This window comes from Lentzea sp. NPDC020367 (assembly GCF_044387305.1).
Classification (GTDB): domain Bacteria; phylum Actinomycetota; class Actinomycetes; order Mycobacteriales; family Pseudonocardiaceae; genus Lentzea.
Map to the genome: position 1 here is coordinate 1,086,493 of NZ_JBIRVV010000002.1, position 57,671 is coordinate 1,144,163.

Annotated in this window: 19 protein-coding genes and 4 pseudogenes (2 of these 23 only partly in view); 3 read left to right on the forward strand and 20 right to left on the reverse strand. The window is 72.7% G+C overall.

Annotated elements, in window-relative coordinates:
* Positions 1–465, forward strand: the final stretch of a protein-coding gene (locus ACH413_RS11600; RefSeq protein ID WP_360031030.1) for a WYL domain-containing protein. It extends 507 nt beyond the left edge of the window; only the last 465 of its 972 coding nucleotides appear in the window; the start codon falls outside the window, past its left edge; it ends in the stop codon at positions 463–465.
* Here the strand turns inward: ACH413_RS11600 and ACH413_RS11605 are convergent.
* Positions 455–2,515 carry a 2Fe-2S iron-sulfur cluster-binding protein gene (locus ACH413_RS11605; protein ID WP_360031032.1) on the reverse strand — a complete coding sequence of 687 codons (2,061 nt, stop codon included), beginning with the start codon at positions 2,513–2,515 and terminating at the stop codon, positions 455–457. The genes ACH413_RS11600 and ACH413_RS11605 overlap by 11 nt on opposite strands.
* A 67-nt stretch (positions 2,516–2,582) precedes the next feature.
* On the opposite strand from ACH413_RS11605, the gene ACH413_RS11610 reads away from it, so the two are divergent.
* Positions 2,583–3,200, forward strand: coding sequence for a TetR/AcrR family transcriptional regulator (locus tag ACH413_RS11610; RefSeq protein WP_360031034.1), 618 nt, complete (start codon positions 2,583–2,585; stop codon positions 3,198–3,200).
* Positions 3,201–3,203: 3 nt separating this feature from the next.
* Here ACH413_RS11610 and ACH413_RS11615 read toward each other — a convergent pair whose 3' ends face one another.
* Genes ACH413_RS11615 through ACH413_RS11630 form a run of 4 tightly spaced genes read right to left on the reverse strand, consistent with a single transcriptional unit; the run spans position 3,204 to position 6,411 of the window.
* Entirely contained in the window at positions 3,204–3,929 is a 726-nt protein-coding gene (locus tag ACH413_RS11615; RefSeq protein ID WP_360031036.1) for a DsbA family protein, read from the reverse strand.
* Positions 3,926–5,113, reverse strand: coding sequence for an aminotransferase class I/II-fold pyridoxal phosphate-dependent enzyme (locus ACH413_RS11620; protein ID WP_360031038.1), 1,188 nt, complete (start codon positions 5,111–5,113; stop codon positions 3,926–3,928). Before ACH413_RS11620 ends, ACH413_RS11615 begins: the two co-directional genes overlap by 4 nt.
* Positions 5,114–5,126: 13 nt before the next feature.
* Positions 5,127–6,026 (reverse strand): pyridoxamine 5'-phosphate oxidase family protein, encoded by a 900-nt coding sequence (locus tag ACH413_RS11625; protein WP_360031040.1) that lies wholly within the window; start codon positions 6,024–6,026, stop codon positions 5,127–5,129.
* Positions 6,027–6,030: 4 nt separating this feature from the next.
* On the reverse strand, positions 6,031–6,411 hold the full coding sequence (locus tag ACH413_RS11630) for a hypothetical protein (RefSeq protein WP_360031042.1): 381 nt from the start codon (positions 6,409–6,411) through the stop codon (positions 6,031–6,033).
* A gap of 165 nt (positions 6,412–6,576) precedes the next feature.
* On the opposite strand from ACH413_RS11630, the gene ACH413_RS11635 reads away from it, so the two are divergent.
* The gene (locus tag ACH413_RS11635) at positions 6,577–7,488 is read left to right on the forward strand and encodes a PDR/VanB family oxidoreductase (protein WP_360031044.1); all 912 of its coding nucleotides are present in this window, start codon (positions 6,577–6,579) and stop codon (positions 7,486–7,488) included.
* Here the strand turns inward: ACH413_RS11635 and ACH413_RS11640 are convergent.
* The 15 genes and pseudogenes from ACH413_RS11640 to ACH413_RS11710 all read right to left on the reverse strand — a co-directional run.
* Positions 7,485–8,054, reverse strand: a complete 570-nt coding sequence (locus ACH413_RS11640; RefSeq protein ID WP_360031046.1) for a helix-turn-helix domain-containing protein — start codon at positions 8,052–8,054, stop codon at positions 7,485–7,487. The two genes, ACH413_RS11635 and ACH413_RS11640, sit on opposite strands and share 4 nt — an antisense overlap.
* Before the next feature lie 37 nt (positions 8,055–8,091).
* Positions 8,092–9,021 (reverse strand): hypothetical protein, encoded by a 930-nt coding sequence (locus ACH413_RS11645; RefSeq protein ID WP_360031048.1) that lies wholly within the window; start codon positions 9,019–9,021, stop codon positions 8,092–8,094.
* Between the two features lie 36 nt (positions 9,022–9,057).
* Positions 9,058–9,795: an alpha/beta fold hydrolase gene (locus tag ACH413_RS11650; RefSeq protein ID WP_360031049.1), complete on the reverse strand. Its 738-nt coding sequence runs from the start codon at positions 9,793–9,795 to the stop codon at positions 9,058–9,060.
* Positions 9,795–11,021 (reverse strand): cytochrome P450, encoded by a 1,227-nt coding sequence (locus tag ACH413_RS11655; protein ID WP_360031051.1) that lies wholly within the window; start codon positions 11,019–11,021, stop codon positions 9,795–9,797. Before ACH413_RS11655 ends, ACH413_RS11650 begins: the two co-directional genes overlap by 1 nt.
* Positions 11,018–12,244, reverse strand: a complete 1,227-nt coding sequence (locus tag ACH413_RS11660) for a cytochrome P450 (protein WP_360031053.1) — start codon at positions 12,242–12,244, stop codon at positions 11,018–11,020. Before ACH413_RS11660 ends, ACH413_RS11655 begins: the two co-directional genes overlap by 4 nt.
* The gene (locus ACH413_RS11665; RefSeq protein ID WP_360031055.1) at positions 12,241–13,461 is read right to left on the reverse strand and encodes a cytochrome P450; all 1,221 of its coding nucleotides are present in this window, start codon (positions 13,459–13,461) and stop codon (positions 12,241–12,243) included. Before ACH413_RS11665 ends, ACH413_RS11660 begins: the two co-directional genes overlap by 4 nt.
* Positions 13,462–13,481: 20 nt before the next feature.
* Positions 13,482–14,345 (reverse strand): alpha/beta fold hydrolase, encoded by an 864-nt coding sequence (locus ACH413_RS11670; RefSeq protein ID WP_396424968.1) that lies wholly within the window; start codon positions 14,343–14,345, stop codon positions 13,482–13,484.
* 45 nt (positions 14,346–14,390) lie between these two features.
* Positions 14,391–14,759, reverse strand: a pseudogene (locus tag ACH413_RS11675) (acyl carrier protein); the annotation flags it as partial.
* Between the two features lie 150 nt (positions 14,760–14,909).
* Positions 14,910–15,515, reverse strand: a pseudogene (locus tag ACH413_RS11680) (SDR family NAD(P)-dependent oxidoreductase); the annotation flags it as partial.
* Positions 15,495–15,923, reverse strand: a pseudogene (locus ACH413_RS11685) (hypothetical protein); the annotation flags it as partial. The pseudogenes ACH413_RS11680 and ACH413_RS11685, both read right to left, overlap by 21 nt.
* A pseudogene (locus ACH413_RS11690) lies at positions 15,906–24,347 on the reverse strand (SDR family NAD(P)-dependent oxidoreductase); the annotation flags it as partial. The pseudogenes ACH413_RS11685 and ACH413_RS11690, both read right to left, overlap by 18 nt.
* Before the next feature lie 82 nt (positions 24,348–24,429).
* Entirely contained in the window at positions 24,430–32,685 is an 8,256-nt protein-coding gene (locus ACH413_RS11695) for a type I polyketide synthase (protein WP_360031059.1), read from the reverse strand.
* 32 nt (positions 32,686–32,717) lie between these two features.
* Positions 32,718–37,970: an SDR family NAD(P)-dependent oxidoreductase gene (locus ACH413_RS11700; RefSeq protein ID WP_360031060.1), complete on the reverse strand. Its 5,253-nt coding sequence runs from the start codon at positions 37,968–37,970 to the stop codon at positions 32,718–32,720.
* Positions 37,971–37,997: 27 nt separating this feature from the next.
* Positions 37,998–52,100: a type I polyketide synthase gene (locus ACH413_RS11705; RefSeq protein WP_360031062.1), complete on the reverse strand. Its 14,103-nt coding sequence runs from the start codon at positions 52,098–52,100 to the stop codon at positions 37,998–38,000.
* A 21-nt stretch (positions 52,101–52,121) separates the two neighbouring features.
* On the reverse strand, positions 52,122–57,671 hold the final stretch of the coding sequence (locus ACH413_RS11710) for a type I polyketide synthase (protein ID WP_360031064.1). It continues 9,333 nt past the right edge of the window; 5,550 of the gene's 14,883 nt are visible here — the last part of the coding sequence; the start codon falls outside the window, past its right edge — the gene reads right to left on this strand; it ends in the stop codon at positions 52,122–52,124.

A 57,671-nucleotide genomic window follows, 5' to 3' on the forward strand; every position in this document is an offset into this window, starting at 1 on the left:
GGACCGCCGCGCCGGGTCCAGCCCCACCACCTCGTGGTCCGGGCGGGCCGCTGGTACCTGGTCGGGTGGAGTCCGGAACGCGAGGACTGGCGGACGTACCGCGCCGACCGCATGACGCTCCGCACCCCCAACGGGCCGCGCTTCCGGCCGCGCGAGGTGCCGGGAGGCGACGTCGCCGAGTTCCTGTCCGCCCGGTTCAAGGGCTCCGACACCAACACCTGGCCCTGCCGCGGCGAGGTGATCCTCGACCTGCCGCTGGCCGACGTGGCCCCGTTCGCGGGCGGCGACACGGCCGAGGAGGCCGGCACCCGGACCAGGCTGCTGACCGGCGCGTGGTCGTGGGCCGCGCTCGCCGCGAAGCTGGCCCGGTTCGACGCGGACGTCGAGGTGATCGGCCCGCCCGCCCTGCGTGACGCGTTCGCGGACCTGTCCCGCCGCGCCGCCAGGGCCGCGGTCAGCCCTTGACGTCCACGGTGACCTCGGACAGCGGCGTGCTGGTGCAGGCGAGCACCCGTCCGGCGGCTTTCTGTTCCGCGGTCAGGCAGTTGGGCTCCTGCTGTGAGACCCTGCCGCCCAGCAGCTTCACCACGCACTCGCCGCAACTGCCGACGGTGCATGAGTACGGCATCGGCAGACCGGCCGCGAGTCCCGCGTCGAGCAGGGTCTGGCCGGGCTCGACCACCGCGGCACCCACGGGTTGCCCGCCGTCCTCGACCCGCATCCGTTGCGGCGCATCGGAAACAACGGCCGCCGACGGTCCGCTGGCGTACCGCTCGGCGAGGACGTGCTCGTCAGGAACGCTCAGTTCGGTCAGCGCCTGCCGGACGGTGTCCATCAGCGCTTCCGGGCCACAGAGGTAGAACCTGGCCTTGGGCAACGCAAGAGCGGTGACCCACTCCCGCACGCCGGCAGCGTCCAGACGTCCTTCCCGGGACGTCAGCACGTGCGTCACCGAGAGACGGCCGGGATGTTGCTCTCCCAGCGTGGCCAGCTCGGCGTGGAAGATGGTCTCCTCGACATCGCGATTGCTGTACAGGAACGCGATTCGCCCCGTGCCGGGTGTGCTGAGGAGCGTGCGGATCATGCTCATCATCGGCGTCACACCGCTGCCCGCCGCGATCAGCACCACGCCGGCACTGGAGTCCTCGGGCAGGTGGAACGCACCCGACGGGCCGCGCACGAACAACCGGTCGCCGACCGCGAGGCCGTGGACGTGGGTCGAGAACCTCCCGACCTGCTTGACCGTGACCTCCAACCGGGACGAGCCGGGCGCCGACGACGCCGAGTAGGGCCTGCGCACCCGACGGCCGTCGATGTCGGCCACCAGCGTGAAGAACTGGCCGGGCCTGAAGTCGAACGGCTTCCCGTCCTCCAGCACCACCGTGACCGCGCTCGGCGTCTCGCGGCGCACCTCGACGACTCGCACCCCCCGCAACGGGTCCTCTGCGGCGGCACGGGGCCGGAGGCTCGCGATCTCGTAACCCTCCTTGCGCAGGCCCGAGCGGTAGGCCAGGTTCATGACCGCCCGCAGCCACTTCTCCGGGATCAGTCGCATGATCCGGAGCGTTCTGCTGCCGGTGTTGGCGGCCAGATGGCGGCCCGCCAGCGCCATGAGGTCCGGCACGTCGCGGTCGACGTCCGCGGTCCACAACCGGGCCCGCGCCACGGCGTCGCTCACGACCAACTCGGCGGATTCGACGTCGACGAGTATCGCGGCGTGCGGCGGCGTTCCGTGCAGCGCCAACGGTTCCAGGTGCACGGGATCGACGGTGATCCTTCCCCGGCCGCGGACCTGCAGCACCCCGGTCCGTCCCGGGACCAGCGCGGCGAACGAGAGCCGTTCGTCCTGCAGCAGGTTGTGCAACGAGTCGGCGCGCTTGTTGCCCTTGCGGTCCGCCAGCAGAAGCGTGCGGCCGTCCACGATCCGCACGACCGATCCCTTGTCACCGCGCGGACTGGTGTCACTCCCACCCGACGAGTCCCATGTGGACAGCACCAGGAACGGTGCGGCCACGAGGAAGTCCGCGACACCGGCCTGCGCGAGCGGACCGTCGGCGATCTCAGGCGCCGATCCTGCCGGTGCGGGCGGTTGCCACAGCCCGGACCGCAGGACGGCCTGAGCGCAGTGCACGTACACCTCCTCGACGTCGAAGATCGCTTCGGCACCACCACGCGCGACCCCGTTGACCCGCAACGTCTCCCCCACGCCCGGCAGCAGGAAGACCAGCGACGCCGGCCCGTCGGCGACGGATCCGTCCACCGGAAAGGAGATCCGCGTCGGCGACTGCACCCGCGCGAAACCAGGCCTGCCGCCGACGACCGTCGTGGTCACGCCCTCCGCGTCCCGGTACCCGAAGCCCGCGACGGGACTGCGGGACAGCACCTCCACACATCCCTCGTCGAGTGCCTTGAGCTGCTTCAACATGATCAGCGACGCGGGCCGCCCGACCACCGACTCGACCTCGTCCACCGTCGTGAGCAGATGACCGTCTTCCAGCTTGTTTTCCCAGCTCATACCACTATTATGAGCTTTTGCTCATGTCTTGAATACTCGCTTTTGCCGCCCCGTTCAGGAGACCGCCATGCCGTCGGCGAACCGCGACATCGACCCACGTCGGAAGCCACGGCAGGTCCGGGCGGAACTCACCAGGGACCGCATCCTCACCGCGGCTGCTCACGTTTTCGCCGAGCACGGCTACGCCGCGGGCACCACCAACCGCATCGCCGAACGGGCCCGCGTCTCGATCGGTTCGCTGTACCAGTACTTCCCCAACAAGGACGCGATCCTGGCCGAACTGCTGGTGCGCCACGTCGACCGCGGCACGTGGACGGGAACCGAACAGTTCGGCCTGGCACCGGGAACGCTGGAACCGGTCGTGCGGGCCCTGGTCCGCGACGCGATCGACAACCACCGCGACGACCCCCAGCTGCTCCGGATCATGGTGGAGGAAGGCCAGTTCTCGCAGGAGCTGCGCGACACGATCACCCGCCACGGCGCCCAGCGCGTCGCCCAGGTCCGCGACCTGTTCGCCCGCCACCCCGACGTGCGGGTGCACGACCTGGACACCGCGGTCGACCTCATCGTGTTCACCGTGGAGCTCAACACCCACCGGTTCGCCGCGTCCCCGCAGACGACCCCGGTCGAGACGTTCGAGAACGAGCTCGTGCACATGGTCACCCGCTACCTGCGCGGCGACTAGCGGTCACTTCTTCAGCCTGCGGCTCCCGGCGTGCCAGTCCTCGACCTTCCCGGTCTCCTGCGTCGTGACGCCGAACGACGGCAGTTGCGGCTGCTCGCGCAGGCTGCGCTTGAGCTCGGCGAAGCCGGGGAACCGGGCGAGGCCGACGACGTGGTCCCACAGCTGCGCGGCCTGCTGCTCGTCGGGCATCCGGCTGATCACCGGTCCGAAGAACGCGACGCCGTGCGGCGGTTCGAAGTGGATGATCGGCGTGCCCACGTCCTTGCCCGTCAACGACAACGCCTCGTCGGACTCGGCCTGGATCTCGGCGTCGCGGTCCGTGTCGTCGAGAGCGTCGGCGAGCGAGGCCGGCAGACCGGCCTCGGTGAGCGCGGCGGCGGCGAGAGCGGGAGTGCCCTGCCAGCCGGGGGTTCGCGCCTCGTCGGGACCGGTTTCGAGGATCCGGGCGCCGAACGCGGCGTAGAGCGGGCCGACCGCCTCGCGGCCGTGCTTCTCCCGCACGGCCGACGCCACCCGCAGCAGCCGCAGGCCCGCCGTGTGCTGGGCCTCGTACTCCGCGGGGAAGTGGCTGTCGTAGTCGAGGTGCGAGTTGATCAGGCGCAGTGAGATGAACCGCCAGTCGACGGTGTAGCCGCGCTGCGCCTGGACGAGCCTGACCCACTTGCTCGTCATCCACGCGAACGGGCAGATCGGGTCGAAGTAGAAGTTGACGTCAGCGTTGCCGCTCATGAGCTTTCTCCTGTCGTCAGTGCGGCGCCGAGTTCGGCGATGAGGTCGGACGGCTCCTCGATGCCCACTGACAGTCGCACGAGTCCGTCCGTGATGCCGAGCGCCTCGAGTTCGTCCGGCGGCAGGGATCGGTGTGTGGTCGTGGCGGGGTGGACGAGCGTCGTCGCGACGTCGGCGAGGCTTCCGGACAGCGGGATCGACGGCCTGAGGCGGCGGATGAGCTCGTCCACGGCCGGACGGCCGCCCGCGAGTTCGAAGGAGAGCATGCCGCCGGTGCCGTCGGGGTAGAGCCGCGCGGCGGTGCCGGTGTGCGGGTGGTCGGGTCGCGATGGGTGGTGCACGCGCGTGACCGCCGGATGCGTCGCGAGGAACTCGGCGACGGCCGTCGCGCCACGGGTGTGCGCCCGCATCCGGAGCGGCAGCGTCTTCAGGCCGAGCAGGGCCATCCAGGCGTCGAACGGGGCCTGCGTCGCGCCCAGGTGGACGACGGACTGCCGGATCCGGCTGATCAGGTCGGTGGAACCCGCGACGATGCCGCCCATCGCCGCCGAGTGACCGCCCAGGTACTTGGGGATGCTGTGCCACACGAGGTCTGCGCCGTGCTCGAGCGGCCGGAACAGGGCGGGCGTGGCGAACGTGGCGTCGACGGCGACGGTGGTTCCGGTGCGCCCGGCGAGCGCCACCAGCGCGGGCAGGTCGGGGACCCGCAGCGTCGGGTTGGTCAGGGCCTCGACGAGCAGGAGACGGGTCTGCGGGGTGAGGGCGCGGCCGACCTCGTCGAGATCCGCGGCGTCCACGAAGGTCGTCCGGATGCCGAGCCGGGGGAGGTCGGTTTCGAGCAGGCTCCTGGTGCCGCCGTAGGCGTTGCGGTCGGCGACGACGTGATCGCCCGCCTCGGCCAGTGCGAGCACCGTGGCGGTGAGCGCGGCCATGCCGGACGCCGTGGTGACCGCCTCGGCCGCGCCCTCCAGGTCCGCCACCGCCCGTTCCAGTACGTGTCCGTTGTAGTGGCCGAAGCGGTAGTAGGCGTTCCCGCCGTCCTCGCCGTCGAGAACTCGGTGCAGCGAAGCCAGATCCGGGTAGCTGTGCACCGTCGTCTGGTGCAGCGCGGGGACCAGCGGCCCGCTTTCGCCGTGGACGCCTGCTCGTGCGGCACGGGTCGTCAGATGGGAGCGATCGCTCATCGTCACCGTCCAGTCAGTTGAAGCGGGAGTAGACCGGTTCCGTCCAGCCGGCGGGGAAGGCGTTCTCGGTCCAGACCGCCTCGGCGATCCGGAACACCGTCTCGTGTCCGTTGGCCGGCCCGCTCTCGTCGCCCGCGGACCAGCGCACCTCCGCGGTCCCCGTGAGCTGGAGGGTCGCGCCGGACCGCCAGTCGGGGAAGAGCAGGCCCGCCAAGGGGTTCAGGCCGAGGTTGCCGGCGGTCATCATCATCGCGTTGCCCACGTAGTCCGGCCAGGTCAGCTCAGTGGGCGAGACGACCTTCACGAACCCCGGGTTGCCGCCGCGGTGTGAGACGTCGGCACCACCGGCGGCCGCGGTCGCGATGAAGAACGTGTCGGCGGACGACACCAGGACCGACTGGGCCGTGTCGAGTGCCTCGCTCCACCGTGCCACGGGGTGAAAACCGTCGGGCTCCTCCGTCATCACGCGGGCCTGGATGTACTTGGGGCAGTTGCCGAACGCCTGGTGCACGTCGATCTCACCGCCCCCGTCCACGGGCCGCCACCGGCCGTTGATCCGCAACCTCTTGCGCATCACCAGGTCGATGGCGAGCGTGCCCACGTCCGCCTCGTCCCGCAGGACGCCGGCCAGCGGGTCGGTCGGCACGACGGTCGCGTTGGCGCGCAACGTGTGCGAGTCGAGCGCGGACAGAAACCCTTCAGGGCCTGCCAGATTCGTGGCCCACGGCCGTCCGTCGCGGTCCTGGGCACCCAGCACCAGCATCTGCTGGCGCGTCAGGAAGTCGAACGCTCCGCGCGGGATGGCGTCCGAGATGATCGGCCGGACCCTCGCCGCCAGCTCGGAGGTTCCGGCCACCCGTTGCGCTTCGAGCTCGCCGGGGTGGAAGGCGAGCCGGTCGACGAGGTTCGTCACGGCGTCAGAAGGTCAGGACCTGGTAGCCGGACCGCACCAGTTCCCCGATGCTGCCGACACCGTTGGTACCGGGTGCCTGGTTCTGGCTGACCTGCTTGATGCCCTCGGCCTCCACGCCCTCGGTCGCACCGAAGACGACCGCGCAGCCGCCGGACGCCACCGTCGCGACCTGCTTCTTCACCGCCGTGTACAGCTCGTGCGCGGGGTGCGCCGCGTCCGCCAGCACGGCCGGCCAGCGGGTGCCCGCGCCCTGGAAGAGCACCAGGGCCTCGCCGCCCTGCGCGAACTCCCACGCGGCGGCGAGCGCGTTGAAGACGCGGCCCAGTGCCTCCTCGGTGCCGGTCGACGGGTCGGACAGCACCACAACGGCGGTCTTGCTGCTCATGAACTTGCTCCTCGCGGCTCGGAAGGCCAACGCGAACCATAGTTACCGAACGATCGGTAAACTTCAAGGTGACCACGCCCACTGGTCGCCCGGCTTCACTTCCAGAGTTTTTGACCGTACGTTCGGTAATTCAAATCGAGGCACTGCTACTCAGGAGGAATCGGGATGGACGTCACCATCTCCGCGCGGACAGCGGTGGCCGCGGACGTGATCGCGCTGACCCTCGTGGCGCCCGACGGGCAGGACCTGCCGCCCTGGCGACCGGGCGCCCACGTCGACGCGACCCTCCCGACCGGGCTCACGCGCCAGTACTCGCTGTGCGGCGACCCCGCGGACCGGTCCCGCTGGCGCATCGCGGTCCTGCGCGAACGCACGTCGCGAGGCGGTTCGGCGTGGCTCCACTCCCCGGCGGCAGAGGGCGCCACAGTGACGGTAGGCACCCCTCGAAACCTCTTCGAACTCGTCCCCGCTGACGGCTACGTCTTCATCGCGGGCGGGGTGGGCATCACGCCGATCCTGCCGATGATCGCCGAGGCGGACCGGTCCGGCGTGCCCTGGACCCTCTGGTACAGCGGCAGAAGCGGATCCATGTCCTTTGTGGATGATCTGGCCGGGTACGGCGACCGCGTCCACCTCGTCCCCGGCGGCCGCGTTCCGATCACCGAAGTGCTCGGGACGCCCACCAGCGGAACGGCCGTGTACTGCTGCGGCCCCGAGCCGATGATCGAGGCGGTGCGAGAAGCCTGCGGCGCCTGGGAACCCGGCACGCTGCACGTCGAGCGGTTCGTCGCGGAAAGCCTGCCGACCGACGGAACCATGGGCTTCGACGTGCACTGCGCACGGTCCGAAGTGGACGTCAGGGTCGAGGACGGGGTCTCGGTGCTCGACGCCCTGCTGGAGGCGGGTGTCGAGGCGGACTACTCGTGCACGCAGGGTTTCTGCGGCACCTGCGAGACACGCGTGCTGGAAGGAACCCCGGACCACCGCGACGACTACCTCGACCACGAGAAGTCGCCGGACACGATGATGATCTGCGTCTCGCGGTCCCGGTGCCCGAGACTGGTGCTCGACCTCTAGTTCTCCAGGTCAGGCAACAGGAGGGACGGCATGAGCGCGATGTTCTCGGCGAACGCCTCGTGGTCCCCCATCACCCGCCCCAGCACCAAGGCCCCCTCGATGCGCAGGAAAGCGTCCTTGGCGGCGTGCACCGCGTCGTCAGGCTTGCGCCCGGCCCGTTGCGACGCCTCGGCCATCACGTCGATCCACGTCCGCGCGAGCGACCGCGCCTGCTCCCGGATCTTCTCCGGCGCCCCGGCCAGCGTCATCGTGTCGAGCACGCAGGACAACGCCCCGGCACCGTAGAAGTCGGCGAGCCTGCCCGCCGTCTCCCCCATCCCCCTGGCGACGTCCTCGTCCTCCCGCATCGGCTGCAGGATCCACAGGAACCGCTGCCCGACCTCGTTCAGGACGGCCTCCGCCATCTCCTCCTTGCCGTTGGGAAACCGGTGGTAGAGGCTCGCCCGCCGCAGCCCGGAGGCCGTCGACAGGTCGCCGATGGAGGTCCCGTCGAACCCCTTCTCGCGGAACACCGCCATGAGGAGGTCGATCAGGTCGGCTTCGCCGATCAGAGGAGGTCGTGCCATCCCTCCACATTACCGAACCTTCGGTCAAATAGAGGGCTCAGCGGCGGAACGGCCGGCGAGGATCACGTGCCGGCAGGCCGTCGAAGGGCGTGAACCACGCGGGCGCGGTGTAGTCGCCCATCCGCAGGTCCCGGTTCTGCTCGTCGTCGGGGTCCTCGATGCCGTCCCGGCTGGGATCGAACAGCTCGAGAATGTCGTTGTCCTGGAAGAGGACTTCCCGCAGCAGTTCCCAGTCGAGATCGTCGGTGTGCGCCGGAAGCGCGCTGAAGTCTTTCTCCAGGCCCGACCAGCCGTCGTCGACCGCGTCACTCGAGTAGCTCAGCATGAGGTGCAGCGCCATCTCCTCCGCCGCACAACAAGGTTGCGGCACCCGCCCCGCCGCCAGGTCCTCGGCGAGATCGTCGAACGACCGCGCGGCCTGACGACGCCAGATCGCGTTCTGCCGCCACGTGATCCGCGGGAACTCGTCGAACACCGACCACTGCACGGTCGTTGTCACCGGGTGGTCGCCGTACTCGGCCACGTCGTCGTAGGCGTGATCGGCGAGCAACCCCGCCATGCACCACAACACGGCCGCCGTGCGCGACGTCACCTGAAAGCCGGCACACCGCCCGCACGACGGCCGCCCGCACGCACACACCTCGAACAACGCGGCGAAGTCAGGCGACGGCCGCAGGTGACCGTTCGCCTCGACCGAGTACTCCGCATCGCCGACCTCGACACCCTCGACGTCCACCACGGCGTCCAGGTCGAGGAGCAGCGACAGCGCGGCGGCCGAGTCCCCCGCGACGTCGTCTCGTTCAGCGGCACGCAGTTGTTCCTGTGTTTGCCCGGAGTCCAGCGCGAACACCATTCCGTCGATGTACGCCAGCGCCGCCCGCTCCAACGCCGCCGGGTCCGCCACGTCCACCTCGAACTGCGCGGTGACCTTGAACCTGCGTCCGGCGACAGCGTCGTCATCGACCATGCGACGCAGCTTAGGACCGGCGGCGCCGATTCCGGGTCAGGCGGCCACCACCAGCCGTTCGGCCATGATCCGCAGCAACACGTCCTGGTGACGGGTCAGGAAGAAGTGCCCACCGGGCAGCGGGACCAGCTCGAACCCGCCGGTGGTGTGCTCGGCCCACGCCCGCACGTCCGGCAGCGGAGCCACCGGGTCCTCGGTGCCGGTGAACGCCACCACCGGCGTCGAGAGCAGCGCGCCGGGCGTGTGCCGGTACGTCTCCACGGCGCGGTAGTCGTTGCGCAGCACGGGAAGGATCATGCGCACGACCTCCTCGTCGCCGAGGAGGTCCGCCTCCGTGCCGCTCAGCCGGCGGATCTCGGCGATCACGCCCTCGTCGGAACGGGTGTGCACGCGGTCGTCGCGGTAGCGGTCCGGCGCGCGGCGGCCCGAGACGAACAGGGCCGCCGGGCCGGTGCCCTGCTCTTCCAGGCGCCGCGTCACCTCGTAGGCCACCATCGCGCCCATGCTGTGGCCGAACAGCGCCAGGGGCAGGTCGGAGTCCAGCAGCGCGGTGATCCGGTCGGCCAGGGCGTTGATCGTCGGGATCATCGGTTCCTGGCGGCGGTCCTGCCTGCCCGGGTACTGGACGGCCAGCACCTCCACGTCCGGGGCCAGCGCCCTGGACACCGGGAAGAAGAACGACGCCGAACCTCCCGCGTGCGGCAGGCAGACCAGGCGTGCCTTGGGCGCCGCGGTGGGGTGGAAGCGGCGGAACCAGGCGTTGCGGTCCTCCATCACCACGTCACCGGGAGCTCGGCCACGCGGTACACGCCCAGGCCACCAGGCGGCACGTCCTCCGCGGGCACGGCCAGGCGCAGGTTCGGCAGGCGGGCGAACAGGGTCGAGAAGACGACCTCCAGCGCGGCCGTGGCGAAGTTCATCGCGACGCACTGGTGCGGGCCGTGGCCGAACGTGAGGTGCGTCTTGTCGTCGCGGCGCAGGTCCAGCTCGTCCGGCTCGGGGAACGCCTCGGGGTCGCGGTTGACCGCCGGCGTCGCCAGGATGACTCCCTCGCCCGCGCGGATCGTCTGGCCGCCGACCTCGATGTCCTCGGTCGCGAGCCGCGAGATGATGTCACCCGCGGAGATGTAGCGCAGCAGCTCCTCGACGGCGCGCGGCGCGGCGCCGGCCGGGTCCTCGCGCAGGACGTCGGCCTGTGCCGGGTTGTTGAGCACCGCGAAGGCACCGAGCGAGATCATCGTCATCGTCGACTCGTTGCCCGACACCGTCACGAGCATCGCCGAGTTGAGCAGCTGCTGGAAGCCGATCTCGCCGGGACGCTCGTCGAAGCTCGTGACCATGTGCGTGGCGAGGTCCTCGCCCGGCTCGGAGCGCTTGCTGTCGAACAGCTTGATGTAGAAGTCGCTGAGGGTGTAGATCGCCGGGATCATCATGTCCGGCCGCGTCGCCAGGTACTGGACGTGCTCGGTGTAGACCCCGCGGTCCTCCTCCGGCACGCCGAACAGCTCCGCCATCATCAGCGACGGGAACGGCACGGCGAACTGCGACACCAGGTCCGCGGTGTCGCCGCCGGCCACCATGTCGTCGATCAGCCCGTCGACGATCCGCTGGATCTTCGGCCGCATCATCTTGGCCTGCCGCAGGGTGAAGCTCGGGATCACCAGCCGGCGCTGGGCGTTGTGCTCGGGGTCGTCGAGCTGCGCGAACGTCAGCGCGTCGCCCTCGGGGACCGGCTGCGGCATCCCCGTGCCGGGCATGATCTTGGCGTTGTTCGGGAAGTCCGGGTGCGAGCGGGCCGCCGACAGTCGCGGGTCGGACAGCAGTGCGCGGGCCTCCGCGTAGCCGGTGACGACCCAGGCCGTCTTCTCGTCGACCAGCTTCACCTTCGACAGCGGCGCTGTCCGGTGCAGCTCCGCGTATCCGGCGGGCGGCTGGTACGGGCACTTGCCGCGCGGAAGCGGGAACGCGGGCAGCTCGGTCGTGGTGGTGTCGAGGGTCATGCCGGATCTCTCCGATCGGTTGTGGTGGTGCTGACGACCAGCGGGACCCGCTTCGGTGCGAACAGCAGATGGGATTCCCGGTACTCGACGGCCTCGTCGACCGTCCACACAGGAATTCGGTCGAACAGCACGTCCAGCGCGCCGGTCACCTCCACGCGCGCGAGCATCGCGCCGAGGCAGAAGTGGATGCCGTGGCCGAACGTCAGGTGGCGGTTCGAGCCGCGGCGGATGTCGAACGTGTCCGGGTCGGCGAACACGGCGTCGTCGTAGTTCGCCGAGAGCATCCACGGCACGACGACCGCGCCCGCCGGGATCGGGTGCCCGGCGATCTCGGTGTCGACCGTGGTGTAGCGCTGCAACCGCGTCGAGGGAGGACGGCAGCGCAGCACCTCCTCGACCGCGCCCGGCAGCAGCGACCGGTCCGCCCGCAACGCCGCCTGTGCCTCGGGATGCTCAGCCAGCAGCACGAGGGCGTGGCCGAGCACCGCGGCGGTCGTGAGATGGCCGGCCTGCAGGATCTGCACGGCCAGGCTCGCGACCTCGGGATCGGTCAGGCGCTGGCCGTCCAACTCCGCGCGCACCAGGTCGCCGATCAGGCCCGGCGCCGGTTCGGCCCGCCGCCGCGCGCACAGCTGCAGCAGGTAGCCCATCAGTTCGAGGAACGGGCCGCCCAGCGCGTTGTCCGCGGCCGCGCGCACGGCCGCCTCGTCGGTCAGGTTCGGCGGCTCGATCTCCATGATCTGCTCGACCAGCGTCCGGAACGCGCCCGCGTCGGCGGCCGGGATCCCGAACAGCTCGGCGATCATGACGGCGGGCAGTTCGACGGTGAAGTGCTCGACGGCGTCGAACCCGCCTGCGGGCGCCCGGTCCAGCAGGTCGCCGGCGATCTCGGCGACGCGCGGGGCGAGGTCGCGCATCTTGCGGGGCGTGAACGCCTGCGCCGCGAGCCGCCGCAGCTTGCCGTGCTGCGGCGGGTCGGTGACGAGCATCATCCCCTCGGTCATGTTCGGCACGTCCGCCGGCAGCACGTGAGCCGGGTTGCTGGAGAACGTCGCCGGATCCTTGGTGACCCGCTCGACGTCGGCGAACGGGAAGACGTGGTGGTTGCCGAACCCGTCGACGTGCACCTCGCCCCGCTCCCGCATCCGCCGCAGCCACGCGAGCTGGTCCGCGAGACCGAACCGCGCCGAAGGGATGTCCTCAGTGGACAGAGAGCTGGTCACGCCCGCTTCACCCGGACGCGGACGGACTTCGGGGTGAACAGCTCGCTCTCGTAGAACTCGACCGGCTCGTCGGTGAGGACCTCGATCGAGCTGAAGCGGCGCAGCAGGGCCGCCAGGCCGAGCCTCGCCTCGGTCTTGGCCAGGGCCGCGCCGAAGCAGTAGTGGATGCCGTGGCCGAAGGTGAGGTTGCGGGAGGCGCCGCGGTCGATGTCGAACGTGTCCGGGTCGGTGAACTCGGCCTCGTCGTGGTTGGCCGAGAGCAGCGACAGGAAGACCATGCTCTTCGCCGGGATCTGCACGCCGCCCAGCTCGGTGTCGGTGGTGGTGAAGCGCTGCAACCGCGGCACGGGCGGGGTGAACCGCAGGACCTCGTCGACCGCGGCCGGGATCAGCGCGGGGTCGGCGCGCAGCCTGGCCTCGATCCCGGGGTTCTCCGCGAGCTTCAGCACGGAGTTGGCCAGCACCGACGCCGAGGTGATGTGCCCTGCCTGCAACAGCTGGATGGCGAGGTTGACGGCCTCGTGGTCGGCGAGCCGCTCACCGTCCACTTCGGCCTGGAGCAGGTCGCTGATGAACCCGTCGCGCGGGTTCGCGCGCAGCTCGGCGCAGAGCCCCGCCATGTACTGCTGCATCTGGACGAGCGGGCCGAACAGCGCCGCCTGCAACGCCGCGTCCATCTCGGCCGCGTCGTTCGGGTTCGGCACGGTGACCTGGAGCAGCTGCTCGGTCCAGCCGAGGAACTGCGGCAGGTCGGCCCTCGGGATGCCGAGCAGCTCGGACACCACGACCAGGGGCAGGTACTGCGAGAACGACGTGACGAAGTCGAACTCGTCCTCCGTCGCCGCGTCGAGGAGTTCCCCGGCGATCGCGTCGATGCGCTCGTTGAGGTCCTTGACGCGCTTCGGGGTGAACGCCGCGCTCGCGATCCGGCGGACCTTGGTGTGCGCGGGCGGGTCCATCACCGCGAGCATGCCCGCGGACAGCTCCGCGGCGGCCTGCGGCATCACGTGCGACGGGTCGCTGGAGAACGTGCCGGGGTCGCCCAGCGCCTTCTGCACCTCGGCGTGGGTGAAGACGTGGTGCATGCCGAACGGGTCGCGCAGCACCGGGTTGGCGGCGCGCATGCGGCCCAGCCACGGCAACGTGTCCGACAGTCCGAAGCGGACGGACGGGGGCAGCAGCGCCGGGTCGAACGCCGGCATGACGAACTCGGTCATCTCAGTCCTTTTCCTTGTCATCAAAGCTGTTCGAGCCATGAGCGCACGGCGTCGGCGCCGGCCGCGGCGTGACTTTCCATCATCGACCAGTGGTTGCCGGGAACGTCGACGCCGACGTGCGGCGCGGTCCAGCTCGGCCGCCAGGCGTCACCGGACTCCCCTTCACCGCTGACCGACTGCAGGGACTCGGTGGCGCGCACGAACAACGTCGGCACCGCCGTGTCCTGCGGCTCCCAGTCCGCGAACACCCGGAAGTAACAGCCCATGCCGGTCAGCCGCAGGTCGTCGATCCCGCCGACGGCCTCCTCGCGGTCCTGCGCACTGGTCACGAAGGTGCTCTTGAACCGGTCGATCTGCCCGCTCCGCGGCAGGTAGGTGTCCATCAGCACGATGCCCTCAGGCGGTGAGCCGAGCTGTTCCAGATGCGTGGCCACGGCGTGCGCGAGCCAGCCTCCGGACGAGTGGCCGAGCAGCACGAACGGTGTGCCGCCCGCGCGGTTCCAGACCAGCTCCGCCTGCAGTTCGACGGTCGCCTCCACCGATGCCGGCAGCAGCTCGCCGGGGCGGAATCCGGGCGCGGGCACCATGGTGACCTCGCGTTCGCCGCGGAACCCGGCGGCGAACCGCGCGTACTGCTGGGCCCCGGTGATCGCGACGGGAGCGGCGAAGCAGAGCAGGTCCGGCGTCCGGTCGCCGCGGGCGAGCCGGACGGGTTCCGGGAACTGCCCGACCTCCGTGATGCTGTCGAACGACGGGCGCAGCCGGGACGCCGCCTTGATGAACTCGACGGCTTCGGCGATCTTCCCCTCGTCGCAGGCCTTGCGGTACAGCAGCTGGATCGAGCCGGTCTCCGGCTGCTCCACGGTCGCGTCCTCAGTGGACACTTCAGCGGCGGCCTGGGGAACGAGTTCGCCGCCGAGGAACTCGACGAGCGCGTCCGCCGTGGGGTGGTCGAACACCAGCGTCGCCGGCAGCCGCAGCCCGGTGAGCCCGATCAGCCGGTTGCGCAGCTCGACGGCGGTGAGCGAGTCAAAGCCCAGTTCGGGGAAGCCGACGCCGGCCGGAATCGCCTCTGGACCGGCGAAGCCGAGCACTCCGGCCACCTGGGTCAGCACGACCTCCCGCAGCGCGGCCTGGCGTGCGTCCCCGGTCAGCCCGGCCAGCCGCTCCGTCAGCGACGCGACGTCGCCGGCGGTCGCGGCGGCCCGGCGAGCGGCGGGCCTGATCAGCCCGCGCAGCAACGGCGGCACGCCACCCGCGCCGAACTGCGTCCGCAGCGCGGCGACGTCGAGGTGCATCGGCACCAGCACCGGGTCCTCCGCCGAACGACCGGCGTCGAACAGGCGCAGGCCTTCCTCCGACGACAACGGCCGCAGGCCGGCCCGGTTCACCTTGTCCCGCCCGGACGAACCGAGCTTGCGGGTGAGGTCGCTGGCCTCGTCCCACAGGCCCCAGGCCAGTGACGTGGCGGGCAGCCCCGCCACCCGCCGGTGGGTCGCCAGCGCGTCCAGGTAGGCGTTGGCCGCGGCGTACCCCGCCTGCCCGGCGTTGCCCAGCACTCCGGCGGCGGACGAGAACAGGATGAAGTCCGTCAGCCCGGCGTCGCGGGTCAGCTCGTGCAGGTGCCACGCCGCGTCGGCCTTGGGCCGCATCACGGTGGCGAGACGCTCCGGGGTGAGGCCGTCGAGCACGCCGTCGTCGAGAACACCGGCCGCGTGCACGACAGCGCGCAACGGGAACTCCGCCGGGATGGAGGCGAGAACCGCTGCCAGTGCGTCACGGTCGGACGCGTCGCACTCCGCGACGGTGACGCGCGCTCCCGCCGTTTCGAGGTCTGCCACCAGGGCGTCAGCGCCGTCGGCGGCACGGCCGCGGCGGCTGGTCAGCACGACGTGCCCGGCTCCCTGGCGAGCCACGTGCCGGGCCACCAGGCCGCCCAGCAGTCCGGTGCCTCCGGTGATGAGCACCGATCCGGCCGGGTCGAACCCGGCCGGATCGGTCTCCGAACCGGCGGAACGGGCGAGGCGCGGCACATGGATGTGCCCGTTCCGCACGGCGGTCTGCGGCTCGTCGCTCGCGGCGAGCCTCGTCAGGAGTTCGTCCGGTGTCGCCGGCTCCGCGTCGATCAGCGCGAACCGGCCGGGGTGCTCGGTCTGCGCGGACCGCACGAGTCCCCACACCGCGGCCGCGGCCAGGTCCGTGACGTCCTCGCCGGGCAGGGCCGCGACGGCGCCACGGGTGACGACCGCGAGCCGTTTCGCGGCGGAGTCCTCGTCGGACAGGAAGTCCTGCAACGACGTGAGCACTCCGGCGGTGGTCTCGTGCACGTCGCCCGACGCCACCACGACGAGAACCGGGCCCGTCGAAGCGGTGTCAGCGGGCACGGCCACCGGGGTCCACTGCACGCGGAAGAGCGGATCGCGCCGGGTGTTCAACGCCTCGGCGGAGACGGGACGGGTCACCAGCGACCCGATCGTCAGCACGGGTTCGCCCGCGCTGTCGGCGACGTCGAGGCGGAGACCGTCCGTCCCGGCCGGGGTGATCCGGACGCGGATCGCCGCGGCACCAACGGCGTGCAGGCTGACGCCGGTCCACGCGAACGGCATCCGCGCGTCGCCCCTGTCGGCACCCGCGACCATGCCCGCGTGCAGTGCCGCGTCGAGCAACGCGGGGTGCAGGCCGAACCGGTCCGCGTCGTCCGCGTCGACGGCGACGTCCGCGAAGATCTCCTCACCGCGCCGCCACACCGCGCGCAGGCCCTGGAAGGCCGGCCCGTAGCCGAATCCTCGCTCGGCCAGCAGCGCGTAGGCGCCGTCCAGTTCGACCTCGGTCGCACCGGCGGGCGGCCACTCGGTCAGCGGCGTTCCGGCCGGTTCGCCGGTGCCGAGCAGGCCAGAAGCGTTGCGGGTCCACGGTTCTTCCGAACCGGCGGGGCGCGAGTGGATCGTCACCTCGCGGCCGGCTCCGACCACGACCTGCACCTGGATCCCGCCGAGTGCGGGGAGCGTGATCGGCGCTTCCAGCGTCAGCTCTTCCAGCACCGGGCTGCCGGCGTGCGCACCGGCTTGGAGGGCGAGTTCGACCAGAGCCGTGCCGGGAACCAGTGCGCTACCGAGCAGTGCGTGGTCCGCCAGCCACGGATGAGTGCGCAGAGACAGCACGCCGGTGCACAGGAAGCCGCCGGACTCCGGCAACGCCACGACCGCGCCGAGCAACGGGTGACCGGCGGACTCCAGCCCGGCCGAGCCCACATCCCCCGCCCCCGCAGGCGATTCGAGCCAGTAGCGCTCGCGTTGGAAGGCGTAGGTCGGCAGGTCCACCCGCTGGGCGTCGGGGAACGCCTCGGTCCAGTCGATCCGCACGCCCTGGACGTAGGCCTCGGCCAGCGAGGTCAGCAGCCGGGCAGGTCCTCCGTCCTCACGGCGCAGCGTGCCGACCGCGATGACGGGCCGCTCGGCCGTCTCCTCGATCGCCGTGGTGAGCACCGGGTGCGGGCTGCACTCGACGAACACACCGTGGCCACTGGCCAGCAGGGTCGTCGTGGCCGCCGCGAACTCGACGGTGTCCCGCAGGTTCCTGGCCCAGTAGGCCGCGTCGAGTCCGGTGGTGTCGAGGAGGTCCCCGGTCACCGCCGAGCAGAACGGGATCTCCGCCGCACGCGGCGTGATCGGGGCGAGGACCTCGAGAAGCCGGTCGTGGATGCGGTCGACGTGCGCGGAGTGCGAGGCGTAGTCGACCGGGATCAGCTTGGCGCGCACGCCATCGGCCACGCAGGCGTCGACGAACTCGCTCAACGCCCCCGCGTCGCCCGAGATCACCACCGAGGACGGGCTGTTGACGGCGGCGAGCGAAAGCCCGTTCCACCGCTCCAGCCGTTCTCCCGCGGCTTGCGCGGGCAACGACACCGAGGCCATTCCGCCGGCGCCGCTCAGCGCCAGGATCTCCTTGCTGCGCAACGCGACCACCCGCGCGCCGTCGTCGAGCGACAACGCGCCGGCGACGACGGCGGCGGCGATCTCGCCCTGGCTGTGCCCGACGACAGCGGCGGGTTCGACGCCGTGAGCGCGCCAGACCGCGGCCAGCGACACCAGCACGGCGAACAGCACCGGCTGGACCACGTCGACGCGGTCCAGGTCGCGGCTCTCCCGCAACACTTCCACGGCGGAGAAGTCCACATAGGACGAGAGTGCGGCGGCGCATTCGGCCATCCGGCCGGCGAACACCGGCGAGGACTCCAGCAGTTCGGCCGCCATGCCCTGCCACTGCGAGCCCTGCCCGGGGAAGACGAACACGGTCTTGCCGGGCCTGGTAGCAGTGCCGCGCACCAAAGAAGCGTGCGGCGTGTCTTCGGTCAACGCCGTCAAGCCCGCGGCGAAGTCACCGCCGATCACCACGGCACGATGGTCGAACGTGGCCCGCGTGGTGGCCAGAGACCAGCCGACATCCGCGGGGTCGTCGGCCACGGAGGTCAACGCCCTTGCCTGGCCTCGCAGAGCAGCTTCGGAACGCGCCGAGATCACCCAGGGGAGGACAGCCGCCGAACGTCGCGGGGTGCTGTTCGGCGCGTCCGGGCTCGCCTCCAGGATCGCGTGGGCGTTGGTCCCGCTGACACCGAACGACGAGACCGCCGCACGGCGCGGCCGCCCGGTCTCCGGCCACGGCCTGGCCGCCATGAGCAGCTCGACCTGGCCCGCCTGCCAGTCGACGTGCGGGGAAGGCTCGTCGACGTGCAGGGTCGCCGGCAGCACGCCGTGCCGCATGGCCTGCACCATCTTGATCACGCCCGCGACCCCGGCCGCGGCCTGGGTGTGTCCGATGTTGGACTTGACGCTGCCGAGCCACAACGGCTCGTCCGCGCGGTCCTGTCCGTAGGTGGCCAGCAGGGCCTGGGCCTCGATCGGGTCGCCGAGCGCGGTGCCGGTGCCGTGCGCCTCCACCGCGTCCACATCGGACGGTGCGAGCCTGGCGGCGGCCAGCGCGGCGCGGATCACCCGTTGCTGCGCGGGACCGTTGGGCGCGGTGAGCCCGTTCGACGCGCCGTCCTGGTTCACCGCGGTGCCGCGCACCACGGCGAGCACGCGGTGACCGTGGCGGCGGGCGTCGGAAAGCCGTTCCACCAGCAGCATTCCCGCCCCCTCCGCCCAGCCGGTGCCGTCCGCCGACGCGGCGAAGGACTTGCACCGCCCGTTGCCGGACAGCCCGCCCTGGCGGCTGAACTCGAGGAACGCCGTCGGCGTGAACATCACCGTCACGCCGCCGACGAGCGCCATCGAGCACTCCCCCGACCGCAGCGACTGCGCGGCGAGGTGCAGGGCGACCAGCGACGACGAGCACGCCGTGTCGATCGTGACCGCGGGCCCTTCCAGCCCGAAGGTGTAAGCGACCCGGCCGGAGGCCACGCTGCCCGCGCTGCCGTTGCCGAGGTAGCCCGCGAGGTCGTCCGGCACGGAGGTGAGCCGCGAGACGTAGTCGTGGTACATCAGGCCGGCGAAGACACCGGTCTTGCTGCCGCGCAACGTCACGGGGTCGATGCCGGCGTGTTCGAACGACTCCCAGGCGGTCTCCAGCAGCAGGCGGTGCTGCGGGTCGATGGCCATGGCCTCGCGCGGGGAGATGCCGAAGAACTCGGGGTCGAAGCGGTCGGCGTCGTAGAGGAACCCGCCCTCCGGCACGAAGTCGCCGGTGTCGGGCACGTCCCAGCCGCGGTCGGACGGGAACCCCGAGATGCCGTCGCGGCCTTCGGTGAGCAGCTCCCAGAACTCCTCCGGCGAACTGACGCCACCGGGGTAGCGGCAGCTCATGCCGATGATCGCCAGCGGCTCGTCGACCGGCCCCGCCGTCGTGGCCGGGGCGACCGGTGCCTGCGCACCGCCGAGTTCGGTGACGAGGTGCTCCACCAGGGCGGAGGGGCTCGGGTAGTCGAAGATCAGCGTCGCGGGCAACCGGAGCCCGGTCGCCCCGCCGAGGCGGTTGCGCAGCTCGACGGCGGTCAGCGAGTCGAAGCCGAGGTCCTTGAACGCACCGTCGAGGTCCACCGCGGCCGCCGAACCGTGCCCGAGCACGGCGGCGACGTGCGTGCTGACCACGTCGGCGAGCACCTCACGACGTTCCGCCTCCACCAGGCCCGTCAGCCGCTGCGCGAGGGCCGCGTCGACGGCTTCGCCCGCGCGGCGCATCGGCGTGCGGACCAGGCCGCGCAGCAACCAGGGCAGCATCCCGGCGGACGCCTGCCGGCCGAGCGCGGCCAGGTCGAGGCGGCTCAGCACGGACACCGGAGCGGGACCGGAGAGGGCGGCGTCGAACAGCGCCAGACCGTCCGCTGTGGACAGCGGGACCATGCCGCCGCGACTCATCCGGCGCAGGTCGGCGTCGGCCAGTTCCGCGGCCATGCCGGTGGCCCAGGCGCCCCAGGCCATCGCGGTGCCCGGCAGGCCGGCGGCCCGGCGGTGGGTCACCAGCGCGTCGAGGAACGCGTTCGCGGCGGCGTAGTTGCCCTGTCCCGCGCCGCCGAGCACACCAGCGGCGGAGGAGAACAGCACGAACGCGGCCAGCGGCCGGTCGCGGGTCAGCTCGTGCAACGCCCAGGCGGCGTCCACCTTCGGCCGGAACACGGCCTCGAACCGTTGCGGTGTCAGGGATTCCACGACACCGTCGTCGAGCACACCGGCGGCGTGCACGACGGCGGTCAGGTCCGGAATGCCGTCGAGAACAGCGGACAAGGCATCCCGGTCGGCCACATCGCAGGCCACCGCAGAGGCATCGGCACCGAGTTCCTCGAGCAGTTCCGCGGCACCCGGTGTGTCCAGCCCGCGGCGGCCGGTCAGCACCAACCGGCGAACGCCCTGCCCGGCCAGATGCCGGGCGACCAACGCGCCGATGCTGCCCAGCCCGCCGGTGATCAGCACCGTGCCGTCGAACGCCGGAGCGTCCACATCGGACTGAGCCGCGCGAGCCAGCCGCAGCATCCGCAGTTCGCCGTCACGCCAGGCCAGCTGGGGTTCGCCGGTGGCCGCCGCGGCCTCGAGAACCTCATCGGTCAGGTCGTCGGTGTCCAGGAGCACGAACCGGCCGGGGTTCTCCGACTGCGCGGCCCGCACGAGTCCCCACGCGGCGGCCGCGGCGAGGTCCGGGACGTCCTCGCCGTCGCGCACCGCCACCGCGCCCCGCGTCACGAACACGAGCCGGGCGTCGGCCGGATGGTCTCCGCCCAGCCAGTTCTGCAACGCCTCCAACGTGATCGCGCTCGTCCGGCGGACCTGGTCGGGCACCTCTCCCTCGACGGACGGAAGACGCACGACCTCGACGGGTCCGGCGAAGTCACCGGCGGGAGCGGGCTGCCACTCCAGGGCGAACAGGGCGTCGCGCAGGCTCCGCCCGGCGTTCAGGCCGTCGGCGGACACCGGCCGCGAGACCAGCGAACCGATCGTGGCGACCGGCTTGCCGGCCGGGTCGGCGAGAGTCAGTGACACGGCACCGGTTCCCGCCGGCACCAGCCGTACTCGGAGGCTGGAAGCACCGGCGGCGAACAACGAGACGTCGGTCCACGTGAACGGCAGCCGTCCCTGCGGCGCCTCGTCCGGCGTCGCCAGTCCTGCCGCGTGCAGGGTCGCGTCGAGCAGTGCGGGGTGCAGGCCGAAGCGCTCCGCGGCGGCGGCGTGGTCCTCGTCGAGCGAGACCTCGGCGAACACCTCCTCACCCCGGCGCCAGGCGGCACGCAGTCCGCGGAAAGCGGGGCCGTAGTGGAAACCCGCGGCCTCGACGGCGTCGTAGATCCCGTCGACGGACACCGGCTCGGCGTCCGCGGGCGGCCACGTCGTCAGGTCCGGTCCCGCGGCGGCCACACCCGGCGCCAGGAAACCGGCGGCGTGCCGGACCCACGGCTCGTCGAACGCGGCACCGTCCGGCCGCGAGTGCAGGACGACGCTCCGGCGGCCACCCGCATCGGGCGCACCGACCGCGAGTTGCACCTGAACGGCGTCGTCGCCCAGGACCAGCGGGGCTTCGAGCGTCAGCTCCTCGACGCGCTCGCAGCCGGCCTGTTCCCCTGCCCTCAGCGCGAGTTCGAGCATCGCGGTGCCGGGCAGCAGCACCGTGCCGAGCACGGCGTGGTCGGAGAGCCAGGGGTGCGCGCGCCGGGACAGCACACCGGTGAACAGGAAGCCGTCACCGGCCGCGAGGGACACCGCGGCACCGAGCAGCGGGTGCCCGGTCGCCCCCAGACCGACCGAGGCCGCGTCGCCGTCGGTCTCCTTGGCGTCCAGCCAGAAGCGCTCGCGCTGGAACGCGTACGTCGGCAGCGGGATCCGCTGGGCACCGTCGAACAGCGCGGCCCAGTCCACCTCCCGGCCGCGGGTGTGCAGCCGGGCGACGGCGGCGGCGAACGTCAGGGGCTCCGGCCGCTCCGGCCGCAGCGTCGCGACCGCCTCTCCCGGTGCGCAGTCACTGACCAGCGCGGCCAGCCGGCCACCGGGGCCGACCTCGACGAAGGTCGTCACGCCGGACTCGTGCAAAGTCGCGATGCCGTCCGCGAACCGGACGGTGGCCAGCACGTGCGTGACCCAGTAGCGCGGATCAGCGAACTCGTCGGTGATCTGCTCACCGGTCACCGTGGACACGACCGGAATCGTCGGCGTGCCAAAGGAAAGACCGGAGACAGCGGCCAGGAACTCGCCCGTCATCGGTGCCATCAGGGGCGAGTGGAACGCGTGGCTGGTCGTGAGTTCCCGCGTCTTGCGGCCCTTGTCCGCCCAGGCCGCGGCGACCGCCGTGACCGCTTCGGCCGGACCGGACAGCACCACCGAGCCGGGTCCGTTGACGGCGGCGATCGCGACGTCGTCGGGCAGGGTCGGGCTGATCTCGCCCTCCGCGGCCTCGACGGCGACCATCACGCCCCCCGCGGGCAGCGCCTGCATCAGCCTCGCCCTGGCGGTGACCAGCGTGGCCGCGTCCGCCAGCGACAACACGCCGGAGACGTGCGCGGCGGCGATCTCGCCGATCGAATGGCCCAGCAGGAGGTCCGGCCGCACGCCCCACGCCTCGAGCAGCCGGAACAGCGCGACCTCGACCGCGAACAGCGCGGGCTGCGTGAACTCGGTGTCGTCGAGCCGGTCGCCGTCGAACACCGCCGTCCGCACACCGTGGTCGAGCGCGGCCAGTGCGGCGTCGAGCGCGGCGGTGAACACCGGATAGGTCTCGTACAGCTCGGTGGCCATGCCCCGGTACTGGGCGCCCTGCCCGGAGAACAGGAACGCGGTCTTGCCCGGCGCCGCCACGTCGGTGATCGCCGTGCCCGCCGCGAGATCGGCCAGCCCGGACAGCAGCTCGGCTCGGTCGCGGCCGAGCACGACCGCACGATGCGGGTGCCGGGCACGGGTCGTCGTGGTGAACGCGGCGTCCACAAGGGACGATTCGTCCGCCAGGTGGTCCAGAAGTGCCTGTGCCTGGGCCGGAATCGCCTCGCGGCTGCGTGCCGAGATCAGCAACGGCAGCACCGGAGGGCTCCCCCGGTCGGCTGGCGCGTCTTCGTCGGGCAGTTCGAGGACGACGTGGGTGTTGGTGCCGCTGACGCCGAACGACGACACGCCCGCACGCCGCGGCCGTCCGGTCTCCGGCCACGGACGGGCCTCGGTGAGCAGCTCGACGGCACCCGCGGTCCAGTCGACCCGCGGGTTCGGCTCGTCGACGTGCAGCGTCTTCGGCAGCACGCCGTGGCGCATGGCCTGCACCATCTTGATCACGCCGCCGACGCCCGCCGCGGCCTGGCTGTGCCCGATGTTCGACTTCAGCGAGCCGAGGTAGAGCGGTTGTGCACGGTTCTGGCCGTAGGTGGCGAGCACCGCCTGCGCCTCGATCGGGTCGCCCAGCACCGTGCCGGTGCCGTGCGCCTCGACAGCGTCCACATCGGACGGTTCCAGGCCGGCGGCGGCGAGCGCTTCGAGGATGACCCGTTGCTGGGCCGGGCCGTTGGGCGCGGTGAGCCCGTTGGACGCACCGTCCTGGTTCACCGCAGTGCCGCGGACCACGGCGAGCACGGGGTGCCCCAGCGCCAGCGCGTCGGACAGCCTTTCCACCAACAGCATGCCGGCGCCCTCGCCCCAGCTGGTGCCGTCGGCGGACGCGGCGAACGACTTGCAGCGGCCGTCGGGAGCGAGCCCGCGCGCCCGGCTGAACTCGATGAACGCGGTCGGGGTGGACATCACCGTCACGCCACCGGCCAGCGCCATCGAGCACTCGCCGCGGCGCAACGCGGCGACCGCCAGGTGCAGTGCCACCAACGAGGACGAGCACGCCGTGTCGATCGTGAGCGCCGGACCCTCGAAGCCGAAGGTGTAGGCGACGCGACCCGACGCGATGCTGCCGGCGCTGCCGTTCCCGATGAACCCCTCGAAACCATCGGGCACCGGCTGCAACCGAGCCGCGTAGTCGTTGTACATCACGCCCGCGAACACACCGGTCCTGCTGCCGCGCAACGACGCCGGCGCGATGCCCGCCGACTCGACGGCCTCCCACGACAGCTCCAGCAGCAGCCGCTGCTGGGGGTCCATCGCGAGCGCGTCCCTGGGCGAGATGCCGAAGAACGCCGGGTCGAAGTCGGCGGCCCCGCGCAGGAAGCCGCTCTCCCGCACGTAGTAGGTGCCCAGGTGGTCGGGATCCGGGTCGTAGAGCCTGCCGAGGTCCCAGCCGCGGTCGTCCGGGAACTCGGCGATGCCCTCCCCCGCGCGGTCGACGAGGTCCCACAGCCCGCCGGGGGTGTCGGCGCCACCGGGGTAGCGGCAGCTCATCCCGACGATGGCGATCGGTTCCCTGGCCCTGGCCTCGAGTTCGGCCAGCTGCGAGCGCGTCGCGCCGAGCCGTTGCCGCGCCTGCTGAAGGTCGGCCGTGGCCCGCTTCAGGTAGTCGCGGAGGGTGTCTTCGTTCGCCATCTCGGGCGTTCTCCTCGGTGGATCGGTGGGACCGGCGGACGGCCGATCAGTGGACCTCGAAGTCCTGGTCGATCAGTGCGAACAGCTCCTCGTCCGTGGCGGTGTCGAGACCCCCGTCGGTCACCGCGCCGCCCTGGTCACCGGTCTGCGGGTAGAGGCTGCCAAGCAGCACTTCCAATCGGGTTCTAAGAACCGTCAGGGTCGTTTCGCCCGGTCGTGCGCCGGCCAGACCGGCTTCGAGCTGCGCCAACGCGGTGAGCGCCGGGTCGGCCTCCACCGCGTCCCCGCTGCCCAGTTCCGCGAGGAGGAAGCCGGTGAGAACCACGGGGTTCGGGTAGTCGAAGATCAACGTCGCGGGCAGCCGGAGCTCCGTGGCCGCGGCCAGGTTGTTGCGCAGCTCGACCGCGCTGAGGGAGTCGAACCCGAAGTCGCTGAACGCCCGCTCGGGGTCGACCGCGTCGGCCGACGCGTGGCCCAGCACGGCCGCGACCTGCGTCCTGACCAGGTCGAGCAGCACGGTTTCCCGTTCCTCGGCGGGCACACCGGCCAGCAGCGCGTCCTCGCTGGGAACGGCCGCCGGGCGCCTCGTCGCGCGGATCAGGCCGCGGAACAGCGGAGGCACCGTGCCGCCGCCGATCCGCGTCCGCATCGCCGCGACGTCCAGCTCCATCGGGAGCAGGACCGGCTGCGCGGTGCTCAGCGCGGTGTCGAACAGGGCGAGCGCGTTCTTCGTGGCCAGCGCGCCAAAGCCGCCGCGGTTCATCCGCTTCCGGTCGACGTCGGTGAGTTCGCCGAGCAGCCCGCTCGACTGTTCCCACAGGCCCCACGCCAGCGACGTCGCCGGCAGACCCTGCGCGTGCCGGTGCCGGGCCAGCGCGTCCAGGAACGCGTTGGCGGCGGCGTAGTTGGCCTGGCCGGCGTTGCCGAGCGTGCTCGCGGCCGAGGAGAACAGCACGAACGCGGCGAGGTCGAGGTGCCGGGTCAGTTCGTGCAGGTGCCACGCCGCGTCCGCCTTGGGCCGCAGCACGGTCGCGAACCGTTCCGGCGTCAGCGATGCCAGCACGCCGTCGTCGAGCACGCCCGCGGTGTGCACGACCGCGGTCAGCGGGTGCTCGGCGGGAATCCCGTCCAGGAGTGCCTTCAGCGCCTCGCGATCGGCCGCGTCACATGCCACGACCGACGTCTTCGCGCCGAGAGCGTCCAGTTCGGACACCAGGTCTGCGATGCCCGGGGTGTTCTGACCGCGCCGGCCGGCCAGCACGAGGTGCCGGACACCGGTGGTGGCGAGGTGCCGGGCGAGCAGGCCGCCGAGCGTGCCGGTGCCACCGGTGATCAGCACGGTGCCGTCGGGGTTCCACGCCTTCGGCGTCTCCTCCCGCACGGCGACCCTGGCCAGCCGGGGCGCAAGAGCCTCGCCGCCGTGCAGCAGCACCTGCGGTTCGCCGCCTTCGAGGGCCGCGAGGATCTGCGCGCCGTCGGGTTCGCCGTCGAGGTCGAGGAGCGTGAACCGGCCGGGGTTCTCGGCCTGGGCGGTGCGCACCAGACCCCACACCGCCGCGGCGGCGACGTCGGTGACCTCCCGTTCGGCGCCGCGGGTGACGACGACCAGCCGGCCGTCGGTTCGGGTGAGCCAGTCCTGCACGGTCGCGAGCACGCCGGTGGTGACGCGGTGGACGTCGTCTGTGCCGTTGACCGGCAGGAACACGAGGTCCGGGGTCGGCTCCGGGAGATCGGCCAGGGTGTCGTAGGGCGTGGCGCCGACCGCGGCCGCCAGTGCGGGATCGCCGATGACCGCACGGGTGGTCGGGGTGGCGGTAGCAGTGGCGGCGGGCGCCCAGTCCACCTGGAACAGCGACCGGTGGTGTTCGCGCCGGGCCTCGATGCCGCTGGCGGAGATCGCCCGCAGCAGCAGGGAGTCCGCCGAGGCGACCGGCCTGCCCGCGCCGTCGGCCACGGTCAGGCTGATCGTGTCCGGTCCGACCGGTGCCAGCCGCACCCGCAGGCTCGCCGGGCCGGAGGTGCGCAGCGCGACCCCCGACCACGAGAACGGCAGGTGCCCCTGGCCCTTCGCGGAGACGAAGTCGCCGAGCCCGACCGCGTGCAGGGCGGCGTCGAGCAGCGCGGGGTGCAAACCGAACCGCCCGGCCGAATCCCGTTGCCCGTCCGGCAGCGCGACCTCGGCGAAGACGGCGCCGTCGAGCGACCAGGCCGCGCGCAGGCCCTGGAACGCGGGGCCGTAGCCGAACCCGTTGTCCTGCAGGCCGTCGTAGAGGCCGGTGACGTCGATGGCCGTCGCGCCTTCCGGTGGCCAGACCGCGAGACCCGGCATCGGGCCGGGCTCGTCCGGTGTGAGCGTGCCGGTGGCGTGCAGGCTCCACGACTCCTCGTCGCCGGTGGCGGAGTGCACGGTGATCGGCCGCTTGCCCGCGTCGTCGGCCGCGCCGACGGCGACCTGGATGCGGGCCGCACCCCGCGGCGGCAGGACCAGCGGTGCGGCGAGGGTCAGTTCCTCGATCGCCGCACAGCCGACCTCGTCGGCGGCGCGCAGTGCCAGTTCCACGAAAGCGGTGCCGGGCAGCAGCACGGTGTCCTGCACGGCGTGGTCCGCCAGCCAGGGGTGCGTCCGGACCGAGAGCGACCCGGTCAGCACGCAGCCGCCGGTGCCGGGCAGTTCGACCGCCGCGCCGAGCAACGGGTGCTCCGCCGCCGCCAGACCGGCGGCGGTCACGTCCACCGCCTGCGACGGCTCCACCCAGAACCGGTCCCGCCGGAACGCCTGCGTCGGGACCCCGACGCGCCGGCCGGCGACCGTGGTGGCCCAGTCGGGTGTGATGCCGCGAACGTGCAGCCGAGCCAGGGCGCCGATAGCAGTCCGAACCTCGTCGTGACCGTTGCGCAGCAACGGGATCGCCTCGTCGACCAGCGCCGACAGCACCGCGTCCGGGCCGAGTTCGACGAACGTCCGCACGCCCTGCTCCTGCGCCGCCGCGACCGCGTCGGCGAACCGGACGCCCTCGCGGACCTGCCGCACCCAGTACGCCACCGAGCCGTCGCCACCTCCCTCCACAGTGGACAGGAAGGGGATCACCGGCTCGGCGGGCGTGAGACCGTCGAGGGCCGCGGCGAACTCGGCCAGCATCGGTTCCATCAGCGCGGAGTGGAAGGCGTGGCTGGTGTTGAGCCGCTTGGTCTTCGCGAACCTGGCCGCGACCTCGGTGACCGCGTGTTCCTCCCCGGACAGCACGACGGCGTTCGGCCCGTTCACCGCCGCGAGCGAAACCCCGTCGGGCAACGGCAGAACGTCCTCTTCGGACGCCTGCACGGCGATCATCACGCCGCCCTCGGGAAGTGCCTGCATCAGCCGTCCGCGCGCGGACACCAGCGTGGCCGCGTCGCCGAGAGTGAGCATCCCGGCGACGTGCGCCGCCGCGATCTCCCCCACCGAATGACCGAGCACGAGGTCCGGTCGCACGCCCCACGACTCCAGCAGCCGGAACAACGCGACCTCGACCGCGAAGATCCCCTGCTGCGCGAACTCGGTGCCGTCCAGCTCCGGTGCGCCCTCGAAGACGATCTCGCGCACCCGCGGGTCCAGGTGGGCGCAGACCTCGTCGAACGCCTTGGCGTACACCGGGAACGTCTCGTACAGCTCCCGGCCCATCCCGGCGCGCTGGGAACCCTGACCGGTGAACAGGAACGCGACGCCACCGCTCACCGCCGTCCCCTGCACGAGCGAGCGGTGCGGCCGGCCTTCGGCGAGCGCGCCGAGGCCGTCCAGAAGCTCGTCGCGATCCGCCGCGAGCACCGCCGCCCGGTGTTCCAGGGCCGCCCGGCCGGTGGCCAGCGTGTGCGCGACGTCGACGGGGGCGAGGTGCTGGTCCATCCCGGCCTGGAGCTTCGCCGCCTGCGCCCGCAGTCCCTCGGCGTCGCGACCGGAGAGCACGAACGGCAGTACCGGCAACGGTTCCTCGCGCGGCGGTTCGGCGGCGACGGGTGGCTCTTCCAGGACGACGTGCGCGTTGGTGCCGCTCACGCCGAACGACGACACGCCCGCGCGGCGCGGGTGATCGGCCCGGGGCCAGTCCACGGTCTCGGTCAGCAGCGCGACATCGCCCGCAGCCCAGTCCACGTGCGGACTCGGCGTGTCGACGTGCAGGGTCTTGGGCAGCACGCCGTGGCGCATCGCCTCGACCATCTTGATCACGCCACCGACCCCCGCGGCGGCCTGCGTGTGACCGATGTTCGACTTCAGCGAGCCGAGCAGCAGCGGCCGTTCCCTGTCCTGCCCGTAGGTCGCGAGCACGGCCTGGGCCTCGATCGGGTCACCCAGCACCGTGCCGGTGCCGTGCGCCTCGACGACGTCCACATCGGACGGTGCCAGGCTCGCGTTCGCCAGCGCCTGGCGGATCACCCGTTGCTGCGAAGGCCCGTTCGGCGCGGTGAGGCCGTTGGACGCGCCGTCGGAGTTGACCGCGGAACCACGCACCACGGCGAGGATCTCGTGGCCGTTGCGCTGGGCGTCGGACAGGCGTTCCACCAGCAGCATCCCGGCGCCCTCCGACCAGCCGACGCCGTCGGCGGCCGCGGCGAACGACTTGCAGCGGCCGTCCGGCGCGAGCCCGCGCTGACGGCTGAACTCGATGAACCCGGCCGGGGTGGACATCACGGTCACGCCGCCCGCCAGTGCCATCGAGCACTCGCCGGAACGCAGCGCCTGTGCGGCCAGGTGCAGCGCCACCAGCGACGACGAACACGCGGTGTCCACGGTGAGCGCGGGCCCCTCGAAGCCGAGGCTGTAGGCGATCCGGCCGGAGATCACGCTGGACGCGGTGCCGGTGCCCACGTACCCCTCCGCCTCGGCGGGAATGGTGGCCAGCAACGAGCTGTAGTCCTGCGCCGAGGTCCCGGCGAACACGCCGACCTTCGCCCCGCGCAGGCCCGTCGGGTCGACCCCGGCGTGCTCGAACGCCTCCCAGGACGCCTCCAGCAACAGGCGTTGCTGCGGGTCCATGGCCAGCGCCTCGCGCGGCGAGATGCCGAAGAACCCGGCGTCGAAGTCGGTGGCGCCGGTGACGAACCCGCCCTCGATCGAGTACGTGGTGCCCGGCCTCGACAGGTCGGGGTCGAACACGGCGTCGACGTCCCAGCCGCGGTCGCCGGGGAACATCGAGATGGCGTCGGTGCCGGTGGACACCAGCCGCCAGAGGTCGCCCGGCGAGTTCACGCCACCCGGATACCGGCAGCTCATGCCGATGATGGCGATGGGTTCGTCGCTGGCGGTGACGGTTTCCACAGGCTTTGCAGCGTCCACTCCGGACAGTTCGGCGTCGAGGAACGCCGCCAGCGCCAGCGGGGTCGGGTGGTCGAAGACGAGCGTGGCGGGCAGTTCGCGGCCGACCGCGGTGGCGAGCAGGGTGCGCAGTTCGACGGCGGTGAGCGAGTCGAAGCCCAGTTCCTTGAACGGCCGGTCCGCGCGGACCTCGTCGGCGGTCTCGTGGTTGAGCACGACCGCGGCCTGCCCGCGGACCAGGTCGGTCAGCACGCGGATCCGTTCGCCGGCGGGGATTCCAGCGAGTCGCGCGCCCAGGCGGGTCGGCTCGGGCTTCGCGGCGGGCTCGACGAAACTGTTCGAACCTGTTGCCTCCAGCCAGAAACGGGTGCGCTGGAAGGGATAGGTCGGCAGGTCGACCCGGCGGGCCCCGCTGCCGGCGAAGTAGGCGGCCCAGTCGGGAGTGACGCCGCGCGTGTGCAGGCGGGCCAGCGCGGCGACGGCCGACCGCACCTCGGGCCGTCCGGCGCGCAGGACCGCGACGGCGGCGGCGCTGTCCGGCAGGCAGTCCTGGGCGAGCGCGCTCAGCACGCCGTCCGGTCCGAGTTCGAGGAACGTCCCGACGCCCTCGGTATGCAGCGCCGTGACGCCGTCGGCGAAGCGGACCGCCTCGCGGACGTGCCGGACCCAGTAGTCCGGGTCGGTGACGAGACCCGGTGTCGCGAGCGCGCCGGTCACGTTGGACACCAACGGGATCCGCGGCTCGGCGAAGCTGATCTGCTCGACGGCCGCGCGGAACCCGGCCAGCATCGGGTCCATCAGCGCCGAGTGGAACGCGTGGCTCGTGGTGAGCGCCTTGGTCTTGCCGAACGTGGCCGCGACCTCGGCGACCGCGTCCGCCTCACCGGACAGCACGACCGACCGCGGGCCGTTGACGGCGGCGATCGAGACACCGTCGCGCAGTTCGGCCCGCACCTCCTCCTCACTCGCGCGGACCGCGACCATCGCGCCCCCGGCCGGCAGCGCCTGCATCAGCCGCCCGCGTGCCGTGACGAGCAACTGCGCGTCTCCCAGCGAGAACACCCCGGCGACGTGCGCGGCGGCGATCTCCCCGATCGAGTGCCCGAGCAGGAAGTCCGGCCGCAGACCCCACGACTCCATCAGCCGGAACAGAGCGACCTCGACGGCGAACAGCGCGGGCTGGGCGAACTCGGTGCGGTCTAGGTCCGCACCACCGTTGAGGACCAGGTCCCGCACCCGCGGGTCGAAGCCCGCGCAGATCCCGTCGAAAGCCTTGGCGTACACGGGGAACGCCGCGTGCAGCTCGCGTCCCATCCCGGCACGCTGAGAACCCTGACCGGTGAACAGGAAGGCGATGTCGCCCGCCGCGACCGCGTCCCGCACGACCGACGGCGCCGGTTCTCCCACGGCGATCGCGCGCAATCCGGAGACTAGGTCGTCGCGGGTGTCGCCGAGCACGACCGCCCGTTCGGTGAAGGCGGCGCGATCGGTCGCCAGCGCCGCCGCCAGTGACACCGGATCCGCGTCGACGTCCAGCAGGCGCTCTGCCTGAGCGCGCAACGCGGCCTCGGTCCGTCCAGAAAGGACCCACGGCAGCACCGCGGGTCGTTCGCCGAGCTCCGGGACCTCCGCGTCCGGAGCCTGTTCCAGGACGACGTGCGTGTTGGTGCCGCTGACACCGAACGACGACACCCCGGCGCGACGAGGCTGACCGGTCGAAGGCCAGTCCACCGCCTCCGTCAGCAGCGAGACCGCGCCGGCCTGCCAGTCCACGTGCGGCGAAGGCGAGTCGACGTGCAACGTCTTCGGCAACCGACCGCGGCGCATCGCCTCGACCATCTTGATCACGCCACCGACTCCCGCGGCGGCCTGCGTGTGACCGATGTTCGACTTCAGCGAGCCCAGCCACAGCGGCCGTTCCCGGCCCTGCCCGTACGCCGCCAGCACCGCCTGCGCCTCGATGGGGTCGCCCAGGACCGTGCCCGTGCCGTGCGCCTCCACAGCGTCCACATCGGACGGAACGAGCCCGGCGTTCTCCAGCGCCGCCCGGATCACCCGTTGCTGCGCGGGCCCGTTCGGCGCGGACAACCCGCTGCTGGCGCCGTCCTGGTTGACGGCGGTGCCGCGAACCACCGCGAGCACGGGATGGCCGAGGCGCTGGGCGTCGGACAGCCGTTCCACCAGCAGCACCCCGACGCCCTCGGCCCACGCGGTGCCGTCGGCCGCGGCGGCGAACGACTTGCAACGGCCGTCCGGCGCGAGCCCGCGCTGACGGCTGAACTCGATGAACCCGGCCGGGGTCACGATCATCGTGACGCCGCCCGCCAGCGCCATCGTGGTCTCGCCGCGGCGCAGCGACTGCACGGCCAGGTGCAGCGCCACCAGCGAGGACGAGCAGGCCGTGTCGACGGTGATCGCCGGGCCCTCGAACCCGAAGGTGTAGGCCACCCGCCCGGAGGCGACGCTGCCCGCGTTGCCGCTGCCGAGGTAGCCCTCGACGATCTCCGGCACGGACGTCAGCCGCGCGGCGTAGTCCTGGTACATCACACCCGCGTAGACACCGATCCGGTGGCCGCGCACGGTCGCGGGGTCGATCCCGGCGTTCTCGAAGGCCTCCCAGGACGTCTCCAGCAGCAGCCGGTGCTGCGGGTCCATCGCGAGGGCCTCGCGGGGGCTGATGTCGAAGAAACCGGGATCGAAGTCGGCGGGAGCGGACATGAACCCGCCCTCCCGCACGTACGACCTGCCGGGCACGTCCGGGTCGGGGTCGTAGACGTCGTCGGCGGTCCAGCCGCGGTCGTCCGGGAAGTCGGAGATGGCGTCGGTGCCCTCGGCGACCAGCTGCCACAGCTCGGCGGGCGAGGTGACACCGCCGGGATAGCGGCAGCTCATCCCGACGATCGCGATCGGCTCGTGGTCGCGTTCCTCCAGCTCGTTCACCCGGCCGCGAGCCTCGCGCAGGTCCTTGGCGGCCTGCTTGAGGTAGTCGCGCAGCTTCTGTTCGTTCGACATGCGGTGGCTCCTGGGTTCGCGGTCGGGGTGGGTCACGGGATCCGCAGCTCGTCGAGAACGCCGAACAGCTCGTCATCCGAGGCCGTGTCGATGTCGTCGACTGCGGGCGTGTCGCTCCACCGCGACAAGAAGTCCTTCAGGCGCAACGTGATCGCTGCGCGGGCGGTGTCGTCGCCGGCGAACGGCGACAGCAGGTTCTCAAGGCGGCCGAGCTCGGCCAATGCGGGGGCGAACGCCGGTGTGCCGTCCGTGCCGAACCGCTCGGCGAGGAACGCCGCGAGCGCGGTCGCCGTCGGGTGGTCGAACACCAGCGTCGCGGGCAGCCGCAGGCCGGTGGCGGTCTGCAGGCGGTTGCGCAGCTCGACCGCGGTCAGCGAGTCGAAGCCCAGGTCGAGGAAGCCGCGGCCGGGTTCGATCACGCCGGGACCCGCGTGCCCGAGCACCGCGGCGGCCTGGGCGCGCACCAGGGTCAGCAGCACCCGGTCCCGCTCGTCCGGCGTGAGACCGGCCAGCTGGCGGCGCAGCGAGGCGTCACCACCGGCCGCGCTCCTGCGGACCGGCGTGCGGACGAGGCCGCGCAGCAACGGCGGTACGACCTGGTCGGCACGCGGACGCAGCGCGGCCGGGTCGAGCTGGACCGGGACCAGCACCGGCTCCCCCGTCGCGACGGCGAGGTCGAACGCCGCCAGGCCGTCCTCGGCGGTGAACGCCCGCGATCCGGTGCGGCGCAACCGGTCCTGACCTGCGCGGCCGAGAGTGCCGGTCAGCTCGCTCGTGTCGGCCCACAGCCCCCAGGCGAGGGACTGCGCGGGCAACCCCGCGGCCCGGCGCCGACGGGCCAGCGCGTCCAGACAGGCGTTCGCGGCGGCGTAGTTGCCCTGGCCGGGCGTACCGAAAGTGCCTGCCGCAGAGGAGAACAGGACGAACGACGACAGCTCTCGATCGCGCGTCAGCTCGTCCAGGTGCAGTGCCGCGTCGACCTTCGCGCGCAGCACGGCGTCGATCCGTTCCGGCGTCAGGGTTTCCACGACGCCGTCGTCGAGCGCGCCCGCCGTGTGGATCACGGCGGACAGGTCCTGCACGGCGGCGAGGACCTCGGCGAGCCGGGCGCGGTCGGCGACGTCGCACGCCATCACCGTCACCTCGGCACCCAGCCCGGTCAGGCCGGACACGACCTCCGCGGCACCGGGAGCGGCATATCCGCGACGGCTCACCAGCACCAACCGGCGGGCACCCTGACGAGCGAGGTGCCCGGCGACGAGCCGGCCGAGCGTCCCAGTACCGCCGGTGATCAGCACGCTGCCGTCGAACGCCTTCGGCTCGGCGGGCTCGGCGGCCACCGGGGCCAGGCGCGGCACCCAGATCTGTCCACTTCGGACGGACAGCTGGTCTTCGCTGATCGGCAGCGGGGGAATCGAGTCGTCCGGGTGCTCCAGGTCGATCAACACGAACCGGTCGGGGTGCTCCGCCTGAGCCGAACGCACGAGACCCCAGGCGGCCGCGGCGGCGACGTCGCCGCCCGTCGCACCCGACGTCACGAACGCGATCCGGCGGTCCTCGGACAGCGAAGCCTGAATCGTTGCCAGCACCGCGCCGAGCACCTCGCGGACGTCACCTGCCGCGACCGGCACGAACTCGGCGTCCAACGGCTCGGCCGGTCCGGTGGCGGGCACCCAGTCGACGCGGAACAGCGGACCGGACCGCCTCGCCGTCCGCACCTGACCCGGTACGACCGGACGCGACACGAGCGCGTCGACCGCCGCGACCGGCGCACCCGAGGAGTCGGCGACCTCGACGCTCAGCGTCTCCTCGCCCGACCGCACGAGCCGCACCCGCAACGCCGTCGCTCCGGCCGCGTGCAGACGCACCCCGGTCCACGAGAACGGCAACCGCCCGGTGCCCTCGGTGTTCAGCGATCCGAGTGCGATGGCGTGCAATGCCGCATCGAGCAGCGCCGGATGCACGCCGTACCGCGCGGCCTCGCCGTGCTGGTCCCGTGGCAGCGCGACCTCGGCGAAGACCTCGTCGCCACGCCGCCACACCGCTCGCAGGCCCTGGAACACCGGCCCGTAGCCGAATCCGCGCTCCGCCGCGCGCCCGTAGACGTCGTCGAGCGGCACCGGTTCGGCGTCCGACGGCGGCCACACGACGAGTCCGGCCGCTGGGCCGGAATCCCCGGGCGCGGCGAACCCGGCCGCGTGCCGCGTCCACTCGGCGAGCGGGTCGTCCTCGGGACGCGAGTGCAGTGCGATGGCCCGGCGGCCGTCCTCACCCGCGGCACCAACGGTGAGGTGGATCTGCACCGCGACGTCACGGGGCAGCACGAGCGGCGCTTCCAGGGCGAGTTCTTCCACCTCGGCGCACCCGGCTTCGGCCGCGCCGTGCAGCGCGAGCTCGACGAACGCCGTGCCGACCAGCAGCACGGTGCCGTAGACGGTGTGCTCGGCCAGCCACGGGTGCGAACGCGCGGAAAGCCTTCCGGTGAACAGGAACCCGCCGTCGTCCGGCAGTTCGACGGCCGCCCCGAGGAGCGGGTGACCTGCCGCGGCGAGGCCCGCGGAGCCGAGATCGGCGACAGCGGTCGTCGCCGGCAGCCAGTAGTGCTCGCCCTCGAACGGGTAGGTCGGCAGCGGCACGACGTTCGCACCGTCGAACGCGACAGACCAGTCCACGGCAACACCACGCACGAACGCTTCGGCGACCGAGCGCAGCAACCGCTCCGCACCGCCCTCGTCACGCCGCAGCGAACCGACGGAGACGACGTCGACTTCTCCCGCCGTCTCCTGCACGGCGGTCGTCAGCACCGCGTGCGGGCTGCACTCGACGAACACGCGGTGACCGTCGGCCAGCAGGGCACGCGTCGCCTGCTCGAACTCGACGGTCTGGCGCAGGTTGCAGTACCAGTACCCGGCGTCGAGCTGGCTGGTGTCCGCGGGACGGCCGGTGACGGTGGAGTAGAACGGCAGCTCCCCCGCTCGCGGCCGCACTGGCTCCAGGACCTCGAGGAGCCGTTCTTCGATGGCCTCGACCTGCCCGGAGTGCGAGGCGTAGTCCACCGGGACGCGGCGGGCGCGGATGCCGTCGGCCGCACAGCCGGCGAGCAGGTCGTCCAGGGCCTCCGGAGTGCCGGAGACGACCGAGGAGGCGGCACCGTTGGCGGCGGCGAGCGACAGCCCGGTGCCGGCGATGCGCTCGTTCACGACCGAGGCCGGCGCGGCGACGGAGACCATGCCCCCCGCACCGGCCAGGCTCGCCAGCTCACGGCTGCGCATGGCGACCACCCGTGCCGCGTCCTCCAGCGACAACGCGCCGGCGACGCAGGCGGCCGCGATCTCGCCCTGGCTGTGGCCGATGACCGCGGCGGGTTCGACCCCGTGGGCCCGCCACACCGCGGCCAGCGACACCATCACGGCCCACAGCGCGGGCTGCACGACGTCCACGCGCCGCAACGCGATCTCGTCGGACAGCACGTCGAGCAGGTTCCAGTCCACAAAGGACTTCAGGGCGTCCGCGCACTCGCGCATCCTGGCCGCGAACACCGGAGAGGAGCCGAGAAGTTCCTCGCCCATCCCGGTCCACTGCGAGCCCTGGCCGGGGAAGACGAAGACGACACCACCGGTGGCGGACGGCACGCCCTCGACGACCGCCGGGTCCGGCTCGCCCGCGGCCAGCGCGGTGAGGCCGCGCCGCAGTTCGTCCTGGGTACCGAACACGACCGCGCGCTGGTCCAGCACGCTCCTGGTGGTGGCGAGGGAGAAACCGATGTCGGCCGGGTCCGCGTCGAGCACGGCCAGTTGCCCGGCCCTGGCGCGCAGGGCGGACGAGGTCCTGGCGGACAGCACCCACGGCACCACGCTGGTGCCGCGCGCCGTGCCGATCTCGTTGTGCCGCGGGGCTTCTTCCAGGATCACGTGTGCGTTCGTGCCGCTCACCCCGAACGACGACACGCCTGCTCGCCGCGGTCGATCGGAGGCGGGCCACGGCCGGGCCTCGGTCAGCAGTTCGACCTCGCCCGACGACCAGTCGATGTGCGGCGACGGCGCGTCGACGTGCAGCGTCTTGGGCAGCTCGTGGTGGCGAAGCGCCTCGACCATCTTGAGGATGCCCGCGACGCCGGACGCCGCCTGCGCGTGCCCGATGTTCGACTTGACCGAGCCGAGCCACAGCGGAGCGCCCGCCCTGGCCTGCCCGTAGGTCGCGAGCAGCGCCTGGGCCTCGATGGGGTCGCCGAGCTCGGTGCCGGTGCCGTGCGCCTCGACGACGTCGACCTCGGCCGGGGTGAGCCGGGCGTCCGCGAGCGCCCGGCGGATCACCCGTCGTTGCGCGGGACCGCTCGGCGCGGACAGGCCGTTGGACGCGCCGTCCTGGTTGATGGCGGAGCCGCGGATCACCGCGAGCACCCTGCGGCCCTTCGCGACCGCGTCCGACAACCGTTCCAGCAGAACGACTCCCGCGCCCTCGGCCAGACCCATGCCGTCGGCCGCGTTCGCGAACGCCTTGCAGCGCCCGTCCGCGGCGACCCCGCGCTGGCGGCTGAACTCGATCAGCACGGCCGGGGTCGACATCACGGTCACCCCGCCCGCGAGCGCCGCCGTGCACTCGCCGCGCCGCAGCGCCTGCACCGCGAGGTGCACGGCCACCAGCGACGACGAACACGCGGTGTCGACGGTGACGGCAGGCCCTTCCAGGCCGAGCGTGTAGGCGATCCGTCCGGAAAGGACACTGCCGGCCTTGCCGGTCACGAGGTGGCCCTCGACGCCCTCGGGCGCGGACTGCATCGGACCGCCGTAGTCGGAGAACCCGCCGCCGACGAACACGCCGGCCGCCTCGCCGCGCATCGACAGCGGGTCGATGCCCGCGTTCTCGAAGGCCTCCCAGGCGATCTCCAGCAACAGCCGCTGCTGCGGGTCCATCGCGAGGGCCTCGCGCGGGCTGATGGAGAAGAAGCCCGCGTCGAACTTCGCCGCGTCGCGGTAGAAACCACCGCCGCTCGCGTAGGTGGTGCCCTGGCTGTCCGGGTCCGGGTCGTAGAGCGTCTCGACGTCCCAGCCGCGCTCGGCGGGGAACTCGCCCACGGCGTCGCCGCCCTCGGCGACCAGCCGCCACAGCTCGGCCGACGACCGGACCCCGCCGGGATAGCGGCACCCGGTGCCGACGACGGCGATCGGTTCGTGCGCCCGGTCTTCGAGGTCGGCGAGCCGCTTGCGGGTGTCGCGCAGGTCCGTGGTGGCGAAGCGCAGGTAGTCCCGCAACTTCTCGACGTTCTGCGCTTCGGGGGTGGACATGGTGGTGCTCCTTGGTGCGGGAGAAGGTCAGGGGGTGCGCAGGCCGTCGAGCACGTCGAACAGCTCGTCGTCGGTCGCCGAGCCGAGGTCGCCACCGCCGTTGTCGTGGGCGGGACCACCGGCGAGGCGGCTCAGCAGGGTTTCCAGTCGCAGGGCCAGTTCCGCGCGGGCGGAACCCTCGGCGATGCCGTCGACCAGCGCCGCTTCCAGCCGGTCGAGCTCCGCGAGGCCCGGCGCCCGGCCGCCCGGCAGGACCTCGGCGAGCACGTGCTCGGCGAGTGCCTGGGCGTTCGGGTGGTCGAAGACGAGCGTGGCGGGCAGCCGCAGGCCCGTCGCGGTGGCGAGCCGGTTGCGCAGGTCGACCGCGGTGAGCGAGTCGAACCCGAGGTCCTGGAACGCCTGCGCGGGATCGAGAGCGGCCGGTGAGGCGTGTCCCAGCACGGTGGCCGCGATGCCGCGGACGAGATCGAGCACGGTCCGCCTGCGTTCCGCGGTGGCCATCGCCGTCAGCCGTTCCCGCAACGCCTCCAGCGTGCCGACCGCCGCCGCGTCGGCCTCTGCCTCCGCCGCGGCGAGCTTGCGGACGTCCTCGATCCCGTTCAGCAACGGACTCGGCCTGCCGGAGGTGAACGCGGCGGTGAACCGCGCCCAGTCGACGTCGGCGACCGCCACGAAGGTGTCGTCGAGGTCGAGCGCCCGCTGCATGCCGCGCATACCGGCGGCGGGAGCCATTGGGGACAGCCCGTGCCACTCCGGGTTGAGGTCCATCAGGTCCTCGACGACGACGCCGTCGTCCAGCACGTGCAGTGCGTCCCAGACGCCCCAGGCGATGGACGTCGCCGTGCGGCCGCCCGCCCTGCGCCGTTCGGCGAGAGCGTCCAGGTAGGCCGATCCCGCCGCGTAGGCACCGTGATCGCCGCTGCCCCAGACCCCGGCGATCGAGGAGAAGAGCACGAACGCGTCGAGGTCCCGGCCGGCGAACAGCTCGTCGAGGTGGGCCGCTCCCGCGACCTTGGCCGCGAGGACGTCGGCGAGTTCGTCCACAGTGGACTCGGCCAGCGGGGTGAGCCGGATCAGCGCGGCGGCGTGCACCACCGAGCGGATCGGCCCGTGCTCCGCCTCGACCTTCTCGACCAGCACCCGCAACGCGTCGCGGTCGGCGACGTCGCAGGCCGCGACGGTGACGCCCACCCCGGCCTCGGTGAGCTCCGCGGTCAGTGCGGCCATCCCCGCGGCCGCGCCACCGCGACGGCTCGTCAGCACCAGGTGCTCGGCCCCGCCCTCGGCGAGCTTCCGCGCGATCACCGGGCCGAGCGCGCCGGTCGCCCCGGTGACGAGGACGGTGCCGCGCGGTCGCCACGGGGCCGGTGCGACGGCGGGCCGGGCGGCTCGGACGAGCCGCCTGCCGAAGGTTCCGTTGTCCCGCAACGTGACCTGGTCCTCGCCGCCCTGACCGGTCAGCACGGCGTGACAGCGCCGAAACGCCTCCGCGCCCGGCTCCACCGGCAGGTCGACCAGCCCGCCCCAGCGGCGGGGCTGTTCCAGGCCGAGGACCCGGCCCATGCCCCAGGTCTGCGCCTGCACCGGGTCCGGCGGCAGGTCCGTCGCCCCGACGCTCACCGCGCCACTCGTCACGCACCACAGCGGCGCGGTGATCCCGGCCTCGGTCAGAGCCTGCGACAGCACGAGGCCGTCGACGAGCCCCGCCGTGACGCCCGGCCGCAGTTCGGTCCGGTCGAGGGCGAGCAACGACACCACGCCGTCGAACGCCGTGTCGTCGAAGCCGGTTCCCGGCCTCGCGGTCACGACCTCGCTGCCCTGCCGCGTGAACTCCGCGACCAGTTCCCCGGCGACCAGGTCGGCGCCCTGCGGAACGACGACGAGCCAACGACCCGGTTCGCCCGCTTCGGGTTCGGAGACGGTCTCCCACTCGACGGTGTAGCGCATCGAGTCCACAGCGGACTCTTGCGCCCGATCGGTTCGCCACCGGGCCAACGCCGGCAGCACGGCGGCCACGGCTTCCTGGTCCGCGTCGAGCATCCCGGCCAGGTCGCCGTTCTCGACGGCGGCCCAGAACCCGGCGTCCTCCGACGCCGCCGCGGGCAGCTGGAAGTCGATCCAGAAGCGCTGGTGCTGGAACGGGTACCGCGGCAGGCCGACCCTGCGGGCGCCGGTACCGGCGAAGACCTTCGCCCAGTCGACCGGCAGGCCGAGGACGTACAGCTCCGCCGCCGACAGCAGGACCCGGTCGGCACCACCGGCGTCGCGCCGCAGCGTGCCGCCGGTGACGACCGCACGTTCGGCGTGGTCGGCGGTCTCGCTGATCGCCGTGGTCAGCACCGGGTGCGGGCTGCACTCGACGAACACGCCGTGCCCGGACTCGATCAGCGCCTGGGTGGCCTGCTCGAACTCCACGGTCTGGCGCAGGTTCCGGTACCAGTACCCGGCGCCGAGGGTGGTGGTGTCGATCGGCTGCCCGGTCACCGTCGAGTACAGCGGCACGCGACCGGCGACCGGTGCGACCGGCGCCAGCAGTGCGCGGACCTGGTCCTCGATGCGCTCGACGTGCGCGGAGTGCGACGCGTAGTCCACCGGAATCCGGCGGGCGCGCACCCGGTCGGCGACCAGGGCCTCGTAGAACCGGGTCAGCTCGGCGGCCCCGCCGGACACGACGACCGATTCCGGGCCGTTCACCGCGGCGACCGCCAGCTCCGCGTAGTCCTCCAGCCGGGCCCGCACCGCGCCGGCGCCGAGCGCGACGGAGACCATCCCGCCCTGACCGGCCAGTTCGCGGATCGCCTGGCTGCGCAGGGCCACGACCCTGGCGCCGTCGTCGAGGGACAGCGCCCCCGCGACCACCGCCGCGGCGATCTCGCCCTGGCTGTGCCCGAGCACCGCGTCGGGCCTGATCCCGAACGACTCCCAGACCGCGGCCAGCGAGACGAGGATCGCCCACAGCACGGGCTGCACGACGTCGACCTGCTCGATCGGCTCGCGCTCCCGCACGACGTCTAGCACAGAGAAGTCCACATAGGACCTGAGTGCGGCCGCGCACTCGGCCATCCTGGCGGCGAACACCGGCGACGAGCCGAGCAGGTCGGCCGCCATCCCCGTCCACTGGGAACCCTGGCCGGGGAAGACGAACACGACCTTGCCAGGAGTTCCGGCGACGCCTTCCGCGACACCGGACCCGGCCAACGTTTCCAGACGGGCACGCAGTTCGGCGTCATCACGCCCGACGACGACCGCGCGGTGCGGGAACTCCGATCGCGTCGTGGCCAGCGAGAACCCGACGTCGACCGGGTTCAGTCCGTCCACCTGGGACAGCAAGGCGGCCTGATCCCGCACCGCCTCGGCTGTGCGGGCCGAAAGCACCCACGCGACGGCGGGCGGCGCGGTCGGTTCGGCAACCGGTGCCGGTTCGGGAGCCTCTTCCAGGATCACGTGGGCGTTGGTCCCGCTGACACCGAAGGACGAGACGCCGGCGCGGCGCGGTTCCTCACCGCGCGCCCACGGCCGTTGCTCGGTGAGCAGCTCCACCGCACCCGCGGTCCAGTCGATGTGCGTCGAGCGTTCCTCGGCGTGCAGGGTGCGCGGCAGGACCTCGTGCCGCAGGGCCTGCACCATCTTGATCACGCCCGCGACCCCCGACGCCGCCTGGGTGTGCCCGATGTTCGACTTGACCGATCCCAGCCACAGCGGGGTGTCCCGGTCCTGCCCGTAGGTCGCCAGCAGCGCCTGCGCCTCGATCGGGTCGCCCAGCGACGTGCCGGTCCCATGCGCCTCGACAGCGTCCACATCGGACGGACGAAGACCCGCGGCCGCCAGGGCCGTGCGGACCACCCGTTGCTGCGACGGGCCGTTCGGCGCCGTCAGGCCGTTGGACGCGCCGTCGGAGTTGACTGCCGAGCCGCGGATCACCGCGAGCACCGGGTGCCCGTTGCGCTGGGCGTCGGACAGCCGTTCCAGCACGACCATGCCGATGCCCTCGGCCATGCCCATCCCGTCCGCGGCGGCGGAGAACGCCTTGCAGCGCCCGTCCTTCGCGAGTCCGCGCTGGCGGCTGAACAGCACGAACGGAGCCGGGGACGCCATCACCGTCACACCGCCGGCGAGAGCCAGCGAGGACTCACCGGTGCGCAGTGACTGCCCGGCCATGTGCAACGCGACCAGCGAGGACGAGCACGCCGTGTCGAGCGTGACGGCCGGGCCCTCGGTGCCGTAGACGTACGCCAGCCGACCGGCGGTGACGCTCATCGACGTGCCGGTGAGCAGGTGTCCCTCGGTGCCCTCCGGCGGCTCGGCCAGTCCCGCGCCGTACGACGACGTGCTCGCGCCGACGAACACACCGGTGCGACTGCCGCGCAACGCCGCCGGGGTGATACCGGCCGCCTCGAACGCCTCCCAGGACGTCTCCAGCAGCAGCCGCTGCTGGGGGTCCATCGCCAGCGCCTCCCGCGGGCTGATCCCGAAGAACGCCGCGTCGAAGTCACCGACGCCGTCGAGGAAACCGCCCTCGCGGACGTAGGTCTTGCCGGGTGCGTCCGGATCGGGGTCGAAGAGCCCGTCGAGCTCCCAGCCGCGGTCGGCGGGGAACCGGCTGATCCCCTCGCCGCCCGACTCCAGCATCCGCCACAGGTCCTCCGGCGAGCGGACGCCGCCGGGGAACCGGCAGCTCATCCCGACGATCGCGATCGGCTCGTCCGAGTTCGCGACGGTGACGGTCTCCGCCTGCGTCACCTCGCCACCCAGTTCGGCGGTGAGGTGACGGGCCAGCCCCTCGGGACTGGGGTAGTCGAACACCAGGGTCGCGGGCAGCCGCAGCCCGGTGGCCGCCTGAAGGCGGTTGCGGAGTTCGATCGCCGTGACGGAGTCGAAGCCGAGGTCGCGGAACGCCCGTTCGGCGTCGACCTCCGCACCGGAGTCGTAGCCGAGCACCGCCGCGACCTGGGCGCGCACGACGCCGAGCAGGTCCTTCGCTCGCTCAGGAGCGGGGGCCGCCTCCGCGACGAGCCTGCGCACCTCGGGAATCTCGCGGAACAACGGGCTCGGCGTGCCGGACACGGCGACGACGCGGGCCCAGTCGATGTCGACGACCACCGCGCTGGTCTCACCGCGGTCGAGCACGCGCTGCAACGCCGAGATCGCCAGGTCCGGGTCCATCGCCGGGACACCGCGGGAGAACATCCGCTCCTCGACGGCGCCGGTCGCCATCCCGCCCGCGGCCCAGTGCCCCCACACGACGGCGGTCGCGGGCAGGCCCTCGTCCCGGCGCCGGCGTGCGAGCGCGTCCACGAAAGCGTTGCCGGGGGCGTAGTTGCCCTGGCCCGCCGCGCCGAACATGCCGCCGAACGACGAGAACAGCACGAAGGCGGACAGGTCGAGGCCACGGGTCAGCTCGTGCAGGTTGACCGCGGCTTCGGCCTTGACCCGCAACACGTGCTCGACCTGGTCCAGGGTCAGGTCGCCGAGCAGGGCGTCGTCGAGCGCCGCCGCGGTGTGCACGACAGCGGTCAACGGCCACTCGGTCGCGATGTCGCCGAGCAGCGCGGCGAGCGCGTCCCGGTCCGCCAGGTCCACTGTGGACACGGTGACCGCGCTGCCCAGCTCCTCCAGCTCGGCGACGAGATCGGCCGCACCGGGCGCGTCGAGCCCGCGCCGCCCGGTGAGAACGACGTGCTCGGCACCACCGCGGGCCAGCCATCGCGCGACGTGCGCGCCGAGTGCCCCGGTACCACCGGTGACCAGCACGGTCCCGGCAGGCTTCCAACTGCCGGGAGCGTCGTCCTCCGCCGCGTGGGCCAGCCTCCTGGCCAGCACGCCGGTGGAGCGGACGGCGAGCTGGTCCTCCGCACCGGACCCGGCCAGCACGGCGCTCACCCGGTCGGCCGCGACGGCGTCCGGGGTCGGCGCGAGGTCGATCAGCCCGCCCCAGCGGTCGGGGTGCTCCTGCCCCACCACCGGGCCGAGGCCCCAGACGAGGGACTGCTCCGGGTCGTCGACCGAGTCGGACGGGCCGGTGCTCAGCGCGCCGCGGGTGGCCACCCAGAGGGGCGCGTCGATCCCGGCGTCCCCCAAGGCCTGGACGAGAGTGATGGTCGCCGCGTGGGCCAGCGGCACCGCCGGATACCGGGGATGCCGGCCACGGGCGCAGGCGAGCAGCGACAGGACACCCGCCGCTTCGCCGTGGGCCGCCAGGTGACCGGTGAGGGTGGCGCGGTCGGCGGACGGGTCGACGGTCAGGCGCACGACCTCGGCACCATTGGCGGACAACGACTTCTCCAGGACATCCGCCCAGTCGGCGCCGTGCTCAGGGACCAGCAGCAGCCAGTGGCCGGTCAGCGCCGCCGGCGCCGGGGTGAGCGCACGCCACGCGACCCGGTAGCGCCATCCCTCCACAGTGGACTTCTCCTGCTGCCGCCTGCGCCAGGACGAGAGCACCGGCAGCACCGCGCCGAGCGCTTCGGACTGCGCGCGGTCGGCACCCAGGTCGTCCGCCAGCGAGGCCAGGTCGTCGCGCTCGACCGCGGTCCAGAACCGCGCGCCGACCGGATCGGCCGAACCCTGCTGTGGTGCAAGGGGTTCGCTGGGCCAGAACCGGCGGTGCCGGAACGGGTAGGTCGGCAGCTCGACCCGCACGGCGCCGGTACCGCGGAAGGCCACGGTCCAGTCGACCGGCACGCCGGCCACGAAGGCCTCCGCCAGCGACCGGGTGAGACGGTCGGCACCACCGTCGTCACGGCGCAGGGTGCCGGTCACCACGACCGCTCGGTCCGCCGCGTCGGCGGTCTCCTCGACTCCCGCGGCGAGCACCGGGTGGGCGCTGCACTCGACGAACGCCGTGTGCCCGTCCGCCACCAGACCGGCGACAGCGAGGTCGAAGCGCACGGGTTCGCGCAGGTTGCGGTACCAGTAGCCGGCGTCCAGCTCCGCGGTGTCCAGCACGTCACCGGTCACCGCCGACACGAACGGGATCCGCCCGGCCAGGGGCTCGATGCCGGCCAGCACCTCGGCCAGTTCCTCGGCCAGCAGCTCCACCTGGGCCGAATGGGAGGCGTAGTCGACGGCGATCCGTCGCGCGCGGGCGTCCTGTGCGGCGGCCACGAGTTCGTCGAGAGCACCGGACTCGCCGGAGACCACGACCGACGACGGCCCGTTGACCGCCGCCACCGAGATCCGCTCACCCCACGGCGCGATCAGCTCACGCGCGCGGTCCGGCGTGACGGCCAGCGACACCATGCCGCCGGAACCGGACAACCGGAGAATCGCCTTGCTCCGCAGCGCGACGACGCGAGCACCGTCCTCAAGAGACAGCCCACCGGCCACCACGGCAGCGGCGATCTCGCCCTGGGAATGGCCCACGACCGCGGCCGGCTCGACACCGGAAGAACGCCACACCTCGGCGAGCGAGACCATCACGGCCCACAGCGCCGGCTGCACGACGTCGACCCGCAGCATCGCGTCGGCGTCGTCGAGAACGTCCAGCAACTCCCAGTCCACAAAGGACGACAGGGCCGCCGCGCACTCGGCCATCCGCGTCGCGAACACCGGAGACGACGCCAGCAGTTCCCGGCCCATCCCGGCCCACTGCGAGCCCTGGCCGGGGAACACGAACGCCACCCGCCGTCCGGGCCGGGCGATGCCGGAGACCACGTCCGCGGGAGCGCCACCGTCGGCGAACGCCCGCGAGGCTTCCGCGTGGTCACCGAGGACGACCGCGCGGTGCTCGAACAGCGCACGGGTGCTGACCAGGGAGAATCCGACGTCCACCGGCTCACCGAGAGGCAGTTGCGCCGCCTGGGCCCGCAGCGCGTCCTCGGTCCGCGCGGAGAACACCCACGGCACCACGGCGGGCGCGGTCCGTTCCGCAGAGACCTCCACGGCAACGGGAGCGGCTTCCAGGATCACGTGGGCGTTGGTGCCGCTGATGCCGAACGACGACACCGCCGCACGCCGCGGTCGTCCCGTCTCCGGCCACGCGACAGCGTCGGTCAGCAACTCGATCGCACCGGACGACCAGTCGACGTGCGGAGTCGGCGTAGAAGCGTGCAAGGTGCGCGGCACGGTGTCGTTTCCGAGCGCGAGGACCATCTTCACCACACCCGCGACCCCGGCTGCGGCCTGGGCGTGCCCGATGTTGGACTTCACCGAGCCGAGCAGCAACGGCCGTTCCCGGCCTTGCCCGTAGGTGACGAGCAGTGCGTCCGCCTCGATCGGGTCGCCCAGGGAGGTACCGGTGCCGTGCGCCTCCACAACGTCCACATCGGACGGTGCCAGCCCGGCGTTCGCCAGCGCGGCACGGATGACTCGCTGCTGCGACGGGCCGTTCGGGGCGGTGAGGCCGTTGGACGCGCCGTCCTGGTTCACCGCCGTACCGCGGACGACCGCGAGCACCGGGTGACCGAGCCGCCGCGCGTCGGACAGGCGCTCCACCAGCAGCATGCCGACGCCCTCGGACCAGCCGGCACCGTCGGCGTCGGCGGAGAACGCCTTGCAGCGGCCATCCCGCGCGAGGCCGCGCTGCTGGGAGAACTCGACGAACGTGCCCGGCGTGGCCATCACGGTCGCGCCGCCCGCCAGCGCCATCGTGCACTCGCCCGAACGCAGCGACTGCACGGCGAGGTGCAGTGAGACCAGCGACGACGAGCAGGCGGTGTCGACCGTGACGGCCGGGCCCTCCAGTCCGAGCGTGTAGGCGATCCGGCCGGAGGCGACGCTGCCGGAGTTGCCGACGCCGAGGAAACCTTCGACGTCGTCGGGTCCGCCGGACAGCCGTGCGCCGTAGTCGTGGTACATCAGGCCCGCGAACACTCCGGTGCGGCTGCCGCGGACGGTGGCCGGGTCGATGCCGGCCCGTTCGAACGCCTCCCACGCCGCTTCGAGCAGCAGGCGGTGCTGCGGGTCCATGGCCAGTGCCTCGCGCGGCGAGATGCCGAAGAAGGCCGGGTCGAAGTCGGCCGCGCCGTCGAGGAAACCGCCCGCGCGCACGTAGGTCCTGCCGGGCCGCGGTTGCGGGTCGAAGAGCGCGTCCACGTCCCAGCCGCGATCGGCCGGGAACTCGCTGATCGCGTCACCGCCGTCGGCGAGCAGCCGCCAGAGGTCCTCCGGCGAGGCGACCCCGCCGGGGAACCGGCAGCTCATCCCGACGATGGCGATCGGTTCGGTCGTGGCGGCCGCGGTGACGACCTGCTGAAGTGCCGCGTCACCACCGAGTTCGGCACTCAGGAAGGCGACGAGTGCCGTCGGCGTCGGGTGGTCGAACACGAGCGCGGCGGGCAGGCGCAGCCCGGTGACGGCCTGGAGGCGGTTGCGGAGGTCGACCGCGGTCAGCGAGTCGAAACCCAGGTCGCGGAACGCCACCGAAGTGTCCACAACGGACACGTCCGCGTGGCCGAGCACCGTCGCGACGTGGGTGCGCACGATCTCGGTGAGCAGGCGGTCACGTCCGGCGTCGTCGAGCCCCGCCAGCCGCGTCCGAAGGCCGTCGTCCGCCGCCGCCACGACACGCGGCGGGACGATCTTGCGCAGCATCGGCGGCACCCGCTGGTCGCGCAGGGCGGCGACGTTCAGCCTCACCGGCACCAAAGTCGCGCCGTCCAGGGCGCGAGCGGTGTCGAACAGCGCGAGCCCCTGCTCGTCGGACAGCGGCGGGAACCCGGCGCGGGTCATCCGCCGCACGTCGAGGTCCGTCATCGCGCCGGTCATCCCGCCGCTGCGGGCCCAGAGCCCCCAGGCGAGCGACTGCGCGTCGAGACCACGGGCGCGGCGCCGGAGCGCGAGGGCGTCGAGCACCGCGTTGGTGGCCGCGTAGGCGCTCTGCCCGGCGCTGCCGAACGTGCCGGTCGCCGAGGAGAACAGCACGAACGTCGCGGCGTCGGTCAGGTCGTCCAGGGCGAGTGCGGCGTCCACCTTGACCCGCAGGACCTTCTCGAAGTCGTCGGCGGTCAGGGACTCGACGAGCCCGTCCGCGAGCGCGCCGGCGGCGTGCACGACGGCAGTGACGTGTTCGCCCGCGAGGAGTTCGGCGAGCTGGTCGCGGTCGGCGACGTCGCACCGGGCGACGCGGACGTCGGCGTCGAGTCCTTCCAGATCGGGGTGCCCGGCGCCGGTGCGGCTGGTCAGCAGCAGGCGACGGGCCCCATGGGTGGCGACGAGGTGCCGCGCCAGCAACGAACCGAGCGCACCGGTACCACCGGTGATCAGAACGGTGCCGCTGACGTCGAACGCGGGTGCCGCTTCGGTCGGCTGGACGCGCGCCAGTCGCGGCACGAGAACCTCGCCACCGCGCAGCGCGACCTCAGGCTCCTCGGCCAGGACGGCGACCAGCGATGAGACGTCGGCGGTGTCGGTGTCGACGAGCAGGAACCGGTCGGGGTGCTCGGCGCGGACCGACCGGATCAGTCCCCAGACAGCGGCCGCGGCCGGGTCCTCCCCCGTCGTCGCTCCCGTGGTGACGAACGCCAGACGGCCTTCGTCCTTCGCGAGGTGCTCGCGGACGAGGTCGAGTGCGCGAGCCAGCACCGTGCGGACGCTGCCGCCGACATCGGCCGGATCGCCCGTGACAGGCGCGAGCACCAGGTCGTCACCGAGGTGCGTAGTCGCAGGAACCTCGACGGGTGTCCACTCCAGACCGAACAGCGAGTCGGCGACGAGTTGCTGTGCCACCAACGGCCTGAGCACCAGCGACGAGACGGTGGCCACCGCGGCCCCGGACGCGTCCGCGACGTCGAGCGCCACCGCGTCCTCCCCGGCCGGCCGGATCCGCACGCGCGCCGCGGCGGTGCCGCCCGCCCGCAGGACCGCGCCGGACCACGCGAACGGCATCAGCGCGCGATCTCCGCCGCCGAGTGCCGCGGCCTGCAGTGCCGCGTCGAGCAACGCCGGGTGCAGACCGAACCGCGCCGCCTCGGGGGCGAGGTCCTCCGGGAGCGCGACCTCGGCGTAGATCTCCTCGCCGAGCCGCCAGGCCGCGCGCAGGCCGCGAAACGCCGGGCCGTAGGCGAAACCCTGTGCCGCGAAACGGTCGTGCAGACCGTCGACGTCGACGGGTTCGGCACCGGCGGGAGGCCAGATCAGCAGATCCGCGGCCGCGGGCTCGGTGCCGCCGAGCACGCCGCTCGCGTGCCGGGTCCAGCTGTCGTCCGCGGCACGGCTGTGCACGGCGACCGCGCGCCGGCCGGCGCTGTCGGCCGCCCCGACCGACACCTGGACCTCGACGGCGCCGTCCTCCGGCAGCACCAGCGGCGCCTCCAGCACCAGGTCCTCGACGACCCGGCCACCGGTCTCGCGCACCGCCCGCACCGCGAGTTCCAGCAACGCCGTGCCGGGCAGCACGACGGTGCCGCGCACGACGTGGTCGGCGAGCCACGGGTGCGACCTCGTGGACAGCCGCCCGGTGAAGAGGTGACCGTCGCCGTCGGCGAGGGCGACGACCTGGTCGAGCATCGGATGCCCTGCCGAGCCGAGGCCCGCGTCCGCGGTGATCGCGGGCGCGTCGAGCCAGAAGGTCTCGCGCTGGAACGGATAGGTCGGCAGTTCCACGCCTGCCGGGTCGACGCCCTCGAACTCGGCGGAGAAGTCCACGGCCACGCCGAGGCTGAAGGCCGCTCCGATCGACGTGAGCAGCCGGGCCCGGCCGCCTTCGCCGCGACGCAGGGTGCCGACGGTGTCCGCGGTCTCGTCGAGACCGGTCGTGAGGACCGGGTGCGGGCTGCATTCCACGAACACCGGACGGTCTGGGAGCAACTGCCGCACGACCTGGTCGAACCGCACGGTCTCGCGCAGGTTCCGGTACCAGTAACCGGCGTCCAGCTCCGCGGTGTCGAGCGGGTCACCGGTGACCGCCGAGTGGAACGGCACGGCACCGGCACGCGGGCGGATCGGGGCGAGAGCGGCGAGCAGCTCCTCCTCGACGGCTTCGACGTGCCGGGAGTGCGACGCGTAGTCGACGGCGATCCGCCTGGCCGGAAGGTCCTGCGCCAGCAGCTCGTCGAGCGCGGCGGCGTCACCGGAGACCACCACCGAGGACGGGCCGTTGACCGCGGCGATCGAAAGGCTCTCACCCCACGGCGCGATCAACTCCTCGGCACGTTCGGCGGACGTGGTGAGCGACACCATCCCGCCCTGGCCGGACAGCGCGAGCAAAGCCTTGCTGCGCAACGCGACCACGCGAGCACCATCCTCGAGGGACAGACCACCCGCGACGACGGCGGCGGCGATCTCACCCTGGGAGTGGCCGATCACGGCGGCGGGTTCGACCCCGTAGGAGCGCCAGACCTCGGCCAGCGACACCATCACCGCCCACAGCACGGGCTGCACGACGTCGACCCGTTGCAACGCGATCTCGTCGGACAGCACACCGAACAGATCCCAGTCCACAAAGGACCTCAGAGCGTCCGCGCATTCGCGCATCCTGTCCGCGAACACCGGGGACGACTCCAGCAGCTCCCGGCCCATCCCCGCCCACTGCGAACCCTGTCCGGGGAACACGAACACGGCCCGCCGCACACCTCGGGCGACGGCGGCACCGGTGCCCTGCTCGGCCAGCGCGGTCAGTCCTGCCCGCAGATCCCCGGCCACGACGGCCCGGTGCTCGAACAGCTGGCGGCACCTGAGCAGCGCGGCCCCGGCCGCGGGAACGTCCACCAGGGACAGCAGGTTGCGCGCCTGGGCCCGCAACGCCGGCTCGGAACGGGCCGAGAGCACCCACGGCACGACCGAATCCGTCTCGGAAACGGCGATCTCCGGCCGCGGCCGGGCTTCCAGGATCACGTGGGCGTTGGTCCCGCTGACACCGAACGACGACACGCCCGCCCGGCGGGCGGCACCGGTCTCCGGCCACGCGACGGCATCGGTCAGCAGCTCCACCGACCCCGCCGACCAGTCGACGTGCGGCGAGGGCGCGTCGACGTGCAGCGTCTTGGGCAGCACGCCGTGACGCATAGCCTCGACCATCTTGATCACACCGCCCACACCGGCCGCTGCCTGCGTGTGCCCGATGTTCGACTTCAGCGAGCCCAGCAACAGCGGCCGTTCCCTGCCCTGCCCGTACGTCGCCAGCAGGGCCTCGGCCTCGATCGGGTCGCCCAACGACGTACCCGTGCCGTGCGCCTCCACAACGTCCACATCGGACGGTGTCAGCCCGGCGTTGGCCAGTGCCGCGCGGATCACCCGTTGCTGCGCCAAGCCGTTCGGCGCGGTCATGCCGTTGGACGCGCCGTCCTGGTTGACCGCCGTGCCGCGGACGACGGCCAGGACGGGGTGACCGAGGCGTTCGGCGTCGGAAAGCCGTTCCAGGAGAAGGACACCGACGCCCTCCGCCCAGCTCGTGCCGTCCGCGGCGGCCGCGAACGCCTTGCAGCGCCCGTCCGGTGCCAGCGCCCGCTGCCGGCTGAACTCGACCAGCGCGGACGGGGTCGCCATCACCGACACACCACCGGCGAGTGCGAGGGTGCAGTCGCCCTGACGCAGCGCCTGTGCGGCGAGGTGCAACGCCACCAACGACGACGAGCACGCCGTGTCGATCGTGACCGCGGGCCCCTCCAGCCCGAAGGTGTAAGCCACCCGGCCGGAGGCGACGCTGCCCGCGCTACCGTTGCCGAGCAGGCCCTCGAACCCCTCCGGCACCCGGTACATGCGGCCCGCGTAGTCGTTGTACATCACGCCGGAGAACACACCGGTTCTGCTGCCCCGCACCGCGTCCAGGGTCAGCCCGGCCCGTTCGAAGGCCTCGTACGACACCTCCAGCAGCAACCGCTGCTGCGGGTCGATGGCGAGCGCGTCGCGCGGGCTGATGCCGAAGAACGCCGGGTCGAACCGGTCGGCGTCGTGCAGGAACCCGCCCTCCCGCGTGTAGACCTTGCCCGGCTCGTCGGCGTCCGCGTCGTACAGGCCGTCGAGGTCCCAGCCACGCCGCGTCGGGAAGCCGCTGATGGCGTCACCGCCGCGGGACACGAGGTCCCACAACTGTTCCGGCGAACCGGCGCCACCGGGGTAGCGGCAGCTCATCCCGATGATCGCGACGGGTTCCCCCGCCGCGGCCTCGAGCTGCCGGTTGACCTCCCGCAGCCGGTCGCTCTCCTTGAGCGACGCGCGCAGGGCTTCGACGATCTTGTCCGGGGTGGTGGCCATGGTGAGGTCTCCGCGATCAGGTCAGGAGGGGTCGCCGTCGAGGGCCAGGGCGACGAGGTCGTCCACGTCCATGGCGTCGATCGAGGCTTCGATGGGGGCGGTGGTGACGGCCGCGGGGTCGGCGAGCCGCAGCAGGGGTTCGAGCAGCCCGGCCGCGCGCAGCCGGTCGATCCCGATCGCGGCGAGCACCGCGGTCAGGTCCGGCTCCGCCGGTTCGACGTGCAGCTCGGACTCCAGGTGCGTGGCGAGCGCGGTCGCGTCCGGGTAGCTGAACACCAGCGTCGCGGGCAGCCGCAGGCCGGTCGCGGCACCGATCCGGTTGCGCAGCTCGACCGCGGTGAGCGAGTCGAAACCCAGGTCCCGGAACGACTGCCGGGCCGGGACGGCGTCCGCGTCGGAGTGCCCGAGCACGGCGGCCACCTGGGTGCGGACGAACCCGACGAGCAGGTCGTGCCGGTCGGCTTCCGGCACCGCCGCCAGTCGCTGTGCCAGCTGGTCCGGCGCGGCCGCCCGTGCCGGAGTCCGGACGAGCCCTCGCAGCAACGCGGGCACCTCGCCCCGCGCCGTGAGGTCGAGCCGCATCGGGACGAGTGCGGCGCCACCGTCGGCACGGGACGCGTCGTACAGCGCCAGTCCGTCCGCAGTGGACAGTGCGGTGACCGCGCCCCGGCGTGCCGCGTCTCCCATGCCGTCGGCCCACAGGCCCCAGGCGAGGGACTGCGCGGGCCGACCGGCCGCCCGGCGGTGGGCGGCCAGCGCGTCGAGGAACGCGTTGGCGGCCGCGTAGTTCGCCTGACCCGGCGTGCCGAGCGTGCCGGCGGCCGAGGAGAACAGGACGAACTCGTCGAGGTCGCCCGCCAGTTCGTGCAGGTGCCAGGCCGCGTCGGCCTTGGCCCGCAGCACGGTCTCGACCTGCTGCGGTGTCAGAGTTTCCACGACACCGTCGGCGAGCACGCCCGCGGTGTGCACGACCGCCGTGACCGGGTGGGCGGCGAGCAGCCCCGCCACCGCGTCCCGGTCGGCGAGGTCGCACGCCACGAGCGTCACGTCCGCGCCGAGCTCACGCAGTTCCGCGGCGAGTTCGGACGCTCCCGGCGCCGTGGAACCGCGACGGCTGGCGAGCACGAGGTGCTGTGCTCCCCGTTCCGCCAGGTGCCGGGCGACGGCCGCGCCCAGCGCACCGGTCCCGCCGGTGACGAGCACGGTTCCGGGCGTCGCCGGCACCTCGCCCTCGCCGACGCGGACACGGGCCAGCCGCGGCACGAGCAGTCGCCCGGACCGGACGGCCGCCTGCGGCTCCTCGGTCAGCACGGGAACCGAGTCGTCGAGGTCGAGGAGCGCGAACCGGTCCGGGTGCTCGGCCTGAGCCGAGCGCAGCAGGCCCCACACGGCCGCGGCCGCCAGATCCGGCACGTCCTCGCCAGGCGAGGTCGCGACGGCGCCGCGGGTCACGACGACCAGCCGTGCCCCGGAGCCCGCGAGCCACTCCCGGACGGTGCCGAGCACCGACAAGACGGTCTCGCGCACGGCGTCCGGGACCGTGCCGGCGATCCGTGGCACGGGCAGGAAGACGACGTCCGGGGTCTCGCTGGAGATCTCGACGCCCGCCTGCTTCAGCACGGCGACCAGGTCGGTGTCGTCACCGAGCACCTCGCACCGGGTGAACGGTGCCGCGGTGACCGGCGCCCAGTCGACGCGGAAGAGCGCGTCCCGCACGCCGAGCACGTCGGCGGAGAAAGGCCTCAGCGTCAACGAGTCCACGACGCCGACCGGCGCTCCCGTTCCGTCGGCCAGTGCCAGCGCGACACCTTCCGGTGCCGGGGTGAGCCGGACCCGCAGGCTGGTGGCGCCGGTGGCCGAGAGGTGGACGCCGCTCCACGAGAACGGCAGCTGCGCCGTGCCGTCGCCCTTCAGCGCGGCCGTGTGCAGCGCCGCGTCGAACAACGCCGGGTGCAGCAGGAATCCCGGTGCGGCCTCGGGAAGAGCCACCTCCGCGAACAGCTCCTCGCCGCGCGACCAGGCGGCCCGCAGACCCTGGAACACCGGTCCGTAGCCCAGCCCCGCCTCGGCGAATCCCTGGTACACGTCGTCGATCGCCAGTGGTTCCGCACCCGCGGGTGGCCACTCGGTCAAGGCCACCAACGGTTTGGCGCCCTCGGCGACAGTGCCCACGGCGTGTCGGGTCCACGTGTCGTCATGGCGGGCGTGCACGCGCACCGGGCGTTCCCCGTTTTCGGCCGCACCGACCGTGACCTGGAGCTGAACGCCCTGGCCCGGCACCACGAGAGGAACTTCGAGGGTCAGTTCGGTGACGACACCGCAGCCGGTCTCGGCCGCGGTCCGCAGCACCAGTTCGAGCAGCGCGGTGCCCGGCAGCACGGTGGTGCCGCCGACGGTGTGGTCGGCGAGCCACGGATGCGTCCGCGGCGATAGCCTTGCTGTACCGAGGACTCCGTCCTCGCCTGCCAGCGGGACGACCGCCGCGAGCAACGGGTGACCGGTCGCGACCAGACCGGCCGAGGTGACGTCCCCGGACGGCTTGGCGGCGAGCCAGAACCGCTCCCGCTGGAAGGCGTAGGCCGGCAGGTCCACGTGGCCGCCGGGGCCGAAGCCCGCGGCCCAGTCGACCTGGCGTCCCCGCACGTGCAACCGGGCCAGCGCGGTGATCAGGGTCTCCGGCTCCGGACGGCCTGCCCGCAGCGCCGGAACGGCCTCACCGTCGACCATCGCGCTCAGCACACCGTCCGGCCCCAGTTCCAGGAAGTCCGTGACACCGTGGACTTCGCGCAGAGCCACCACTCCGTCGTGGAAGCGCACCGGCTCGCGCACCTGACGCACCCAGTGCTCGGCGGTGGCCGGGTCGCTTCCCTCCACTGTGGACACGATGGAGACGCCCGGCTCGGCGAAGGTCAGTCCCTCGACGACCGCGCGGAACTCCTCCAGCACCGGTTCCATCAACGCGGAGTGGAAGGCATGGCTCGTGTTGAGCCGTTTGGTCGTCGCCCAGCCCGCCGCGAACGCGGTGACGGCGTCCTCGTCACCGGACAGCACCACCGAGTCCGGCCCGTTGACCGCGGCCAGCGAAACACCGTCCGGCAACGGCAGAACGTCTTCGGCGGAGGCCTGGACGGCGATCATCACGCCACCCGAGGGCAGCGCCTGCATCAGCCTGCCGCGTGCCACGACCAGCGTCGCGGCGTCCTCCAGAGACAGGACCCCGGCGACGTGCGCGGCGGCGATCTCGCCGACCGAGTGCCCCAGCACGACCTCCGGCTCGACGCCCCACGACGCCAGCAGCCGGAACAGCGCGACCTGCAGTGCGAAGATCGCCTGCTGCGCGAACTCGGTCGTGTCCAGCTCCGGTCCGCCGCCGAAGACGACGTCACGCAGCCTCGGATCGAGGTGCGCGCAGACCGCGTCGAAGGCCTCGGCGTAGCCGGGGAAGCTCTCGTACAGCTCCCGGCCCATACCCGGCCGCTGCGAACCCTGGCCGGTGAAGAGGAACGCGACCCGCCCGTCCGGCACCACTGCTCCGGTCACGGCGCCGGACCCGCTGCCGATCGCAGCCAGTCCCGCCTGCACGTCACCGACGACGACCGCGCGATGGGCGTGCTGGGACCGGCCGATCAGTGCCTCGGCGACGGCCGCCGGCGTCTGCCCGGGATGAGCGGTCAGGTGTTCCCGCAACCGCGTCGCCTGCGCACGGAGCGCGGCCGGCGACTTGGCCGAGAGGACGAAGGGTGGGCAAGGATGTGCCGTCACCACGGCTTCCGGCTCCGGCACCGCTTCGAGGATGACGTGAGCGTTGGTGCCACTGATGCCGAACGACGACACGGCGGCACGACGAACTCGATCGGCAGGCCATGCGACGGGTTCGGTCAGCAACCGGACCTCTCCGGCACTCCAGTCGACGTGCGGAGTCGGCTCGTCGACGTGAAGCGACTGCGGCAACACACCGTGCCGCAACGCCTGCACCATCTTGATCACGCCCGCGACCCCCGCCGCGGCCTGCGTGTGCCCGAGGTTCGACTTGACCGAACCCAGCCACAGCGGCGTTTCCCGGTCCTGGCCGTAGGTGGCGAGAACCGCCTGGGCCTCGATCGGGTCACCGAGCCGGGTGCCGGTGCCGTGCGCCTCGACGACGTCCACATCGGACGGTCCGAGGCCGGCGGCGGCGAGCGCCTGCCGGATCACCCGTTGCTGAGAAGGCCCGTTCGGCGCGGTCAGGCCGTTCGAGGCACCGTCGGAGTTGACCGCGGATCCACGCACGGTGGCGAGCACGCGATGACCGTTGCGTCGCGCGTCGGACAGCCGTTCCAGGACCAGCACGCCCACGCCCTCGGACCAGCCGGTGCCGTCGGCGGCCGCCGCGAACGGCTTGCAACGGCCGTCCGGCGCCAGTCCGCGCTGACGGCTGAACTCGACGAACGTCGCCGGGGTCGCCATCACGGTGACACCGCCGGCGAGCGCGAGCGTGCACTCGCCCTGCCGCAACGCCTGTGCGGCGAGGTGCAGGGTCACCAACGACGACGAACACGCCGTGTCGACGGTGACCGCCGGGCCCTCCAGCCCGAACGAGTAGGCGACGCGTCCGGACAGGACACTGCCGGAGTTGCCGATGCCGACGAACCCCTCCACACCCTCCGGTACGTCGGTCAGCCGGGCACCGTAGTCGTGGTACATCTGACCGGCGAACACACCGGTGCGGCTACCGCGCATGGCACCAGGGTCGATCCCCGCACTTTCAAACGCCTCCCACGACGCTTCCAGCAGCAACCGCTGCTGGGGATCCATCGCAAGTGCCTCGCGCGGACTGATCCCGAAGAACGCCGCGTCGAACTCCGCCGCGTCGTGGAGGAACCCGCCCTCACGGGTGTAGGTGGTGCCGGACCGTTCGGGATCGGGGTCGTACTCGACGTCCCAGCCGCGGTCGGCGGGGAACTCGCCGATGGCGTCCCGCCCGTCGAGGACCAGCCGCCAGAGGTCGTCCGGCGAGGTGACGCCGCCGGGGTACCGGCAGCTCATCCCGACGATCGCGATGGGTTCGTCGACGACCTGGGTCACCGGCGCGGCCACGTCGGCGCGTTCGCCGGTGAGCTCGGCTTCGAGGTGGTCCGCCAGTGCGGCGGGCGTCGCGTGGTCGAACACGACGGTGACGGCGAGCCGGAGCCCGGTGGCGGCGTCGAGCCGGTTGCGCAGCTCGACCGCGGTCAGCGAGTCGAACCCCAGTTCCGAGAACGCCTGGTCCGGCTCGATCGCGGCGGCCGAGCCATGGCCGAGCACCGCCGCGGACTCGGCGCGCACGAGGTCGAGCAACGCCTTGCGGTCCTTGCCCGCACGCTTCGCCGCCGCCTTGCGGACGGGGACTCGCACGAGCCCGCGCAGGATCGCCGGAAGGCGCTCACCCTGCGCGCGCAGGACCGCGTGGTCCAGTTTCACCGGCCACAGCACGGGTTCGTCGTGCGCCAGGGCGGCGTCGAAGAGCGCCAGTCCGGTGGCGGTGTCGATCGGGCGCAGGCCGCTGCGTTCGATCCGGCGGAGTTCGGCGTCGGCGAGCCCGGCAGCCATGCC

Coding starts and splice junctions, on each gene's coding strand:
- ACH413_RS11605 (WP_360031032.1), bottom strand. CDS start 2,515: ATGAGCTGGGAAAACAAGCTGGAAGACGGTCATCTGCTCACGACGGTG.
- ACH413_RS11610 (WP_360031034.1), top strand. CDS start 2,583: ATGCCGTCGGCGAACCGCGACATCGACCCACGTCGGAAGCCACGGCAG.
- ACH413_RS11615 (WP_360031036.1), bottom strand. CDS start 3,929: ATGAGCGGCAACGCTGACGTCAACTTCTACTTCGACCCGATCTGCCCG.
- ACH413_RS11620 (WP_360031038.1), bottom strand. CDS start 5,113: ATGAGCGATCGCTCCCATCTGACGACCCGTGCCGCACGAGCAGGCGTC.
- ACH413_RS11630 (WP_360031042.1), bottom strand. CDS start 6,411: ATGAGCAGCAAGACCGCCGTTGTGGTGCTGTCCGACCCGTCGACCGGC.
- ACH413_RS11635 (WP_360031044.1), top strand. CDS start 6,577: ATGGACGTCACCATCTCCGCGCGGACAGCGGTGGCCGCGGACGTGATC.
- ACH413_RS11640 (WP_360031046.1), bottom strand. CDS start 8,054: ATGGCACGACCTCCTCTGATCGGCGAAGCCGACCTGATCGACCTCCTC.
- ACH413_RS11645 (WP_360031048.1), bottom strand. CDS start 9,021: ATGGTCGATGACGACGCTGTCGCCGGACGCAGGTTCAAGGTCACCGCG.
- ACH413_RS11650 (WP_360031049.1), bottom strand. CDS start 9,795: ATGGAGGACCGCAACGCCTGGTTCCGCCGCTTCCACCCCACCGCGGCG.
- ACH413_RS11655 (WP_360031051.1), bottom strand. CDS start 11,021: ATGACCCTCGACACCACCACGACCGAGCTGCCCGCGTTCCCGCTTCCG.
- ACH413_RS11665 (WP_360031055.1), bottom strand. CDS start 13,461: ATGACCGAGTTCGTCATGCCGGCGTTCGACCCGGCGCTGCTGCCCCCG.
- ACH413_RS11695 (WP_360031059.1), bottom strand. CDS start 32,685: ATGTCGAACGAACAGAAGCTGCGCGACTACCTCAAGCAGGCCGCCAAG.
- ACH413_RS11700 (WP_360031060.1), bottom strand. CDS start 37,970: ATGTCCACCCCCGAAGCGCAGAACGTCGAGAAGTTGCGGGACTACCTG.
- ACH413_RS11705 (WP_360031062.1), bottom strand. CDS start 52,100: ATGGCCACCACCCCGGACAAGATCGTCGAAGCCCTGCGCGCGTCGCTC.